Genomic DNA, 57,310 nt, shown 5'->3' on the forward strand with positions numbered 1-57,310 from the left:
TCATTACAAACAAATCGTTTGAATTCTTCACTGTACTTAGACTGCCATTTTGATGATGATGTTTTTGAATATCTTTCCATATTTTTACACTTTTGTGTAAACCTATTTTAGGACAAGACATGCGTGCACGAGCGGGACGCTCGCGCTAGCGGGGGAATAGTCTTATAACGATAGAAATAAGTACAAATAGATTGGATGGACTTGCAGCTTTAGAATCCGCTAGGATTATCCTGCACGAATACATACACGCAGATATTTATCGAAAGTTAAATACGACAAATTCTAATGATATTGATGCAAGTAATTTTAAACAAGTTTTTGAAACTTACGAAAATCAGCATAATGCAATGGCGCAGGTCTATCTTAGTAGTATGAAAGATGCTTTTAAAATCATTTCATAAAACAGTTTTAAGTGCTGATTATAACAAATATACTAATTATTATGGAGAAGAGCCAAGCGATGCCTTCTATGAGGCCATGGCTTGGGGAGGTTTAAAGGATAGTAGTGTAAAGGCTTGGACGGATTTGCCTGAAGACAAAAAAGCTTCGATTAATTCGTTGGCAAGTAGAGTGCCTATTTTAGGTAAATCTGTTCCTTGTCCATAAAGTGTAAAATAATAGTACTTTTGTATATTAGACAACAAAATTCAATTACATATTTTTTAAAATCGAGTTATGAAAAAATATATATATTTATATGCGGCATTCTTATTGGGATTCAGTTTATATGCTCAAGAAAAATCGAATGGCACATTTTTTTTTAAATTAGATGATTCATACATTGTCGAATCCAAAACGAGTCCAAATAAGTTTTTATTAAAAGATAAAAATGAAGATGAAGTATTTTATTTTAAAGGAGTAGAAATTGTAAATGACTTAAACCCGAAAGAAGTGCTTTGTCTTAAAGATTTTGTAAGAACTTCAAAATACTATAATAAAAACAAAAAGAACAAATTGAATAACTCTGAACTGGTAAACTTTTTTAGTAACTCTACGGTTTACCTAGTTAAAAGGAAAAATGATAAAACAGAGTTTATTAAAGTGAATCCGATTGTTGAAATTTATGATTAGATTGTTTGTTTAAAATTTCAAACCTCGAAATTATTTTTCGAGGTTTTTTATTTTAGACTATGCCTAGTCCTTAAATAGCGATACACAAAAAAACATCGTTATGGCAAATCTAGCTCAACTTTGTCAAAGTTTAAAACTTTGACAAAGTTCTGTACGCACAGCTTTGCGACCTCAGCGTTTTCTTAAACTCAATCAAAATCAAAAAAACTTTGCTGCCGATAGCTATCGGGATTGAGTTAAAAAAATCAAAGCACTCGATAAACAGGATACTGCATATGTGCCTTTTCATAATGAGCAGAATTCTTATAAATCCAATTTAACTGCGCTTCAGGATTTTTAGCAAATTCTCTGTCGTTTTGTTTTTTTGCTTCCAATTCAGCTTTTAGAGTTGGATTTTCTTTTAGGATTTTTGCAGCTGAATCTTCAAAAACATAATCAGAATAATGTTCTTTTTGCTGTAAAATGGCATCGAAGAAATTCCAGTTGAAGAATGAATCAACGCCTTCTGGTTCAAAAGCTTCTAAAAGATATTTTACGCCTTTTTGATTGGTCGGAACGTAGTAATCTCCTTTAGCGAAATTCATTTTTACCATTTTAGGAGTTACAGTTGTATTTCGGTGCAGGTAATGCCCTTCGTAAGCAGACGTTGCAGTTTTAAAATCAGCAATTCTGTAGCTTTCAACGGCAGCAATTGTGTCGTTCTTTAATTGGCGGAAAGTAATATTATTGTTCTTTAAAAGTTCAATAATATTCCAATAACCACGCGGAATAATATAAGCAGACGGAATAACAACGTCTTTTACCGATTTAAATTCTTTGATATACGGAACGTCTTTTTTATACGGTTTACTTCTGTCATAATACAAGCGATCGCCCGTTGTCGCATCACTTTTTTTGTAACCCGCTTCGTAACCTAAAAACGTAAATTTGGTTGCTTTTGTGCTGTCCATTTCCCATTTTAAAGTGTATGATTTTTTAGGCTGATATTGCTCTAAATTCTTTACTCTTAAATCTTTTATCTTTTGATAATTAGCATCTGTAAAATCCAAAGTGGTTTTCATGTATTCATAAGTTACTTTTACACGTTCGGCATATTTTTTCAACATGTGCGTTTCAACTACAAAGCCAATCGTATTAAACAAAGAAGTATAACCAGTAGTATATCGCGGACTGTCAACAAATTGTCCGAAACCTTTGTCCGGCGTATCTTTAAATGAATCAACATAAGGCGTAGTTTCGATTTTTTTGTTTTGAAGATCTTTCACCAAAGCGGGCATCATAACATCATTCATATAATCTCCCAAAACCGTTCCCAGTTTATTGTGCTGTGTCATGATGTAAGTTAGTTTGTATTGATAATCAGAACCGTTACTCACGTGATTATCGATAAAAACATCAGCATTTATTTTCTGGAAAATCTCTACAAAACTTTTGGTATTTCGCGTGTCTGATTTCATTAAATCGCGGTTCAAATCGTAGTTTCTCGCATTTCCTCTAAAACCGTAAACTTCTGGTCCATCCTGATTGGCGCGCGTTGTCGAATTTCGGTTTAAAGCGCCACCGATATTGTAAACTGGAATGCAAACCAAAACGGTGTTTTTAGGTGCTTTCATTTTTCCAGTTGCTAAGTCTCTGTAAAACTGCATCGAAGCGTCGATTCCGTCAGGTTCTCCAGCGTGAATTCCGTTATTGATAAACAAAACGGCTTTGGTTTTCTGGATTTTATCAAAATCAAATTCTTTGTCAGGATTAAAAGTGACCATGTGTAAGGGTTCACCAGAATCTGTCAATCCCATTTCTTTAACCTGAATCGTTGGAAAATCATTCGCCAGCATTTTAAAATAGCGAATGGTTTCGTAGTAATCTGCGGCTTGATTTCCGTTTCCTTTCTCGAAAAACGTATCGTATTTTTTGTTGTTCTGCGCGAAAAGGGTGATTGTGAAAAGTGAAAAGAAAATGGTTAGATGTTTCATGGTTTTGGTTTTTGAACAATCAAATATAGTTTTTTTGTTTAGAGTTTCAGGTTTCAAGTTTATCTACTTTGTCTATAATTTTGTTTCACGCTCCCGATAGCTATCGGGATTACAGATCTAGGCAGATTAAATTTTGATTTTTTTAAATCTGAGTCAAATGTTATTGTTTCACGCAGATTTTGCTGATTAAAGCAGATTTAAATTAATTTTTATATGCTGGATCTAATCAGATTTTACAGATTGTTTTAAAAATTTTATCAAATAGATCTGCTTATATCTTTTTTAAATCTGCGTGAAATAAAATAATCCAGCATTTAAACTTGAAACCTGAAACAAGAAAAACTTGAAACAAATTTTGCCTACTTTTGCAAAATGAATAAAAAACACCATTCCAACGATATACTTTCCAATTTAGGAATTAAGAACCTGAATGAGATGCAGGAAATGGCACACGATGCTATTTTAAACGAAAACAACGTTTTATTACTTTCTCCGACAGGATCTGGAAAGACATTAGCGTTTTTACTTCCTATTTTAGAAATGTTGCAACCTGAAATCCTTTCAGTACAATGTCTTATTTTAGTTCCATCACGAGAACTTGGACTTCAGATCGAACAGGTTTGGAAGAAAATGGGAACGCAATACAAAGTCAATATTTGTTACGGCGGACATTCGATTGATACTGAAATCAAAAATTTAAGCAATCCGCCTGCGGTTTTAATTGGAACGCCTGGAAGAATTGCCGATCATATTGACAGAGAAACTTTTAGAACCGATAAAATTCAGAATTTGATTTTAGATGAGTTTGATAAATCCCTGCAATTAGGTTTTCACGAGCAAATGTCTTTCATTATCGGAAGATTGCCGAAAGTAAACAAACGCGTTTTGGTTTCTGCGACTTCAGATATCGAAATCCCGAAATATACTCGAGTTGTAAATCCGATTACTTTAGATTTTATTCCAGAAGAGGAAGAAAAAGCGAATCTTTCTATGAAAATGGTGATTTCGCCTTCAAAAGATAAATTGCAGAGTTTATTCAATTTGATTTGTTCTTTAAAATCAGAATCGGCTATTATTTTCTGTAATCACCGTGACGCTGCAGAACGTATTAGCGATACTTTGAATGAAAAAGGAATTTACTCTGTGTATTATCACGGCGGAATGGATCAGGAAGAACGTGAACGAGCTTTAATTCAGTTCAGAAACGGAAGTGTCACATATTTAGTGACAACCGATTTGGCTGCACGTGGTTTGGATATTCCAGAAATGAAACACGTTATTCATTATCATTTGCCTTTAAAAGAAGACGAGTTTACACATCGTAACGGTCGTACGGCTCGTATGCAGGCAACGGGAACAGCGTATATTATCATTCACGAAAGTGAAAAAGAACTAGATTACATTGATTACGAAATGGATGTTTTGGATGTAGAAGGAAATGTTTCGCTGCCAAAACCACCTCAATTCCAAACGATTTATATCAGTGGTGGAAAGAAAACAAAGCTGAATAAATTTGATATTGTGGGTTTCTTTTCTCAAAAAGGAAAACTAGAAAAAGACGATTTAGGCCTAATCGAAGTAAAAGATTTTGTTTCGTTTGCAGCTGTAAAATATAATAAAGTAAAAGATCTTCTGAAAAACATTAAAGATGAAAAAATGAAAGGTAAGAAGTTTAAAATTGAAGTTGCCCGAAATGTTATTAAAAAAGAGGAAGAGGAGAAGAAGGGGAAATATTAGATAATTAGACAATTTGAGAATTAGAGAATTAGGTTTTTGCTATATACTCTCATAAATTTTTTATGCTTGAATAATTTTTGAGAAGCTTATCCAGTGTTTGTCATCCTGAGGAACGAAGGATTTCCGCAAGTAGCTCTGCAAAGATTGGAGATGTACTTTGTGAAGCTTTTGCCTTCGTAAAGATTGGTTAAAAGATGAATTGGAATTTGGGATTTTTTTATTGGAATTTAAAAGTCAATTATTTGTATTTCAGTTGATTGTGTTTTTGTAACTACAATTTACAATTTTATGTTAAAAAAATAATCAATTGATAGGTGTTTTTTCAATATTTCTGTGTTTTTTTGTGATCGTAAAATTGTAAACCCCAAATACCACATGAAAAAGATTATTACTCTTGCCGCATTGTTTTTTAGTTTTGTTTCGTTTGCACAGGTTAAAGTTCTAGAAACAGTTCCTGTTGAGAAACTAGGAAAAGTAAACAACAACTACATTCAGAAAATTGGTGACGAATACACAGTGTATTACACTATTATTCAAAGTGATGATGATTCGACTTTGAGAAAATTTTCATTCAAAAACATTGATAATGCTTACAACTCTTTGTACAACATTATCATGGGCGGATTTACAGCGTCTCCGTTGTACGATATCAAATTGGAGTTACCTAACAACTACATTTGGTTGCACTACACAGGAAATGTTGTTCCAGACAAAGCTACTGTACAATTTATGGTTTCTGGTAAAGAAAGAGATGCTGCAACAAACAACGTTTCTGAGCCATTCGTAAAAGACCAAATCAGCAAATTATTCCAAAAATAATTTTTTTTGAGGTCAAAGCCACAAAGTGACAAAGAGGCAAAGTTTTTTAAGCTTTAGCTCTAACTATAATATAAAAAAGCTGTTCTAATCGAACAGCTTTTTTTGTTTCTTGTTTTTTAACCGCAAAGCACGTAAAGTTTATTTTTTAGATGCTTTACAAAAGCGCAAAGTTCGCAAAGCTTTGCGAACTTTGCGTATATCTTTGCGAACTTTGCGGTTAAGTTATTAAGCATTAAAAGAAAACTTAGAAGCTTACCAACTTATAACCTCAGAAGCTTATATTTTCTTTACATACTGTGTAATAATCACAATCTGCTGTCCATCAACTTTTCCTTCTATATATTCAGCATTTTCGTGATCTAAACGAATGTTTCTAACAGCAGTTCCTTGTTTAGCGACCATGCTAGAACCTTTTACTTTAAGATCTTTAATTAGAACAACTGAATCTCCGTGTTGTAGTACTACACCGTTACTGTCACGGTGAACCAGTTTATTTTCGTCATCTTCGCCTTCTCCAGTTGCTTTTGCCCATTCTAGCGTATCTTCGTCAAGGTACATCATGTCTAGCAATTCTTGTGGCCAGCCTGCTGCGCGCATACGGCTTAACATTCTCCAAGCAACAACTTGTACAGGAATATTTTCATTCCACATACTGTCATTCAGGCATCTCCAGTGATTTAAATCAACATTGTCTGGATTTTCAATTTGGTCAATACAAGTGTTACAGGCTAATATAGCTTCATCAATTCCGCCTTTTTTAGTTGGCAGGACTTGATAAACTTTTAAATTCTCTTCAGCACCACAAAGCTCACATTTAGATCCGCTTCGTTTGCTTAATTCTCTTTCGATGCTCATTATTTATTGTTTATTTTGAAAATGCGAATTTACTTATAATATGAGTGCCTTCCAAATTTAATGTTTAGAACTATTTATGATTTGAATCGGGGTTGAGGCTTTTAATCCAACCAACAATTTCATTCACTGCTTTTTGGTCAATGTGATATAAATCATCATACTTTTTTGTTTCTTTCTAATCATCATTTCCTTTTACTAAGAAGTGATTAAGCCCATCAATTATCCTAACATCAATATTTTTATTATTCACTGAATGCAAAAGTTCTGCAGTTTTTTTACTTTCTAAGAAACTGTCGTTAGAGCCGGCTATGAATAATAGTGGAATATTTATGTTTTCAAATACAATCTTAGCACTTACTTTTTTTATGCTATCAAAAGGGAATTGTGATTTATTAAATTTTCCATATTTTTCAAATGGGGTTGAGACCAATACAATAAAATCTAAATCCAGATCTTTTCGATAGTTGTCAATAGTTGCAATTCCTCCTAAACTATGCCCCAAAATTCCAATACTTTTTTGAGATAAAGAGCTTATTTTTTTGATATTAATATAGGCATAATATAAATCTCGTATTATCTGATCTACGCTAAAATTAATTTTTCCTTCTGATTCTCCAATTCCACGATCATCAAATCTGTAAACAGCAATATTGTTTTTTAATATTTCTTCTGCTAAAACATAATGTGAGTTTTTCGTGTTCTTTCCACTACCGGGGACAATTATAACAATCTTTGAATATGCTGTTTTTGGAGATATTAAAGTACCGCTTAATTTTTCATTGTTTTCGAGATCGATAAAATCAATTTTATCAAAATTATATTGGCTAGAATTTTCTATTTCTTTTTCAAAATTCTGATCTTTTTGAGCTAATAAATTGTTTGACGAAATTGTCAGAAAGAATGTTGGTGCAATAATATAAAAAAGAATTTGTCTCTTATTTATCATATTATTTTTTCACCCTAACCGCATTCGGAACTAGCATTTCATATTCGCCGCCATGACGCAATACATCGCGTACAATGCTCGAACTGATAAATGAAGTACTTGCGGCTGTCAGCAAGAAAACAGTTTCTATTTTAGACAATTTTCGATTAGTATGCGCAATAGCTTTTTCGAATTCGAAATCGGCTGGATTGCGAAGACCTCTTAAAATGAAATTAGCTTTTAGCTTTTTTGCCAAATCGATTGTTAGTCCTTCATACGTGATAACCGAAACTTTTGGCTCGTCTTTGAAAGTTTCTTCGATAAAACGTTTTCTTTCTTCAAGAGAAAACATGTATTTTTTTTCGGCATTGACACCAATTGCAATTATAATTTCGTCAAATAAAGGAATTCCTCTTTTGATAATATCTTCGTGTCCAAGTGTTATGGGGTCAAATGATCCTGGAAATATGGCTTTACGCATTTTGTTAAGGGTCTAAGGTTCTGAGGTGCTAAGATACTAAGATTTGTTTAAGCTACTAAGTTTTTTCTTTTGACGGTTAATGCTACAAAGGAACGAAGGCACAAAGTTTTTTATTTAAGGTTCTGAGATTCTGAGTTGCTAAGCTACTAGTTTTTTCTTTTAAGATTGGAATTTGGAATTTAAAAAAAATGGAATTTAAAACTTAAGTGATTCTCCTTGTATTTATCGATTCTACCCATTCTTCTTTCTGGCAGACTTGACAGGTTGCAGTACCTTTTTTTTGTTCAGTTGTGTTGCCACAGAACGAGCAGGAATAAATTCCGTCTTTTGGAATCATTTTGCTTTTTGCTTCAAACAATAAAGGAAGAATAGGAAGACCATAACCAACTTCTTCGTCTTTATAATAAAATACACTTATTTCGCCACTGGTTTCAATAAAAGCGTGTTTTACTTGTCCCAGATGTTCAATCGATTTTATGCGGAGTTCGGCGAAAAACTCGTCTTGTGCCAGTGCTTCTTTTCTGAAAGAAGTCAATGAAAATTTCCCGTCATTAATCAGACATTCGGTTTTTCCTTCTATGAATTCTTCAAATTTTTTGCTTTTTCCTGTAAGCCAAGTTACTATGCGATATAAAACAATTATCACAGTAAAAACGATAATGGCAGGAACAATTCCAACATCTTCATAAAACATTGGGTCACCAGCTGCAGAGCCAAGCGCTATAATAATTACAGTCTCAAAAATCGATAATTGCTTTACACCTCGTTTTCCAGCTAATTTTAGCGTTAGCAGTAAAATAATGAACATGACGGTAGAACGAAATATCACTTCCAAGAGGAATATTTCAGGAAGCTCATTAAATAATAATCGGTTCCATTCGAAGATTTGTTTCATTTTTTTAAGTTGCTAAGATTCTAAGTAACTAAGGTACTAAGTTTTGGTATTCGAAATTTATCGTAATTTCTATGTTGTGCAACAATATTATATGTAAATTATGAAAACCTTATTGGCAGATTGAATGGAATTTAAAAAGGCGCTAAAATCTTAGAATCTTAGCGCCTTAGTATCTTAGTAGCTTTAAGAAAGAGCTAACTCAATTGCATTTGTGAATAATTCTTCTAATGAAATTCCGGCTGCTTTTGCTTGTTGCGGAATCAGACTTTCGGTTGTTAAGCCTGGAATTGTGTTCATTTCGAGCATGTGTGGCTCGTCGTTTACGATAATGAATTCGCTTCTTGAGAAACCTTTCATTTTTAAAACTTCGTAAGCGCGTTTTGCAGTTTCGCCTACTTTTTTAGTCATTTCATCTGAAATTCTCGCAGGAGTAATTTCTTGTGATTTTCCTTCGTATTTCGCTTCGTAATCGAAGAAATCATTGTCTGAAACGATTTCTGTTATTGGTAAAACGATAACTTCTCCTTTGTAGTTGATTACGCCGACAGAAACTTCTGTTCCGTCAAGGAAACTTTCAATAATGATTTCGTTGTCTTCTTTGTAAGCGACTTCGATTGCAATTGGAAGTTCGGCTTCTGTTTTTACTTTTGAAATTCCGAAACTAGAACCCGCTTTGTTTGGTTTTACGAAACAAGGCAATCCCACTTTTTCGATGATTTCTGCTGTGTTTATTTTATCTCCTTTATTCAAATAATAAGAAATTGCAGTTTTGATTCCGTATGGTTTTAAAACCGATAATAAATCTCTTTTGTTGAAAGTTAAAGCTGACTGGTAATAATCGCAAGAAGATTGTGGAAGACCGATTAATTCGAAATAAGCTTGCATTAAGCCGTCTTCGCCAGGAGTTCCGTGGATAGCGTTGAAAACACAGTCAAAAGTTATTTTTTCTCCGTTTACAGTAACAGAAAAATCATTTCTGTCGATTGGGAATTCAGCGTCGTTTTCGTCTACATAAACCCATTTTTCTTTAAAAATGTGAATACGGAATCCGTTGTATTTTGTTTTGTCAAGATATTGGTAAACGACATTTCCGCTGATTAATGAGATTTTGTATTCGCTGGAATAGCCGCCCATGATAATGGCAATATTTTTCATTTTATATTTTTAGTTTTATTGTTTTATATTTTTTTGCCACGAATTGCACGAATTACGCTAATTTTTTTTGTCAAAGATTGCACTGATTAAAGGATTTTTTTCAATCTTGTCATTTCGACGAAGGAGAAATCTCCGCAAGTAGCTCCACAAAGAAAATTACCAATCTTTGTCGAGTTTCTCACGAAGATTTCTCCTTCGTCGAAATGACAAATATTGCGTTGATTCTTTGATTTTACCCATGAAGGCAAATTGTACTTTTTTAAAATAAAGAACGTTCTTATGAAACCGAGTGCCCTAGCCCTGATGGGAACGGCATCTCCCGATTTAGAAAAACAAGGCTTTTTAGCCGTAGTTTTTGTTAATCGGGAATACAGTGGACAGCAGGAATAGCTCCTGAAAAATAAAAAATCAAATTTTGAAATTCCAAATTCCAAGAGTTCTATGTTTAAAACAAAATTATCATTTTTTTTGAAACGAAATACTTTATCTTTGTCGCTATTAAAAATAAATTTATGAGTTTACGTCAGTATTTAACAAGCCGAGTTTTTTTCTTGCAATTGCTTGCTGCCGCTGCTATTATTGCAGCTATTGGTTATTTATTTATGCATTGGTTGACTTTTACGACTGATCACGGACACGAAATCGCGGTTCCGAATTTGTCTAAATTAACTGAAGAACAAGTAGAAGCAAAGCTAGATGAACTTGATTTGGACTATGTACTTTTGGATAGCGTTGATTATAGAAGTGAATTCCCAAAATATAGTGTTGTAGAACAAGATCCGCTGCCTGGAACGAAGGTAAAAGTGGGTAGGAAAATTTATATCAAGATTAATGCTTCTGGTTTTTCTTCTGTAAAGATTCCAGATTTGATCGAGAAAACATATCGTGAGGCTGTGCCGACGTTAAAGGCATTAGGTCTTGAGCCAGGAACGATTACCTACATTCCGAATCTTGGTAAAGATATGGTTTTGGAAATGCGTTTGAAAGGCAGAAACTTAAAAGTAGGAGACCGTGTGCTTAAAGCCTCTAAAATTGATTTGGTTTTAGGAGACGGAAAAGCAAGTTATGTAGATGAAAGTCAGGCAGCAGACAGTACTGCGGTACCTGCAGAAACCCCAAGTGATGAACAATAATATTGAAGAAAATTTAGATCTGGAAGACGAATTATTTGAGCACTACAGATTTGAAGTCCCTAAAGGTCAGGCGTTTTTACGTATTGACAAATATTTAATGTATTTGATTCCGAATGCCACGCGTAATAAAATTCAGAACGCAGCAACTAATGGAAACATTTTTGTAAATGATATTCCAGTAAAATCAAATTATAAAGTTAAACCTTTTGATGTGATAACGGTTATGTTGTCGCATCCTCCATTTGAAAATCATATTCTTCCTGAAGATATTCCGCTGAATATTGTTTACGAAGATGATGCTCTTTTATTAATCAATAAAGAGCCAGGAATGGTGGTGCACCCAGGTCACGGAAACTATACTGGAACTTTAGTAAATGCTTTGGCGCATCATTTTGATAATCTGCCAATGAACAGCAGTGAGCGTCCTGGTTTGGTGCACCGAATTGACAAAGATACTTCTGGTCTTTTGGTTGTAGCTAAAACGGAAGCTGCAATGACGCATTTGGCGAAACAGTTTGAAGCTAAAACGACTGAACGTGAGTATATTGCTTTGGTTTGGGGAAATGTTACAGCTGATTCTGGAACAATTGAAGGAAACCTAGCAAGACATTTAAAAGACCGCATGCAAATGGCTGTTTTTGCTGATCCAGAAATTGGAAAACCAGCAATTACGCATTATAAAGTTTTGGAGCGTTTTGGTTATGTAACTCTTATTTCTTGTAAATTGGAAACGGGAAGAACGCACCAGATTCGCGCGCACATGAAACATATCGGACATCCGTTATTTAATGATGAACGTTATGGCGGTCATTTGATTTTGAAAGGAACGACTTTTACGAAATACAAACAGTTTATTGAGAATTGTTTTAAAGCTTTGCCACGTCAGGCGCTGCATGCTAAAACGCTTGGTTTTGTTCATCCGAATACAGGTGAATTGATGCGTTTTGATACGCAATTGCCAGACGATTTTAAAGAATGTATTGAGAAATGGCGTAATTATGTGAAAACGCATAATACAGATGAGGAGGAATAAAATTAGAGAATTAGTCAATTAGATAATTTCTTCCGTAATCTTATAAATAAACAAAAAGCTCCTTTTAGGAGCTTTTTTTATGATTCTATTTTTATCTTTCGATTAAGAAATATTGAGATTTTTTCTGCTATTTCATGTGCCTCTTTTTCTTTTAAGTGTTTTTTTATAACGTAGTCATTAGAAGAAATAGGAAAAACATCCAAGTAAACCATCCAGCCTAGGCTATATTTTCCGTTTAAATAAACAACATTTACGGATTGCAGTTTAAATAATTTGCAATGAAATTTATTATTGATGCACAAATCTTCATCTTTAATGCTAAGGATATGAAATTTGTTTCTATGCCATTCGAAATAATCATTAAATAGTATAAAAGCACTTACTAGCATTAGCATAATTATTGCAATAAATGTATTAGCCAATGTATCAGGTTTTAACAAAGTGAAAATTAATAAGAATGTTGAAATGAAAATTATTGAAGGAACAATTAGCGATTTTTTATTGAAATAAAATGAAATAGTCATTTCGTTATCACCATTTTGTAGTATCTCGTATTTTTCCATTCGTAGCGACTTTTTTTAGAACGTTTTAACTGTGAGATTGGTTATTTTAACTTCTCCATTGGTTATAAAACCTAGTTTTCCTTTTTGGTTCAGATTGCTTTTTTCGAGGGAACATTCTAGAGAGGTTTTATCGTCTACAGAAAAGTATAATTGATTGTTTTCGACTTTGATTTTAACAGCATACCATTTGTTGTTTTGTAGTTCCATTGGTTTTTTAAACAACGTTTTTCCACCTCTTTTTCCGTACGAATCGTCTTTTTTATCATAGACACCGTCGCCAATTACAATGTTTTGGTCAATTTGATACAAATAGGTTCTAATGTATTTTCCTTTATCCAAATGGAGCATGATTTCAAATAAAGATTCGTTGGTCATATTGACTTTAAAATCGATTTCATAATTCTCTGGAAGCTGTTTTTTGGATATTAAAACTCCCCAAGGCGAAAGTGAACCTTTTCCTATGATGGTGTCATTTTTTAAAATCCATTCTTTAGAATTAATCGTCCAATCTGATTTTAGTTCTTTTGAATGCTTTAAAATATATTCTTTTTTAGATGTGGATATCGTGCTTGAACACGAACTTAAAATCAGTAAAAAAAGAAATATAAGGCTTATTTGCTTTGTCATAATTTGGTATCGTTCCGGTATTCCGTAGATATGCTTTGCTTTCTATAGATAAATTATCTAATTGATTCATTATCTAATTAACTTATTTTTAATTCAATTCTGAATGGTTTTTTATTTTTCCGATAGATCCCTTTTCTGAAGGTAAAAGTTCGAAGATAGAAGTAGGAGCAAGGCCTTGTTCAATTCTATGCGAAACGTAAATGATACTCACATTGGTTTCCTGTTTTATGGTATTAATTAATTGAATCACTAAATCTACGTTTTCGTCATCTAAACCTTCAACTGGTTCGTCTAGAATTAACAATGGCGGATGTTTTAAAACGGCGCGTACAATTAATGCGACACGCTGCTGTCCGATTGAAAGATCAATAAAACGTTTTTTTCTTAAATGCGTCATCTCGATCACTTCCAGCCATTGGTTTACGATGTTTTTTTGATGCGTAGTTGGTTCTGTATACAAACCGATAGAATCAAAGAAACCTGATAAAATCATTTGTTCTAGCGTATGTCCTTTTTGAAATAAATCGGTCATAGAAGTGGTGAAGATTCCAATTTGTTTTTTGATTTCCCAAACGCTTTCTCCGGTTCCTTTTTTTCTCCCGAACAAAAATAAATTCTGTCCAAAACCTTTCGGATTATCTCCAGTAATTAAAGAAAGAATAGTACTTTTTCCAGAACCATTTGGTCCAATTAACTGCCAGAATTCGCCTTGTTTTACTGTCCAAGAAATCTTGTTGAGAATTTTTCTTTCTTCGTAACTTACCGAAACATCTTCAAGTTTTATTAGTACACTTTCGTGAAAAGAATGCGGTTCTGCGGGTTTTGGAATTGTAGCAGTATTTAAAGTTTTAAAATGATTTTCGGTTTTGACAAACGGATACAATTCAAACGTATTATCTTTTATTAAAGCCTTATTCGGAACGAAATCTAATATATCAACAGTACGATTCAGTAATTGAATAATGGCGATAGAATCGGTTAATTTCTGTAATGATTCTGCCAAAACCACTCGAGAAGCTTGATCTAAATGATCGAAAGGGTTGTCGAAAATAATGAAATCAGGTTTTTGCTCAATACAGTAACGTAAAAACTCTTTTTTGCGTTCTCCAGAAGAAAAGGTACGTAATTGTCTGTTTGAAGCCTCAACGCTATCGTATTGAAATTCTTTTTCGATAAATTTCTCGATGGCAATATCAGAGAAAAGAATTCCTTTTTGGTTGTTAAAAACGGCTAAATCTCCTTTTGCTTCGCCTGCAAGTAAAGTATCTATGAAAGCTTTTTTATTTACTTGATTTGATAAGAGTATATCCCAGTGCTGCATTATTATAATTTTATATTTTTAAAAAGTTTTTGCCTCAGCTAAAAATGATTTTATCTTTTCTAATCTTTTAATCTGTGGCAAAAAGAAATCATTAATTTTGTTTTTTTGTTGCCATTTCGCGGTCATTTCTAGACCATTCGCTCCAAGAACCGACATATAATTTCGGAATTGGAAGTCCGGCGTAATCCATTGATAATAAGGTATGGCAGGCCGTAACACCAGATCCGCAATGAACAATTGTATTTTCTGGTTTTATATCTCCAATTACGGATTTGAATTTTTCGGCCAATTCATCTGGAGTTTTAAAAAATCCGTTTTCATCTAAATTTTCAGTAAGAGGAACATTGATGGCACCAGGAATATGTCCTGCGATCAAATCTAGCGGTTCTGTCAAGCCATCGTAACGGTTTTTATCACGAACATCGATTACGATACTTTGATCGCTTTTACGCGCTTTTTCTACTTCTTCAATATCGGCTAAAGCCAGTTTCCATTCTTGCGAAGGATATACTTTCTTTTCAAAAGTTTCAATTCCAGAATTGGTTGGAAAACCAGCTTGAATTGCAGCTTGATAACCGCCGTTTAAAACTTGAATTTTCTCATGTCCAATTGCGCGCATCATCCACTATAATCGAGCAGCGAAATTGGAGCCGTTTTTATCATCGTAAACGACAACATGATCTGAAGGTGAAATTCCTAAAGCAGAAAGTGTATTTGAAAATTCTTCGGGAGAAGGCAAAGGATGCCTTCCGCCGTTTGCAGGGTTTTCTGGAATAGCAGCCAAATCACGGTTTAAATCAACAAAGCGAGCATCTTTTAAATGTTCTTTTTGATAGGTTTCAAAAGCATTTGCACCAGCTCGAGCATCAATTAAAATGATTTCAGATGAATCTTGAAGTCTTAACAATCCCTCAACGTTTATAATAGATGAAAATGTAGTAAGCATATTATTTTTTATAGTTTATTTTCAGTAATTAATCGGCAAATGTTTGACTGTAAAAAAGCGAAAAAGTATTATTTGTTTTGTCGTATTTCAGACATTCCCAATTGTTGTATGCAGAACTTGTTGAAATGCAAATTGTGTTTTCTAAATTTGTTTTGGAAGCTTTCTTTGAAAAACATCCTTCCTCCAATAAAAAGTTTTCATCTTTTGAGATATCAGTAATCATAACTGGTATAAATTCTAGAAAATATTCTGGATTTATGGTAATAGCATCTTCATTTGTAACTAAATGGTCAACCGCAAATCGATAATCAAGTGTTCCAAAAGAATAGCCGTTACAATTTGCATCTTCTAAATCATTTTTAACTTTAAGATCTTTATAAAGCTCAGCATATGTATTTGTGGCTGCATTGAAAAACAATATTTTAGTTCTGTTATCTTTCACATCATAAACTATAAAAATATAATCTTCGCTATTTTTTTGAAATATATTGCCTTTTGCAAAAGAGATTAGCTCATAGTTAGTGTTGGTTTTGAAAAATTGATTCTGTTTCTCATTTAGTTTTGCTGTGATTTTAGTGCTAATATTCGAGAAAAGATTATTCGCAGAAAGCTTTTTTAAGCTTTCTCTTGTATTTAAAATTCTATCTGTAAATTGAGGATCGTCATAAACTGAGATTTGATAATGAGTTGCATCGGCAGTTTTGTCCGTTTTCTTTACTTCGGTGCTTTCGTGTATTATTTTTTTTTGATTGCTAGATTTCACTTGCTCTTTGGAGTTGCAGGAAAATAAAGCTAGTGTAATGAGAATGAAAATAATTTTGTCTTTCATGAAAAAAGTAATGTGTTTATTTTGCGTAAATGTTTATTTTTTCTTTGAATTTCCAAGCCAAAGCAAGGCGTTCAAAATTAACTGACTTTGTGTTTTGTTTTCAAAAGTGTACGATAAAGTTTTGTTGGTTCCTCCTTCATAATCAATGTCATTGTGCCCCATATTTACGTACAGCATTTTATATTTTTTATTGGTCCAAACAACAGGATAATAGCCGCTGTGCCAGATTTCATGAGCTTTTGGACCCGTTCCTAAAGGAAAACTGGATTCGTCAATAGCCAGTAAAATCTCAATATCTGGATTTTTGGTTAAATCATTTGACCATCTGTACCATTCGTTTGGAGCAGAAGTAAAAGTTTTAGGCAGATTTTTGGTTACTGGATGCTGATTTTCTACTCTTAAAACTGCCGAAGTTGGTCGCCAAGTATTGCTTCCGTATTCGCCAGAGCCTAAGAAAGTATTGTGATACCAGTTCCAATCTTGAGGATAACTAGAATCGTTTAAAGCAAATGCCGAAAAATGGAATCCGATGAAACCGCCACCATTTTCCATGTATTTCTGGAAAGCTTCTCGCTGTTCTTTTTTCTCAGGACGGGTGTCTAAAAACAAAACAACCTGATATTTTGCCAAAAATTGTGCGTTTAAATTGTCCCAATTGCTGGTAGAATCGTATTGAAAATGATTTTCTTCGGCTAATTTTGGAAAGTATTTATTGGCTTCATGCACAAAACTGATATGCGCCTGATCGTTTTTTGCAGTATAAAAAGCAATAACTTTAAATTTTGGATTGTCTTTTTTCTTTTGCGAAAAGCCAAAAAGAGAAAAAATTAAAATAAAAAGTAAAAGACTTTTTTTTAAAAAGGTTTGGTGGTTTTGGTTAGAAATCGTCATGAATGCTCGAGAATTAGCTAGGAATTTTTTCGATTAAAATTTCATGCTCCGATTTGTCAAAATAAGTGCAAGTCATTTCGACAATATCAACTCTCCATTTTGCGATTCCGCATTGTGCGCAATGATTGCAGAAAGTCATATAATCGGTTTCTCCGTGCTGATGTTTTACCAAAAGTTCGATAAAAAGTTCTTTGTTTGGAAAATCAGCTACTTTAATTTCAGCATATTTTTCTTCTGCCTCTGCAGTAAAATTATTTAAACCGTAATAAACAACGCTTCCGTTATGTACATAAGTATCGTATCCTTTTACTCCTAAAATGATTAAATCCTGAATGTAATTTGGAAAATCTGCTCCGCTTTTTACTTTTGAATGTGCTTCTTTGATTTGTTCGATTGTAAACATATTTATTTTAGATTTTAAATTGTTGATTTTTTGCCACGAATTACACGAATTGCACTAATTTTTTTATCGAAATTCTAAAAAATAAATTCGCGAAAATTCGTGTAATTCGTGGCTATAAAAAAAATATTACTTCAAAAATACGATTAATGGTTTTATAAATGAATCAAAAGATTCGATATGTGGCAAATGTCCTGTGTTTGGAATTTCTACCAGTTTTGAGTTTGGAATTGCTTTCTGTGTTTTTTTACCCAATTCAGCGTAATTTCCCATTGTTTTTCTCACTTCTTCAGAAACCAATGGTTTTCCTAAAGCTGTTTTATCTCTTGTTCCGATAATTAATAGCGTCGGGCATTTGATGTTTTGAAATTCATACAAAACAGGCTGTGTAAAAATCATATCGTACAAAAGAGCAGAATTCCAAGCTACACGATCGTAATCTGGTGCAGTTGTCCAACCAGCGCCAAGTTCGGCCCATTTTTGATAATCGGCATTCCATTTTCCGTCATAATAATTCGCCATTTGGTATTTCTTGATGGCTTCGTAATTCTGTTTCAATTCCGATTCGTACCACCAGTCAACAGGTTTGTAAGGAACCACTAATTTCCAGTCTTCCAAACCAATCGGATTTTCTAAAACCAGTTTTTCAGTAGTTTCAGGATACATTAAGGCAAAGCGCGTCGCCAGCATTCCGCCCATAGAATGTCCTAAAACAGTCGTTTTGCTAATTCCTAAATGATCTAAAAGCTTTTTGGTGTTTTCGGCTAATTGCTGAAAGGTGTATTGAAAATTATCTGGTTTTGTTGACTTTCCAAAACCAATCTGATCGGGAACAATTACTCGAAAACCTTCTTTTGCTAATGCTTTAATGGTCGTTTCCCAATAAGCTCCGTTGAAATTTTTTCCGTGCAGTAAAACAATATTTTTCTGATTGTAGTTTTCTGGAATAATATCCATGTAAGTCATTTTTAAGTATTGGCGTTGGCCGCTCAATTCGATAAAATGAACAGGAAATGGATATTCGTAGTTACTTAAGTTAATATCCAATTCTTTTATATTCGTCTGCTGTCCAAAACTTAAGCAAGGAATTAGTATCAATAATAGTTTCAGAATTTTCATTTTAGTGGCATTTGTTTTTATGATTTATAAAGTTAAACCGAACCACTTTTAAAACAAAGCTTAAAATCTTAAAATTATCAGAAAAAAAGCGATTGAAATGATTTCATTGTTTTGGTGTTAATAATCGATGATTTATTGAAATTTTATCGATTAAATGATAGTGATTGTGAAAATAATGCATTTTGACGAGTAATGTAGCACTTGAAAGAACTTCTTTTATTAACACGAAAAATGGCTGTAATTTAGTGTTAGAAATGTTGTAAGCCTTAAAAAATAGTATCATGAAAACACTACTTTTGCTCCTGCTCACTGTCCCCACATTTGCCCAAGAACTCAATACTTTTGATTTCGCCGTTATAAACTCAACCTTAATTTCTCCAAATATCGATCTTGACAAAGGCCGGAGTGTTGTCGCGGCAAACAAAGACCAATATTCGGCTTATTTTCAGTATGCTCTTACGATGTGTGAAGACGACATAATTTTCGGTGCTGGAATCGATAAGTCTGAAATTGACCGAACTTATGTTGGTTATATCGGAAAAATTTGCGAGAAATTCAGAGCCACAATTGGCATAGGTTATGTAGATTCTAGAAGCGGTTATGAGGGAACTTTTACAGGTTTTAGCATCTCATGGCACTTTTCTGAAAACACTTATCTTGGCGGAAATTTAGAAAACTTGCATTCGTCAATAATTGATTATGAAACCGACGAAAGTTTTGATTATTACAAAAAACTGGTTCCCAAAGTTTTTGGGAGTTATGAAATAATCCCAAATGTGATAGCTTTTGGACAGCTGAGTTCGAGAGTAAATGACATTGCGCTAAAATATCAGGTTCGCCGATTTTCAGCGGGAGGATTTTATTCTGGACAGTCGGTAGGAGGTATTTTCGGAACTGTAAATGTCGGGCGATTTGCCATTTCTTGCAGTACAACTTTCGAAAAAGTAAACTTTGGATTAAAGTTTCAATGACAAAATCAATTAAACTTTTGTTTAGAAAAAAATCCCAAAAACAAGATTTATATGTTTTTGGGATTTTTATAAAGTTGAAAAGAATGTTGTTTTATAATCCAACAAAATCATCGCTTTTTGGGAAAATGCTCAAAGCTTGAATTGCAATTTCTGGCGTTGGAGAAGCAAGCTTTCTTAATTTAGTGTCCATCCAAGCACCGTCAACGGTAATTGTTGCGCAAAGTGTATCATCTTCTCTTCTAAACTCATGAACGATAGACCAGCGAGAAGCATCGGCTTTCATTTTTGAAGTTTTGGTATGAATGAATATTTTATCTGAAAGTTTTAATTCTTTTCTGAAAACGCATTCTTCTCTAAACAAAACAGGGCCAAAACCTTGTGTCTGCATTACTTTTAAAGTTAAACCTAATTCTTCTAGAATTTCGATACGATGCTGTGCACCAAAATCGTAATAGGCACTGTGACGAACGTGAAAATTAGGATCAAGATCTGACCAGCGAAATGATATTTCTTTTGTAAATGAAGCCATTTTTAATATTGTATTTTATTGAAAACCGAAATTACGAATAAAAAATATACGATTAGCACAAAACTACTATGCGCGCATAATTTTTTTGTTTTCCGAAATACAAATAGATTGGCAAATAAACTATTTTGAAAGCAGTTTTTTGATTTCGTTTGCGATGTTGTCCAAGTTTCCTTCAGCATTTCCTACGGCAACATATTTTATAACTCCGTTTTGATCAATTAAAAAGTTTTTAGGAATTGCATTTTTGGCATATTGATTCCATATAATTTCATTTTGATCAATTCCGAAATTAAAATCTAAACCGTCTTTTTTTAATTTCGTTACTTTTTTAGCAACTTGAGCTTCAGTTTCTCCGCTTGAAATAGCTAAAAATACAAAATTATCATTTTTAAAAGGCTCTAAAATTTTTGATGGAATATCATAAAACTCTTGTAGACACGGCGCGCACCATGTTGCCCAGAAATTTACCAAAACCACTTTTCCTTTTAAATCAGAAAGTTTTACTTCTTTTCCGTCTACCAGTTTTAGAGTAAAATCTTTGGCTTGATCATCTATGTTTAAAAGAAATTGTTCTTCTTTTGGTTGAGGTTTTTGCTCTGTTGCAACAGCAGTATTTTTTTTGTCATTTTCAATTTTTTCTTGCTCCGTAAAAACTTCAATGACCATTATAAATTCTCTGTCGCCAATTTTATCGCCAAATTTTTGAGCCAATTTATCGCGTTCTTCTTGGCTAACGCCTTTGTTCATTGATTTGACATAACCCTCATTGCCATATTTCATAACTTGATCCATTGTGGCAATTTCGTTGTTGATGATAATAACAGTTTCAGGTTTTTTTGCGACTCCGTTTTGTGCATAAAAAAGTTGCGTTGCGAATAGAATCGCAAGAGAAATGATTTTTTTCATGTGATTGATTTTTGATTGTTTAATGATTGATGATGATTGTAAAGATATGTAATTAAGTTTTCATAGTTTCATTTTAGATGTTTATGTACGAATGAATATTTTATTTGAAAGTTTTATTCTTTTCTGATTTACTGAATAGTTAATTTTGAAGTTACTTCGTTATGCTGAGAAATGTTCAATAAATAATTACCAATACTTTCTGTTTCATTTATTGTTAAGCTAGAATTAAAATATTGGATATACGGGATTAATTCGTTAATTCCGAGTATTTTAGTATATTGAAATTGTTCCTTTGGAGTATTGTTTATGAAAACGATTATATTTTTTATGGGAATTTTTCTGTTTCCCCAATGTTGTCTAGCAAAATTCCAATTGTATTTTTTTGCATTATTATCTAAGAGTTTAAATAAAGCATAATTAGTTCTGAGAATTTGTTGAACCGGAGAGCGCAAGTCTAAATTATCAAGGGATCGATTGCTCCAATTTTTCGTTTCAATTATAAAAATGCCAGCTTGAGAAATTAAGAGATGATCAATTTGAATAGATTTTATAAAATCACCATTGCTCTGCTTAATTGGATTTTCGAAACTATAACAGAAATTGTTTATTAAAATATAATCATCAGAAAGTTTCTTTAATTCATTTTTTACTTTTTGTTCACCAATTGCTCCGTAGATTGTATTGTTAAGTGCAGTTATGATTCTTTTTTTTAATTCAAATTTTTGTAAATCTACAAAGCTGCTATTCGCTACAGCATCTTGAAAATTTGTAGAAATATATAGAAAACGCTTATTCTTTTTTGAAATTAATCTTTTAGCTGAATGCTTAAAGAAAATAATTCTAATAGGAAATGCGAATTGTACAAACCAAAACTCTAGATGAATTATAAGATTTATCCAATAATCTTTTATTGTAGCAATGATTTTAGAATTGGTTTCAGGCAAATCTTCAATTTCTTGATTTAGATCATTTAGCTTTTGTCTCAATTCATTCTTTAAATCAATTATTTTTTGAGGCACAAGACTATTTAATTCAGAAATTTCATTCTCAAGAAATATCTTTTCATCTTGTATTGATTTGTTGTGATCTGAAATAATTTTTTGTTCGGTGATGTGAAAGTTTTTTTGAAAATCAATAAGTTCATTTATTGAAGAAAATTCATCGATATTATTTCTGAATAATTCAAGTTGTATGGTATTCAGACATCCAATTGTATTATAAAATTTACACATAATCTTATACCTCTTTATAATTTCATTTTAGATAATTCAACTTCCAGTTTATCAAAGTTTTCCTCATTTTTATCTACAACATAAGGTTTCAATTTCTGGCATTCTTCCTCAGTTTCAAAAAGCATCTTAAAAACCACTTTGGTCTGATTTTCGGCGACGATTTCAAAAGTGGTTAAGATTTGAAAAAGCGGTTTTGAATGACGTTTCCAAGCAATAAGATTTGGTCTTTCTATTTTGATGAATTCAACATCATTTTCATAATTTCCTTTTTCGGGACCGTGCATAGTAAAAGTCCATTTTCCGCCTTCGCGAAAGTCAAACACATGAAAAGTATTGGTAAAGCCTTTTGGTCCCCACCAATTTTTTAAATGTTCGGGCATGCTCCAGGCTTTAAAAACAAGTTCTTGTGGGAAATTTAAAACCCGAGTAGTTACGATTTCTGAATCTGGCGTTGTAGTAAGAATAGCTGAAGTCATTTTTCTTGGTTTTGATTGAAATTCAGTTGAATAAGTAAAATTACATTCTTTTTCGGTTAGTTGGAATTATCTTTTATTTGCTTTTTCTCTTCAATTTCATTTATTTTTTTCACGATAAAAGGCAATGTTAATCCTTGTCCGATTAAAGTTAGCAGTACTACTGCAACAGAAATAAATATTATGGCATTTCTGAGCGGAAAAGGAGTTCCGTCTTCGAGAAATCTTGGAAGTCCGATCGCGATAGCCAAAGATACAATGCCTCGCATTCCAGACCAGCTAATAATTAAGCTGTTTCCAAAATCAAGAAGGGCATGTTCGCTTACTCTTCTTTTTCCTTTTTTAGTGCTTTGAAAGGCTTTTTGCAAATTTATTTTTTGCAGATAAACTCTGACCATTCTGATTAAAAGCGCAACAATGGTAATTATGAGTGCATAACCAATATAAGGAAGAATCATGTCGTTGTCGATATCTTTTAGAATGTAGCGAAAGTTGAGTCCAATTAAGATAAAGATTAATCCGTTTAATAGAAAAACGATAACATCCCAAAGCCCTTTGGATTGGTTTTTAAGGCTTTCTGGGAATATTTTTTTGCTGAATCGAGAAATCGCCAATCCTAATATTACGACAGCAATTACACCCGAAACATGAAGATGTTCTGCAATAAGATAAGTTACAAAAGGCATTAAAAGCATGAAACTAATAGTAACTTCTGGCTTGTTTTTTACTCGTGCTAAAATAAAAGACAGGATTTTTGACATTACAAATCCGACAAGGAATCCGCCACCAAGTAATAACACAAATTCTAAAGCCGCTTTCCAAATTATAAAAGCTGCGCCCATTACAGCGGCAACCGCAAATCGATAGGCAACTAAAGCAGACGCATCATTGATAAGACTTTCTCCTTCGAGAATAGTTATTGTTTTATGAGATATTTTGAGTCCTTTGGTAATACTTATGGCAGCAACAGCATCGGTTGCTGAAAGTATTGAACCTAAAACGAAAGCTAGTGGCCAGGTCATTTCAGGAATTAAATAATAGGCCGCTACCGCTATACCAACCGTTGTTAGGAAAACAAGCCAAATGGCCAATGTAGTGATGGTATGAAGATTTGTTTTGAAATCTTTTGATGAAATATTAAACGAAGCATCATACAATAAAGGAGGCAGAAAAAGCAGGAAAATAATTTCGGGATTTATTTCGATTTCTGCCATAGTTGGGATAAAACCAATTTCGACACCAACAATAACCAAAAGAATAGGATAGGGGAGTTTTAGCTTGTCTGCAAATGCAGATAGGCCTATTACGACAGTTAGAATAAAAATGATGATGCTGTAGTTTTCCATTATTTAGACTTTTATTATATGAAAAGCTTTTAATTTGTTTGTATTTGCTAATGTTTCTTAGGTTGTTTACTATTTATCAAACATTTTGTCTGTTGCGTGTTGTATTATAAAGTATTTCGTAAGGGACTCATCGTCTTTTTTCATTTCTAAGATGTCAAGAAAATATCCGTTTTTATCTCTACCAGAACCCATTGTCCCAATTGAGCCACCTAAAATATATTTTATCAAAGTTTGTCCATCTATTGGACTAAGCACAAAACAGGGACGTTCTGTAGTCCCATCTCCGCTCCACATTATTGAATTGATAATTTTTATTGTTTTTTCTTTGTGGATTAAAACATCTGTTTTATTTAGTTTCATGTAAGCAAATCCTTTTTCCATAAGCGCAGTAAAGTCTAAAGGATTTGTTTTTAAGAGTTTATCACATTTAATTACAGCTTTCTCATATTGTTTATCGGAAATAAGACCTAAAATTTCTCTTTCCTTATAAATTGTTTCATATGGCTTGTAATTTTTGTTATCTGTAAAACCAATTTGTAAGGCAAGAATATCTTTGTTTGTCAAAGTGCTGTCATTGGCATTAAATCTTTCTAATAACTTAGGATAATAGTACTCGCTACTTTTGTCTTTACTTTTTTTTAGTAAATCTTTAAAGTCGTTGTGATAGTCAAAGTCCTGCCCAAAAGAAGAATTTGTTATAATCAATGAAAAAAAAGCCATTAGAATTCTCAAAAGCCCTTTATAATTTATTGGCATAATTTCTTAAGTTTCGTTATCTAAAGTTGTTGTCCAAATACAAACATTCACTTTTATCTCAGCTCGTCCTTCGATGGAGCAAAGTTTGTGTTTGTTTTAAAATCAAATATATGTTTATTTATTATTACTAAATTATATGGACTTTAATTTGTTGGGTATTTTCGTAATAAAGTGATTTTTTAATGTTCTTATGAAAATGATTACCCTAGCCCTGATGGGAGCGGCATCCTTTTTCCTGCTCCTTTAGCAGGGAAAAGATATAGCGTACAGCAGGAATCAGCTCCTAAAATGACAGCTAAAGTACTGATATGCCATACCTGACAGGTCTTAAAAATGTCATGTTGTCAGATGGTTTTGAGTGCTCAGACAGTAAAACTGACAAATTCTATTGGTTTTTTATATTGGCACAAAGATTGACTTATGCCACCTGAGTTATTAAATTTAAATCAAAATTAAATATATAAAAAATGGGTAAAATAATCGGAATTGACTTAGGTACGACGAACTCTTGTGTTTCTGTAATGGAAGGTAACGAAGCAGTTGTTATCCCTAACGCAGAAGGAAAAAGAACTACACCATCTATCATCGCTTTTGTTGAAGGTGGAGAAATTAAAGTAGGTGATCCTGCAAAAAGACAAGCAGTAACTAACCCTACAAAAACGATTGCTTCTATTAAACGTTTTATGGGACACACTTTTGCTGAAACTCAAGAAGAAGCAAAAAGAGTTCCTTACAGTGTTGTAAAAGGTGACAACAATACTCCACGTGTGGATATTGACGGTCGTTTATACACTGCTCAAGAATTGTCTGCAATGACACTTCAAAAAATGAAAAAAACTGCTGAAGACTATTTAGGTCAAACAGTAACTGAGGCAGTTATTACAGTTCCTGCATACTTTAACGATGCTCAGCGTCAAGCTACTAAAGAAGCTGGAGAAATCGCTGGTCTTAAAGTTATGCGTATCATCAATGAGCCAACTGCTGCGGCACTTGCTTACGGATTAGATAAAAAAGGAAATGATCAAAAAATTGCTGTTTACGATTTAGGAGGAGGTACTTTTGATATCTCTGTTCTTGAATTAGGAGACGGTGTATTTGAAGTATTATCTACAAATGGTGATACTCACTTAGGAGGTGATGATTTTGACCAAGTTATTATTGACTGGTTAGCTGACGAATTCAAAACTGAAGAAGGTATTGACTTACGTTTAGATCCAATGTCATTACAGCGTTTGAAAGAAGCTGCTGAGAAAGCTAAGATTGAATTATCTTCTTCTGCAGAAACTGAAATCAACTTACCATACGTAACGGCTACTGCTTCTGGACCAAAACACTTAGTAAAAAAATTATCTAGAGCTAAATTTGAGCAATTATCAGATTCTTTAGTAAAACGTTCTATGGAGCCAGTTGCTAAAGCATTAAAAGATGCAGGTTTATCTACATCTGATATCGACGAAGTAATCCTTGTAGGAGGTTCTACTCGTATGCCAAGAATCGCTGACGAAGTAGAGAAATTTTTCGGTAAAAAAGCTTCTAAAGGTGTTAACCCTGATGAGGTTGTGGCTATTGGAGCTGCTATTCAAGGTGGAGTTTTATCTGGAGATGTAAAAGATGTATTGTTACTTGACGTAACACCTCTTTCTTTAGGTATCGAAACTATGGGTGGTGTATTGACTAAATTAATCGAGTCTAACACAACTATCCCAACTAAAAAATCTCAAGTATTCTCTACTGCTGCAGATTCTCAACCATCTGTTGAAATCCACGTATTACAAGGAGAAAGAGCAATGGCTGCTGATAACAAAACTATCGGTCGTTTCCACTTAGATGGTATTCCACCAGCACCAAGAGGAGTTCCTCAAATCGAAGTTACTTTCGATATTGATGCTAACGGTATTATCAAAGTTTCTGCAACTGACAAAGGAACTGGAAAATCTCACGATATCCGTATCGAAGCTTCTTCTGGTTTAACAGCTGAAGAAATCGAAAAAATGAAAAAAGATGCTGAAGCTAATGCTGATGCTGATAGAATCGCTAAAGAAAGAGCTGAGAAATTGAACGAAGCTGACAGTACTATCTTCCAAACTGAATCTCAATTGAAAGAGTTAGGAGATAAATTGACAGACGATCAAAAAACAGCTATCGAATACGCTTTAACTGAATTGAGAATGGCTCACCAATCTCAAGATCTTGACGCAATCCAAAAAGGATTAGACAATGTAAATGCAGCTTGGAAAACAGCTACAGAAGCAATGTACGCTCAAGGTGGTGAAGGACAGCAAGCTGCTCCACAACAAGAGCAGTCTTCTGGAGATAACGTGGAAGACGTTGAATTCGAAGAGGTTAAGTAATTCTTTAGTGCTAAGCAATTAGTACAAAAATATTAAGATAGAAACCGAGTCAGAAATGACTCGGTTTTTTTGTGCTAATTTTTTATATCAATTAGACCTAATACTATTTAATTTTTTGAAATGAGGTTTTCCGTATGTTTTTTAAAGTTTTTACTATTTATTTTGTCGCAACTAAAATCAAAAATAAAACCTATGAAAAAACTATTAAGTATTGGATTATTATCCTTATCAGTATTGTTTGCAAGTTGCAGTAGTGATGAAAGTGAAGAAAACAGCTTGGATGGCTCAGTTACAGCTACAATAAATGGCAATGCATGGAAAGCTACAAAAATTACCAGCGTTACTTTAATAAAAGTTTCAGGGAAAGATGGCGGTCAGCGTTTTGATATAAATGTTGAAGATAAGTCGCAAATGATTCTATTAGCCTGCGAAAGTGAATTAACAACAAAAGATGCTATGCCTCTCAAAGAATATACTTTTACAGATGAGGATAATGATGTTGATACTCCAATAGTAAATAGTGATGCATTATTTCTAAATTATTATTTAGTAGACGGAAATTCTTATGGTGAGCATTTTCCTAAAACAGGAAAAATAACAATTACAGCTATGGATCCTGAGAAGAAAACAGTTTCTGGTACATTTAGTTTTAAAGCAGAGAAAGTAGGTGCTTTGCAAACTAAAATTGTAACCCCAGAAGTTTTCGAAGTTACAAACGGAGTTTTTAAAAATTTGCCTTATACTGTTTATGCACAATAAATAACAGAAAAATTTTACAGTAAACCGAGTCAGAAATGACTCGGTTTTTTTATGCCAATTATTTTAATGTAGAGACGCACGGCAGTGCGTCTAACGTCAGTTTTTCCACAAACTGACAATTGTCATTTCTTGTTCAAATTCTTTTTCGTAATATTACTATTGTAAATTTCCATGAATGAGAAAGATCAAATATAAGAAAGGGCGCAAGCTGCAACCCATTACTTTAGAGTATACTGGCACGCACAAAGATCACGAAACTGAGATGCAACTTTTTGTCTATAATGACGAAGATATTGTCGAATACGATAAGTTTACAGTTTTGGCTTTAAATTCTTGTTTTGATTATACTAAAAACAATTGGCTTAACATTCATGGGCTTCACGATATCAATCTTCTTAAAACGATCGGTGCACATTTTAAATTAGATGATTTTCTTCTTGCCGATATTTTAAACACCACCAAAAGAACCAAATTAGAAGAACAGCACGATGTTTTGTTCTTCAATATAAAGTCGCTTCTTCCTTCTGAATATTCAGATAATATTAGTGTAGAACAATTAAGCTTTATTTTGAAAGATGGAATCTTAATTTCCTTTCAAGAAAAACGAAGCGATTTCTTTACGCACATTCGGGAGCGTTTGCGTACGCATGCAGGAATTGTCAGAACCAAAAAGGTAGATTATCTTTTGTATTTGCTTTTGGATGCTGTAATGGAAAATTTCTACATCACGTTGGAAGATGAAGAAGATAAAGTAGAAGAATTGATTAATCTGACTAAACAAGGTGCCAAGCCTGTTATTTTAGAAAAAATTGAAAATCACCGAGATAATCTAAATTTTCTAAAACGTTCCATTGTGCCACTTCGAGACTCGCTTTATTATTTGAAAACGAAAAAAGATGACGACGAAGATAATGGGCTAATCCAGAAAGAAACATTCAATTTCTTTATTAGGTTGCATCAAAAAAGTCTCGAACTTTTGGATCAGATCGAATCAGATATGAGCGCATTAGAAAGCGCTTCTAATTTTTATTTTTCGGAGCAAAGTCGAAAAATGAATGAAATCATGAAAACGCTGACTATTATTTCGGCAATATTTATTCCGCTTACTTTTATTGTGGGAGTGTACGGAATGAACTTTGAGAATATGCCAGAACTTAAAACACAGAATGGCTATTTTGTAGTTATGGGTGTCATGTTTTTGTTGGTAATAGGACTAATCATCTATTTTAAAAAACGACGCTGGTTTTAGCACTGTTTTGCAGTTTTAGAATTTGATTTTTTTAAATTTGTTATTTAGAATAAATATAAATAATTATGAGTAAAGCAATATATATAGCCACTAGTGATCACAATAGCGGTAAATCGATTATTACGCTCGGTTTAATGAGTATCTTAATTGGTAAAACAGCCAAAGTAGGGTATTTTAGGCCTATTATCGAAGACTTTGTTGATGGTGAGGTAGACAATCATATCGAAACGGTTTTGTCGTATTTTAATCTTGATATTAAGTTTGAAGATGCCTATGCAATTACCAAAAGCAGACTGATCAAGAAAAAGAACAAAGGTAAAATAGGAGAGGTTCTCGATTTAATTATTGAAAAATATAAAAAACTAGAGGAACGCTTCGATTTTGTTTTGGTTGAAGGAACAAGTTTTACGGGAGAAGGAACTTCCATCGAATTAGATTTGAACGTTTTAATTGCTAAAAATCTCGGAATTCCGACCATAATTGTAGGTTCAGGAGTTGGTAAAACCTTAGAAGAACTTTTAGACAGTTTGTATTTGGTTTACGATTCTTTCAAAGTAAAAGAGGTTGAAGTTTTATCGGTTTTTGCCAATAAAGTGCAACCAGAAAATATTGAGCTGGTTACAAATAGCTTGCAAAAAAGTCTGCCATCCAATGTATTGATCAATACAATTCCGCTTATTTCTAGTTTGAACAATCCGACCATGCAAGAAATTGTAAACGAATTGCATGCTAAAGTTTTGTTTGGAGAAAATTATCTGAATAATGAAATCGGACACTACAGCGTTGGAGCAATGCAATTGCATAATTATTTGGTGCATTTGCATGACAATGCTTTAGTGATAACTCCAGGAGACCGTTCAGATATTATTTTGGGAGCTTTACAAGCCAATGAATCGGCTAATTATCCAACCATTTCTGGGATTATCCTAACGGGAAATATCGTTCCAGAAGAAAGCATTTTAAAGCTTATCGAAGGACTTTCAGCCATTGTGCCAATTATTGCTGTCGATGGCGGAACGTATCACATTACAAATAAAATTGGCTCTATCAAATCGGAGATTTATGCTAATAATACCCATAAAATTGAAACCTCAATAACAACCTTCGAAAAATACGTGGATAATGATGCCTTATCAGAAAGATTAATCACTTTCCAAGCAGAAGGTATGACGCCGAAAATGTTTCAATACAATATGGTTAAAAGGGCTAAACAGCATAGAAAGCATATTGTTCTTCCAGAAGGGAATGATGATCGAATTATCACGGCGGCATCGAGATTGCTTGATATGGATGTGGTGGACATTTCAATCATTGGAGACAAAAAACAAATTGAAAGTAAAGTTGTAGAATTAGGAATTACTCTTGATTTTTCTAAAGTAAATATCATTAATCCTAAAGAATCTGAACTTTATGAGGATTATGCCAATACGTATTACGAGCTTAGAAAAGCGAAAAACGTAAGTATCACAATGGCAAGAGATTTAATGGAAGATGTTTCCTATTTCGGAACGATGATGGTGTACAAAGGGCACGCAGACGGAATGGTTTCTGGCGCGGCGCACACTACACAACATACAATTTTACCAGCATTGCAATTCATTAAAACAAAACCAAATTCATCGGTAGTTTCTTCGGTGTTTTTTATGTGTTTAGAAGACAGAGTTTCTGTTTTTGGAGATTGCGCTATTAATCCGAACCCTACGGCAGAACAGTTGGCAGAAATTGCAATTTCTTCTGCAGAATCGAGTTTAGCATTCGGAATTGAACCAAAAATTGCCATGCTTTCGTATTCTTCTGGATCATCTGGAAAAGGAGATGAGGTAGATAAAGTAAGAACGGCAACTGCAATTGTAAAAGAAAAAAGGCCAGACTTAAAAATCGAAGGACCAATTCAGTACGATGCTGCTGTTGATTTAAGCGTCGGAAAAAGTAAAATGCCAGATTCAGAAGTCGCGGGACAAGCAAGCGTACTTATTTTCCCTGATTTAAATACAGGAAATAATACGTATAAAGCCGTTCAAAGAGAAACTGGAGCTTTAGCCATCGGACCAATGTTACAAGGCTTAAATAAACCTGTAAACGATTTAAGTCGCGGCTGTACTGTTGATGATATTATCAATACGGTAGTAATTACGGCTATTCAAGCTCAGGGAATGTAAATCAATTAAAAATTAGGAATTAAAAATTAAAAATTTTGCGTACGAATCTGCAAAATTTCAACTTTATAAAAAAAACTTTGTGACTTAGCGCCTTCGTGGCAAATACAAAAAAAATGAAAATACTAATTATAAACTCAGGAAGTTCTTCAATTAAATATCAATTAATGGTAATGCCAGAAAACGAAGTAATTTGTTCTGGAATGATTGACCGAATTGGTTTAGAAACTTCAAATATTACTTTTAAAACTGCTAATGCTTCATACGAAGAATTGCTTCCAATTCCGAGTCATAAAGTAGGCTTACAGAAAGTAGCCACTATGCTTTTGGATAACGAAAGAGGAGTAATTAAATCGACTTCAGAAATTACTGCTGTTGGACATCGTGTAGTACATGGCGGAAGCGATTTTAGCGATACGGTAAAAATCGATGATAAGGTAAAAGAAAAAATCAAACAGCTTTTTGAACTTGCGCCTTTGCATAATCCTGCCAATTTAGAGGGAATTAATGTGGCTGAGGAAATTTTTAGTTCTGCAGAACAAATTGCCGTTTTTGATACCGCTTTTCATCAGACAATGCCAGAGGTAGCGTATAAATATGCTATTCCGAATTATCTTTTGACTGAAAATAAAGTGCGTGTTTACGGTTTTCACGGAACGAGCCACAAATATGTTTCTGAAAAAGCGATTAGTTATTTAAAAGACAATTCGAAAATAATTACCATTCACTTAGGAAATGGCTGTAGTATGGCCGCCGTTAAAGACGGAAAATGTATTGATACCTCGATGGGGTTTTCGCCTTCAAATGGTTTAATTATGGGAACTCGCGCGGGTGATATTGATCAGTCTGTTATTTTTTATATGATTAAAAATTTAGGATATACTCCAGATGAAGTAAATGCCGTTTTATTGAAGCAAAGTGGTATGCTTGGTCTTACAGGTTACAGCGACTTACGCGATATTGAAGCAGAGGCCGAAAAAGGAAATAGAGACTGCCAGTTGGCGTTACAAATGAATGCTTACAGAATTAGAAAAACTATTGGTGCTTATGCGGCTGCTTTAAACGGATTGGATGCCATTATTTTTACCGCGGGAATCGGAGAAAATTCGTCTTTCATGCGTAACTTGATTTGTACTGATATGGATTATTACGGAATCGAAATTGATGCTGAAAAAAATAAAATCCGTTCTAAAGAATTGAGAGAAATCAATACAGAAAATTCTATTGTAAAAGTCCTAGTTGTTCCTACAGATGAGGAATATGAAATTGCAAATCAAGTTTATCATTTACTTGAAAATTAAAAATGACATTTTGTTTTATAAAGCTTCTCATTCGAGAGGCTTTTTTTACGCCTTAAAATTAAATATTTGTGAGTATCTTTGGGTTTAAAAACGAATATCTTGAAATCGATACTTTTTAAATCAGTTTTCTTCTTTTTCATCGCTTTACAACTCCAAGCACAAGAATTACTTCCATTTGTCGAAAATTACAGCAAATCAGATTATCAGGGAGATAATCAGATCTGGAATGTAGCTCAGGGAAATGATAATGCCATGTATTTTGCCAATAATCATTACCTGCTTCGCTACGACGGAGTAAAATGGGAAAAATATACACTTCCAAACAAAACCATCATTCGCTCTATTCTAATTGAAGGCGATAAAATCTATTCTGGTTCTTATAAAGAATTTGGCTATTGGTACAGAAAAGACGGAACGATGCATTACATTTCTATTACCAAAAATCTAAGATTATTTGATGAAAAGGACAACGAAGAAATTTGGAAAATATTCCGATTTAATGGTTCGCTTTATTTTCAATCTTTTAATGACGTTTTTATTTATAGCGGAAAAACAATTAAGAAAATTAAATTTCCTTTTCTTATATCGTATTGTTTCGGTGTAGATAAAGATTTATATGTTGCTTCTGTTAGAGACGGAATTTTTAAAATGAATGGTAAATATATTGCCAATCCAAAAGGATGGACTGTTTTAAAAAATACGGTTGTTCATGCTATAGAAAAGTATCAAAACAAGACTTACATCTTCACACAGAAAAAAGGTGTTTTCACTATAGAAAAAGATGGATTAAAAAGCTGGGATAATCCAATAAACGAAACTTTAAAATCAGCTACAGTAAATGTGGCAAAATTTATAAAGAACGAAAAACTAATTATCGGAACTGGAAACCGCGGAATTTTCATTTTAGATTTAAAAACCAATTCATTTAAAAATATCGAACGTGATAATGTTTTAATGAATAATTCTGTCTTAAGCATAGGTTTGGATAAAGAAAACGATTTGTGGGTTGGTCTTGATAATGGTATTGCACATGTTGAGGTTAATTCGCCAATTTCATTCTTTTATGACAATTCTGGACTTTTAGGATCTGTTTATGCTGTGGCTTCTATCAATAAAGGTTACTTAATTGCTTCAAATCACGGAATTTTTGAGTATAGTGCAGGAAAATTTAATATGATGCCTAATACGCAAGGGCAGGGCTGGAATATTTCTTCTATTGACGGAAAATATATTATTGGTCATAACGATGGTACTTTTTCGTATGAAAATAATACTTTAAATAAGATTAATGGTGTCAGCGGAGGTTGGAATATGGCTAAAAGCAGCATCAATAATACTTATTTTCAGTCCACTTACAGCGGTATTTTGGTTTATGATGATCCTTCCAATATGTCACATTATAAAATCATAAAAGATCTAGCCAAACCTATAAAATATGTTGCTCAAAACAAAAAAAATGAAATCTGGGCTGCCGATAACTATCGTGGTCTGTATCGTGTTTTGCTGGACGATAATTATAATACGCTAAAAGTTGAAAATGTTACGCAGCAGAGCAAAATAATCAATGATTTTGGAATTAAGATTTTTGAATTTAGAAAAGAAATCCTTTTTCTCATTAATAATACTTGGTACACCTACAATTCTATAGCTGGTAAATTGGAAGAAAATGAATTGTTTAATGCTAATTTCAAAAACGTAACAGATGTTGTTTCTATAGACGAAGATCATTTTATGGTTCTGCAAAACGGAATCCTATATCATATTTATGCAGAAGGAAACAAATTTGTGTGGAATATAATTCAAGAGAAATATTATAAAGGAAAATTGATTAACGAGAATCTAAGAATTTTCAAAAAAGACAATTATTATCTATTTAATCTAGATGACGGATTTATTTCGCTTAAACTCGAATATGAAAATAAACAAAATTCTGGAGTCAAGATTGAAGCATTTAGTAATGATAATTTGATTGCGAGTGAAGAGAAAATTAAATTCAATACCGAATTAAAGATTAATGTCATTTCTGGAATTTACGGAGCGAGCAGACCAAATCTATTTTATAAACTCGATAAAGAAAAAGAATTTATTCCAATTTCTGACGGATTGATCGTTTTGAACAATTTAAGCAGCGGTTATCATACGGTAGAAATCTTCAAACACGATGGAGCAACTTATGATAAAGTTTCTTCATATAAGTTTAAAGTTGCAGAACCGTGGTATTTTTCTTTTTGGATGATTCTGCTGTATCTTCTTGTTGTTGGAGCTATTTTATTCTTCTATTATAAATGGAATAAGCTTCGTTATATGCAAAAACTAAAATTGCAAGGTGAAGAATTAAAGCATCAGAGAGAAATTCTCGAAATGGAGCTGAAGAAAGAAAACGAACTTAATATTCAAGAATACGAAAAACATATTTTAGAATTAGAACTACAGGCAAAATCTTCTGAAGTAGCCGGCAAATCGTTATCAATCGCAAAACAAACAGAAATGATTGATAAAATTCAAGGTATTTTAGAAACTGAGAAAGATTTTAGCAAGCTTAAAAACGAAATTAGAAAAGCAATTAAGATTAATGAAGTGAATAAACACGAATGGGAAACATTTGAAACTAATTTGAATCAAATTCATAACGAGTTTATCATTAATCTTTCTAAAAAATATCCACATCTAACTCCAAAGGATATTAAACTATGTGTTTATCTTAAAATGAACCTTTCTTCTAAAGAAATTGCTCCTATGATGAATATTTCTTTTAGAGGCGTAGAATTGCATAGATATCGCCTTAGAAAGAAACTAGACCTCACTCAAGACGAAAACCTGTCAAAGTTTTTATTAAGTCTGTAAGATTTGATTTTATTTTTTACAGATTTTATATTTTTCGACATCATTTATTATATAATTGAAATACATCATTACTACATCATAACGATATGTTAAAGGATTTTTGTTAACATTTATTGAGTTGATAATCATTATAATAACGTTAAATTTTAACACAATGATGTAGCTATGCTGTAGTGGTAATTGATGTACTACAACGTTGTAATTGCTTAATTTGGCTCTACTAACTTAAACGATTACGTACTGTATGAAAAATTTTATTTTTAGCTTTTTAGCACTCTTGCTGCTGCCTACATATATGATGGGGCAAGTGCAAGCAATCAAAGGAAAAGTAGTTGACAGTAATGGAATGGGAGTTCCAGGAGCAATAATCGCTTCAGCTGACGCTAGGGCAACTGCAGACGCAGATTTCGACGGAAACTTTACAATTAATGCAAAACCAGGAGACATCTTAAAAGTTTCTATGTTAGGTTTTGATTCGGTTTCTGTTCCGGCTACTGCCGCACCAATGACTATTACTTTAAAAGAATCAGGCGACACAGCCTTAAAAGAAGTAGTTGTAATTGGGTACGGTACAAGAAAGAAAATTGATAATACTTCGGCGGTAAGCTCAATTAAGTCCGAAGAAATTACCAAAATGAAAGTAATAAATGCTTCGCAAGCAATACAAGGTAAAGCTGCGGGTGTTCAAGTTGCTACTTCAGACGCGCCAGGTAGTACTCCGTCTATTGTGATTAGAGGGGTTGGTACCGCATTGGGAGGAAGAAATCCACTATATGTTGTGGATGGTATGCCTACTGACAACATTAACAATATCAACTCAAATGATATTACTTCTTATGAAGTTTTAAAAGACGCTTCTGCTCTTGCCATCTATGGTACTAGAGGTGCGAATGGTGTAATCATGATTACTACTAAGACAGGTAAAGGAAAACTTACTGTAGATATTGAAAGTTATGCTGGTTTTAGATCGCCTCTAAAGAAAGTAAGAATGGCAAATGCTGATCAATATATTCAGTATAATAATGCAGCTTTTATTAGTCAGTTTCCTGGCGGAAGATTTTCTGCAAACCAGCCATATAACACAAATTGGTTTGATGAGATAACGCAAACAGGCGTTTATACACAAAACAATATATCTCTTTCTGGATCTTCAGAGAATATTAAATACTTCTTTAGTGTTGGTAATTACGAAGAAGAAGGTATCTTAAAAGGTACAGAATATGGTCGTACTACTTTCAGAAGTAATAATGAGTACAAAATTTCTGAGAAACTTAAAATTAGCCAAAATTTTAGTGTTAGTTCTATCAAAAATAGACCACAACCAATGTCAGCATTTACATCGGCTTACAGACAATCTCCTTTAGTTCCAGTACGTTATGCTGACGGGAAATATGGTGTGCCATTTGTTTTAAATGGAGTTGTTGGCGAAACAGGAGATTCTTTTAACTCCGTTGGTAACCCTATAGTTGCTTTAGATTATAATGATGAGGAGCAAAAAACTGTTATGATTCAAGGCGGATTGCGACTAGATTGGGATATAATGAAATCATTGAAATTTACGTCACAATTTAATGGAGAATATTTCACTTACAAGCAATACAACTTTGTAGATAATTTGGGCCTTTGGTTAGCGGCTGATCCATCAAGAGTTGAAGCTAGTTATGATAAAAAGAGTTTGAACACAAACACTTTAACAAGAAATACAGATGATTATTTCAACTGGAATTTATCTAACTATTTTACTTACAATAAAGTTTTTGGAGAGATTCACGATGTCGAAGTTACTGCGGGTATTGAAGCAAACGTAATCGGTACTAGATCAAAAACTACTGCATCTGTGAAAAATGTTAACCCAAATAGTAATTTCTGGGGACTTGATGGTGTTCTCTATGCACAAAATGGTGGTGTAACTAATTATACAGCTGTTAATGACAACGAAGCTAGACTAGCGTCTTATTTTGGTCGTGTTCAATATAAATTAATGGACAGATACTTATTGACAGGTACTGTAAGACGTGACGGATCTTCTAACTATTCTAGTGATTACCGTTGGGGAACATTCCCATCAGTTGGTCTTGGATGGATTGTAACTAAAGAAAACTTCTTGTCAGATATTAAAGGTTTAGATTTATTAAAGCTTAGAGGTTCTTGGGGTAAATTAGGAAACCAAAAAGTGCCATTAAACATCCAGTCATTCACATCTGGAGTAGATTATAATGGTGGTTCTGGAACAACTATTAATTCGCAAATTGACCCTAGCTTAGGATGGGAAATTGTTGAAGAAGCTTCTGCAGGTTTAGATGTTGAGTTGTTTAATAGCAGACTGAAAGGATCATTTGATGTTTACAGTAAAAACACAAATAATGCAATTTTAAATGTTAAGCCATATTCAACTTCAGGAATCACTCTAGAATCTCCGACACATGTAGGAGAAGTAACTAATAAAGGTTACGAAATTGCTCTACGTTGGGATGATAAAATTACTGATAACTTAAGCTATTGGGTAGGCGGAAACTTCTCACATAACAAAAATGAATTAGCTAGTATGAAGAATGTTCGAATTGCAACAGTAAACGGCGGTTCATTAGGTAATGGTGAGACTACAAAAATTTTAGATAATACTTCAGTTGGTCATCCTCTTGGAAGTTTTTATATGTACGAATATGCGGGTGTTGATCCTGCCAATGGGAAAATGTTGTACTACAATGCGAATGGAGATAAAGTTCCTCAAGGTAGTTTAGATTTAGACAAAAACAGAGATAGAAAATATGTAGGATCAGTTTTACCTACCTCTACTTATGGAGTTACTCTAGGATTAAATTATAAGAATATTGACTTCTCTGTAGATGGATACGGTACAGGAGGAGCGAAAGTGTATAACGGAAAAAAAGCACAACGTTTTTATGGAGAAAATGTAGAAACTTCTTTATTAAATGACATGTGGACAACACCAGGTCAAGTAGCTTCAAATCCAGCTCCATTTAATCAGGTTCCAGTTGCGTCAACTTATTATTTAGAATCAGGAGATTTCTTTAGAATTAATAATATCACTTTAGGATATAAACTTCCATTAAGAGAAGAAGGTTTTATTAATTATTGCAGAATTTATGTAAATGCTATGAATCCTTTTATTACTCAAAAATATTCAGGATTCTCACCTGAAGTTTTAGGAGATGGACAATTGGTTACAGGTACTCAGGGAGTTGAGTTAGATGCTTACCCAGCGTTAAAAACATTTGTAGTTGGTGCAAACTTAAAATTTTAATATCATGAAACGATTATATATATCACTTTTTATACTTTCTGGATTATTTGTATCTGGATGTTCGGATGAATTCTTAGAAGTAGATCAAACAAAAAATATACCCGCAGATCCTGCTTTAGTTGATAGCGATGCAGGTGCAACATCAATGGTTGATGCAATTTACAATATATTTTTAAGTTGGGATATGTCTTCTTTTGCGTGGAATGGAGTTACTAGTATAATGACTGATGATGCAGACAAAGGATCAGATCCAGGAGATACTGGTACGGACAAAGATGTTTTGGATGCTTTGACTTTTAATGCTTCTACACCATCTTTTCAAAGCATCTGGAATTATAATTATGCAGGAATCAATAGAGCCAATCAGGCATTAGCTATGTTTCCAAAGCTTACACAGGTTTCACCGGCATTAAAAACCAGATTAGAAGGAGAAGCGAAGTTTTTAAGAGCTTTTATGTACTTTACTTTGCTTAAAGGATATGGAGGAGTGCCAATTGTAGATCGTTTACCAATTCCAGGAAATCAAAACGATATAGATATGCAGTTAATCCGTAAAAGTCCAGCTGAAGTTTATGCTTTTATCGAACAAGACTTAAATGAAGCTATAGAAAAATTACCATTAAAATCTTCTTACAGCGGAAGTGATGTAGCTCGTGCTTCTAAAGGAGCAGCATATGCACTGTTAGCGAAAGTTAATTTATATCAAAAAAACTGGCAGAAAGTAATTGACAACTGTGATAAGGTAACAGGTTACTCTTTAGTTTCAGATTATTCTTTACAATATAAAAAAGAAGGAGAGTTTGGTCCAGAATCAATTTTTGAAATCAATGGAATAGGAGGAACTGCTTCTCCAGGATTCGGAATTGGAAATTATACAGTTTCTCAAGCACCAAGAGGTTCTGGAGGATGGGGATGGGGTTTCAACACACCTTCTCAAGGACTTGCTGACGCTTATGAAGCTGGAGATGTAAGAAGAGCTGCAACAATTATTTTTAGAGGTACTACATTATATGATGGTACAGTTGTAGCATCAACAGTATCTAACCCGATGTATAATTATAAAGCTTATTCGTCAGCGTTTTACAATCAAGAATTTACAGATACAAATCTTAGATATTTAAGATATGCAGAGGTAATCTTGATGAAAGCCGAGGCGTTAAACGAATTAGGACAAACTGCAGCTGCGATTCCTTTAATCAATCAAATTAGACATAGAGCAGGTCTTGGTGATACGCCATTTACTTCTCAAACTGATGTTAGAAAAGCGATCTATAAAGAAAGAAGATTAGAAATGGCTTTTGAACATGACAGATGGTTTGATCTTGTAAGAACAGGACAGGCAGAAGCAGCATTAAAAGCTGATGTCAGTCCAACTTTCCCTAACGGAAAAACTTTTATAGTTGGTAAACACGAATTATATCCAATTCCGGCTACGGTTGTTCAAGAGTCAGGGGGAGTAACAGCTCAGAATCCTGGTTATTAATCAAAATCTTAAAAATCACTTCCCTCCAGAATTACTGGAGGGAGTGATTATTTATTAAAATCTTAAATTTTTATAATGATTAGAATTTCAGTTTTATTTTTAGCTTTTACTTTTTTTAGCTGTGGATCGAATGCTGACAAGGGGAAAGAAAATACGGAGGAAAATACTTCTGGCGTTGCTGCATTAACAGATGAGCAGCTTTTGGATGCTGTTCAAAAACAAACTTTTAAATACTTTTGGGATTATGCAGAACCAAATTCTGGATTAGCCAGAGAACGTTACCATCCAGATGGGGTTTATCCTGAAAACGATTCTAATATCGTAACAACAGGTGGCTCAGGTTTTGGATTAATGGCACTTGTTTCTGGAATGTCACAAGGTTATATTACAAAAGAACAAGGAGTAGAAAGACTTAACAAAATAGCAGATTTTTTAGGCAAAGCAGATCGTTTTCACGGAGCATGGTCACATTGGATTGACGGAAATACAGGAAAGGTAAAACCTTTTGGAACCAAGGATAATGGAGGAGATTTAGTTGAAACCTCATTTTTGGTTGCGGGAATGATTACCGTTCGTGAATATCTTAAAGATGGTTCTGAAAAAGAAAAAGCAGTTGCTCAAAAATTTGACGAGCTTTGGAAAGGGGTTGAATGGAATTGGTATACCAATAATAAAAATGTTTTATACTGGCACTGGTCTCCTAATTATGCTTGGCAGATGGATTTTCCTCTACAAGGATATAATGAATGCCTTATTACTTATGTAATGGCTGCTTCTTCACCAACCCATACAATCGATGCAAAAGCGTATCATGAAGGATGGGCTAGAAGTGGAGGTATTGTTTCTTCAAAAACAAAATATAATCTCCCACTTATTTTAAAACACAATGGGGCAGAAGAATTTGGTGGTCCATTATTCTGGGCGCATTATTCTTATGTAGGATTAGATCCAAACCAATTGAGCGATAAATATGCTAACTATTGGGATTTAAACGTAAATCAGACCAAAATCAATTACCAATATTGTGTAGAAAATCCGAAGAAAATTGCTGGATATGGCCCTGAATATTGGGGATTAACAGCGTCATATTCAAGAAACCCTGACGGTTCTATTGGGTACAATGCACACATGCCAAGTAACGATCAAGGTGTAATTTCGCCAACAGCTGCTATCAGTTCAATCGTATATACGCCAAAAGAATCGATGACATTTATCCGCAATTTATATGAAAATCATAAAGAGGAAACTTGGGGAAATGCAGGTTTTTATGATGCATTTAGTTTAGGAAATAAATGGGTAGCAAAACGCTATTTAGCAATTGATCAAGGCCCTGAAGTGGTAATGATTGAGAATTACAGAACAGGATTGTTATGGAAACTGTTTATGAATGCACCAGAAGTAAAACAAGGTTTAACAAAACTTGGATTTAAATCTGGTAAATACGGAATCTAAGTTTCTATGAAGAATAAATTAGCCTTTATATTTCTGTTATTTTCTATCGTTGTTTTTGGACAGAGTGAAACAACAGGAAAAATAAATACAGTTATAATGTCTAAATATGAGCTTGGATATGTTTTGCATCGTCCAGCGAATGTTAAAGAGAAAAAGCCTCTAATTGTTTTTATTTCTGGAGACGGAGAAAAAGGAACAGACCTTGAAAAAGTAAAAATTAATGGTCCTTTAAAATATTTAAAAACACATCAATTAGACACTTATGTTTTGGCGCCGCAATGCAAGGAAGATGAAAATTGGGATATCGAATCGATTTATCAGCTGATTGTAAAAATTCAGAAAGAGAATAAAATTGATTCAGAAAGAATATATGTTACTGGTTTGAGCTCAGGAGGTTGGGCTTCTTGGAATTTGGCTTTTGCACATCCAGATCTATTTGCCGCAAATGTACCTGTCGCTGGCTTTGTAGATTTGATTCAGTTAGAAAAAACTTGTGAAATAGCCAATATTCCAACCAGAATTTACCACGGACTTTTAGATGATGTGGTCAATGTCAATTATGCAATCGCGATTTATAAAGAATTGAAAAAATGCAATGCAAAAGATGTTAAGCTGACCATTTTTGATGATGCGAATCACGACAGCTGGACAAGAGTTTATGATAATGCAGCAATCTACGATTGGATGTTGCAGCAGAAGAAAACGAATACAAACAAATAAATAGAATAGAATGAAAAACAAATTAGTCTTACTTTTTTTAGGATGCGCTGTTTTGGGTTATGCTCAAAAAAAGCCTGCTAAAAATACAGTAAAAATTAAACCAAAGTCTGAATTTGTGGCGGAGTTGATGTCAAAAATGACTTTAGACGAGAAATTGGGCCAGTTAAATTTGCCAACATCTGGAGATATTACAACAGGACAGGCAAACAGCTCAAATGTGGCAAAAAATATTGCTGAAGGAAAAGTGGGTGGTTTGTTTAACATTAAATCTGTTCAAAAAATTAAAGAAGTGCAGAAAATTGCGGTTGAAAAAAGCCGTTTAAAAATTCCGTTGCTTTTTGGTATGGACGTTATTCATGGTTACGAAACAACGTTCCCAATTCCACTAGGATTATCTTGTACTTGGGATATGGGCTTAATCGAAAGAAGTGCTCAAATCGCTGCTAAAGAAGCAAGTGCAGACGGAATCAACTGGACGTTCTCTCCAATGGTTGACATTTCTCGTGATCCAAGATGGGGAAGAGTTTCTGAAGGTTCTGGAGAAGATCCATATTTAGGAAGCCAGATCGCAAAAGCAATGGTTAACGGTTACCAACAGCGCGATCTTTCTAAGAATAATTCAATTTTAGCGTGTGTAAAACACTTCGCTTTATACGGAGCTCCAGAAGGAGGACGTGATTACAACACCGTAGACATGAGCCACATTAGAATGTTTAATGACTATTTTCCTCCTTACAAAGCTGCTGTTGATGCAGGTGTAGGTTCTGTAATGGCATCTTTCAACGAAGTTGACGGAATTCCAGCAACAGGGAACAAATGGTTAATGACAGATGTTTTAAGAAAACAATGGGGATTCAAAGGATTTGTGGTAACAGATTTTACTGGAATTCCTGAAATGATTCCACACGGGATGGGAGATCTTCAAGATGTTTCAGCTTTAGCTTTAAATGCTGGTGTTGAGATGGATATGGTTGGAGAAGGTTTCTTAGGTACTTTGAAAAAATCTTTAGACGAAGGAAGAGTAAAAATCGAAACAATCGACAATGCTGTGAAACTTATCTTAGAAGCGAAATACGATTTAGGATTATTCCAAGATCCCTACAAATACTGTGATGAAAAAAGAGCTAAAACGGAGATTTTCACAACAGACAGTAGAAAAGAAGCTCGTTCAATTGCGGCTCAATCTTTAGTATTATTAAAAAATCAAAACCAAGTTTTACCACTTAAAAAATCTGGAACTATTGGTTTAATCGGACCATTGGCAGATGCTAAAGAAAACATGCCAGGAACCTGGTCTGTGGCAACAAAAATGGAAAATGCGGTTTCTTTATTAAGAGGAATTAAAGAAGTTGCAGGGGCTGAAACTAAAGTTTTATATGCTAAAGGAAGTAATTTAGATTATGATGAAACTTTTGAAACAAACGCTACAATGTTTGGAAAAACATTACACCGTGACGCTCGTACAAAAGAAGAATTATTAGCAGAAGCTTTAAAAGTAGCAGAGCAGTCAGATGTAATTGTGGCGGCTTTAGGAGAATCTGCAGAAATGAGCGGAGAATCAAGCAGCCGTACGAATTTAGAAATTCCACAAGCGCAAAAAGATTTATTAAACGCTTTATTGAAAACAGGAAAACCAGTTGTATTAGTTTTATTCGACGGACGTCCGCTAGTAATTACTGACGAAGAAAAAACAGTTCCTGCTATTTTAAACGCTTGGTTTGCTGGTACAGAAGCAGGTTATGCTATTGCTGATGTATTATTTGGAGATGTAAATCCTTCAGGAAAATTAACTTCAACTTTCCCAAGAAGTGTTGGTCAATTGCCGATTTACTACGCACACAAAAACACTGGAAGACCGCTTGAGAATAAAGAAGGAAAATTCGAAAAATTCAGATCAAATTATATTGACGAAAGAAACGAGCCTTTATTCCCATTCGGATTCGGTTTAAGCTACACCACTTTTGATTATTCAAACTTGAAAATTTCTTCAGATAAAATGAATGCATCTGGAAAATTGAAAGTAACAGTTGAGGTAACAAACACTGGAAATTTTGACGGAAAAGAAACCGTTCAATTATACATTAGAGATTTAGTTGGTTCAGTAACAAGACCAGTTAGAGAACTAAAAGGTTTCCAAAAAATAGCACTTAAAAAAGGTGAAAAACAAACCGTAAGTTTTGACATTACTGTTGAAGATTTAAAATTCTACAACTCTGATTTACAATTTGTAGCAGAGCCAGGGCAGTTTGATATTTTCGTTGGCGGAAATTCAAATGCCGATAAGAAAGTTAGTTTTGAGTTAACTAAATAGTTGGTTTATTTGATTAGTGAAAAGCCCTTCATTTGGAGGGCTTTTTTTCTAAAATGGATGACCTTTTTGTAATTTTTTAACTACGATTATTATGAATACTTTGAAAATATTTACCGCTGTATGTCTGATTGTTTTTTCATACAGTAATGCACAAAAAAATGCTATCGTAGCACATCGCGGAGCTTGGAAAAAGAATAATCTGCCAGAAAACTCGATTGCGGCTTTAAGACATGCAATCGATCTTAAATTGCCGGGTTCAGAATTTGATGTTTGGAGAACTGCAGATGATTCGCTTGTAATCAATCACGATGCGCATTATAACAAACTGCTTATTGAAGAAACAAATTATGCAGATTTGATAAAATTTAAACTTTCTAACGGAGAAAAACTTCCAACACTTCATGAATATATTTCAGAAGGAATGCGAAACAACAAACACACGCTTTTGGTTTGTGAAATCAAACCTTCAGAAATTAGTAAAGAAAGAGGACAAAAAACGGGTGTAGCAGCAGTCGAAACCATTAAAAAATTAAAAGCCAATAAAAATACCTGCTACATCAGTTTTGATTATGATATTCTAAAGAAAATCAGATCCATAGATTCTAAAACTTCCTTGCAATATTTGGAAGGAAACAAATCCCCAAAAGAAGTAAAAGCTGATAAAATTAATGGGGTCGATTATCATTATTCTGTCTTTCAAAAACATCCAGAATGGATACAAGAAGCAAAAGATAACAAAGTTATTCTAAATGCTTGGACTGTAAATGATGCTAAGGATATGGATTGGATTATTGAACATAAATTCAATTACATTACCACAAACGAACCCGAACTTTTGAAGGAAAGAAAGGAGCTTAAAAAATAAGCTCAAAACTTAACTAAAGAAATCTAACCATGAAGAATATATTTAAACAAATTAAGCCATTTGTAATGTTTTCGATGCTTTTCGGAAGCGGTCTTATGGCGCAAAATTCTGGTAAAACAGAATGGTTTGATCCTAACAGACCAGCAACAACTTATTGTAATCCGATCAATATCGGATACAATTTTACAACACACAATCATAATAGAATTCCAGAATCACGCCGTTCAAGCGCCGATCCGGTTATTATAACTTACAAAGGCGAATATTATTTATTTGCTACCAATCAGGCAGGTTTTTTTTGGAGTAAGGACATGTCAGATTGGAATTTCGTTTACGGAAGTTTCCAAAGACAGCCAGGCGACGACGATCAGTGCGCTCCAGCGGCTTGGGTTGTAAACGATACTTTATTTTATGTAGGTTCGACTTGGAAAAGAGATCATCCGATTTGGAAAACAGCAGATCCAAAATCTGGAAGATGGACACGCCACGTAGACAAAGCAATGCTGCCAACTTGGGATCCAGCAATTTTTCAAGATGACGATAAAAAAGTATACATGTACTACGGTTCAAGCGGAAAATTGCCGTTAGTGGGAGTTGAGGTAGATTATAATACTTGGCTTCCAAAAGGAAATCAAGCCGATTACGCGACATTGTACAAAGCTACTGAAGTAGAAGATATTCAGCGTCCTTACGGGCAGATCAAAGAAGTTGCTATTCTTGATCCTTCAGCTCACGGATGGGAACGTTTTGGACCAAATAATGATATGGAGCCAGCGCCGTGGGGGAATTTCATTGAAGGGGCTTGGATGACCAAACATAACGGAAAATATTATATGCAGTACGGAGCACCTGCAACCGAATTTAAAGGTTATGCAAACGGTGTTCATGTTGGCGATAATCCGCTAGGGCCATTTACGTATCAAAAGCACAATCCAATGTCTTACAAACCAGGCGGATTTGTAATTGGAGCGGGACACGGAAATACTTTTGCTGATAATTATGGGAATTATTGGAATACAGGAACGTGTAAAATTTCTATAAAAGACCGTTTTGAGCGTCGCATTGATATGTTTCCTGCGGGATTTGACAAAGATGATGTCATGTATTCAATTACTGCTTACGGAGATTTTCCAATCGTTTTGCCTACAAGCGAGCGCGATCAGACCAAAGGCGCTTCATCTGGATGGATGCTGCTTTCGTACAAAAAGCCTGTAACAGTTTCTTCTTCTGAAGAATGTATGGAAGTAGAAACGCACAGAATGGATCACGGCGGTAAAAAAGTGTATGAAAAATTCTGTTACGGGGCTGAAAATCTTACAGACGAAAACATTCAAACCTATTGGTCTGCTAAAACAGCTAATCCGGGAGAATGGCTTCAAATGGATCTAGGAAGACCAATGGAAATCAATGCCCTTCAGATTAACTACGCAGACCATAAAGCAACACAGTTTAATAAAGCAATGGATATTTATTATCAGTATAAAATCTTTATGTCTGATGATGCTCAAAATTGGACTTTGGTTGTAGATAAATCTAAAAACGATAAAGATGCACCTCATGATTATGTAGAGCTTTCAAAACCATTTAAAGCGCGTTACATTAAAATGGAAAACATTCATAATGCATCTGGATTATTTGCAATTTCAGATTTCAGAGTTTTCGGAAACGGATTGGCAGCAAAACCAAAAGCGGTTGCTTCTTTCAAAGTAGACAGAAACAAGGCAGATTCTAGAAATGCTATGATTTCGTGGAAAAAACAAACGGATGCAATTGGTTATAATATTTATTACGGAATTGCTCCAGACAAATTGTACAACAGCATTATGGTTTATGGAGATAGTACGTATGACTTTAGAGGTTTAGATAAAGGAACAAAGTATTATTTCACTATAGAACCTTTTAATGAAAACGGGATCGGAACAAAAAATAAGATTATAGAAGTAAAATAATCTTTATTTATTGAATATATAAAAGCTCTAATTGCAAATTGAAGAATTTGCAATTAGAGCTTTTTTTTGAGAAAAGGTTGAAGAAAAAGCGCTCTAACTGTCAGGAATTTTGTTCCTTTGTGAACGTGCCCAAAGCACAATAAACTCCAAAATTACTATCAAAACTATGAAAAAAACGATTCTTTTAACTGCTTTAGTTTTAAACGGATTGACATCTTTTGCACAGACAAACGATGAAAAAAACATCAAATTATTTTACAAAAAAGCTTTAACCGAAGCTAAATGTTACACTTGGTTAGAATATTTGTCTAATGACATCGGTGCTCGTTTATCTGGATCTAAAGGAGCAGAACAAGCAGTGGATTACACTAAAAGACAATTGGAAGGTTTAGGACTTGACAAAGTTTACCTGCAAGAAGTTATGGTTCCTCATTGGGTTAGAGGAGAAAAAGAGACAGCTTATATTCTTGACGGAAAAGTGAAAACCAATGTGCCTATTTGCGCATTAGGTGGTTCTGTTGCAACGCCAAAAACAGGTCTTACTGCGGAAATTATCGAAGTTCAAGGAATTAAAGAATTAGCCGAATTAGGAGCAGATAAAGTAAAAGGAAAAATTGTTTTCTACAACAGACCAATGAATCCTGAAAACATTGAAACTTTTACTTCTTACGGTGCTTGTGTCGACCAAAGATATGCAGGAGCAAAAGAAGCGGCTAAATTAGGAGCGGTAGGAACAATTGTTCGTTCTATGAATTTACGTTTAGACGATTTTCCACATACAGGTGCGCAAAGTTACGGTGACTTGCCAAAAGAACAATATATTCCAACAGCAGCAATCAGTACAAATGGTGCAGAATTGTTGAGCAAATCTTTAAAAGTAAATCCAGCTTTAAAATTTTATTTCAAACAATCTTGTGAGACTTTGCCAGATGCTTTGTCTTATAACGTAATTGGCGAATTGACAGGAAGTGTAACTCCAGAAAACATTATGGTTGTTGGCGGACATTTAGATTCTTGGGATTTAGCAGACGGTTCTCACGATGATGGAGCAGGAGTAGTGCAAAGTATGGAAGTAATTCGTATTTTGAAAAACTTAAACTACAAACCTAAAAATACGATTCGTGTGGTATTGTTTATGAATGAAGAGAATGGCGGAAGAGGAGGAGCTAAATATGAAGAAGTTTCAAAACAAAAGAAAGAGAATCATATTTTTGCATTAGAAAGCGATTCAGGCGGATTTTCTCCAAGAGGATTTTCAATTGAAGCTGACGATGCTAATTTGAAAAAAATACAAGGTTACAAAGATCTTTTTGAGCCTTATTTAGTGCACAGTTTTACAATTGGGCACGCAGGTTCAGATATTAGCCATTTAACGTCTCAAGCTATTGTTAAAGCAGGTTTAAAACCAGATTCTCAGCGTTATTTCGATTATCACCACGCAGCAAACGATACTTTTGATGCTATTAACAAAAGAGAGTTAGAGCTTGGTGCAGCAACAATGACTACATTAATGTATTTATTAGACCAAAACGGAATCGAAATCAAAAAAGCGAATTAAGATTCTAATTATAAACAACGAAAAGCCATAAGTTTTACTTGTGGCTTTTTTGTTTGAATTCCGTAGGAATGATTCCTATTGTAGCGACGTCCCGATAGCTATCGGGATTAATCCGTCTGAGGTGGGTGAATGTGCCAATTATGATTTCATCACAATCAAATAATAAAAAAATAGAATTGGAATATTAGAAAGTAAGATTAGAATTTTCATTCCAATATCTTTTCGGTGTTGAGGTAAATGAATAAACTTTTCCATTAAATGAAAAAACATGATCGTATTGACAACAATGCCAGCCAAAGCAAATGGCCAAGCAATAACCAAAACCATTGCATTTCCATGTGAAAGAATGTAGAGCATAAATAAAAGTGTGCTGATGATAAAGGTTCCAACAGCTAATTCAATAGACTGTTTTTCTTCAAAAGGATTATGAATTGTTTTCATGATTTTTAAATTTTAAAAGTTTGCTGAATAGTTAGAATAGGCATCCAAAGCATTTTTGAGAAATCCATATAATGAAAAGAATGTGCTTGTTTCCCTCTTTTAAACTGTTGAATGAAATACCTCATTCGTTTCGGATAGAAAACAGTGCCAGTTAAAATAACCAAAAACAAATACAAGCTTGTTTTTCCATTTCCAAGTAAATAATACTGCATTCCGATTTCTTCATAAACGCTTACGCCTGTATTGGTCAAAACATGAATAATGTCGTGATCTTCCAGTTTTTCCTGAAGATCAAAATGATTTTTGTATAGAAAATTTCCCAGCCCAAATCCTAAAGTTCCCTCTGGATAATCCATTAAACTATCTTTGTCAATATTCCAAGGTTCATTTTTCTTGAAATATTTCTGATAGGGTTTTTTAGAGCATTCATACAGTTTTTCAATTAAATAGTCTCTCATAGGTTAGTTTTAAAAGTTCTTTGAATTTCAAAGTAAAATGATAAATAAAAAAGCTAGAAATCATAAAGCAATCTAGCTTTTAAAATATATTAATAAGTATTTATTACGGTTTTCAAAATATCAGAATCGGCAATATCAGAAGGAGCAACCACTTTTTCTTCTAATGGTATATTGTTACCATAACGCTCTTTCAATATTTTCTGAACTCTCGGATCTGTTAAATTGAAATCTTTCAGCTCACGAAGTTTAGATAACTCAATTCCTGCCGCATTTTTATAGATTTTCCAGATCAATTCAGAGCAGTAAATTCTGTTATCCGTCCATTCAAAATAAGCATCATATTCTTTACCATCAAATCGTTGACTGTAATCTTTCATTTTCTGTAAAACTTCAGGTTTTAAAACTCTTTCATCTTTCAATCGTTTCACCACATATTTGCTATCTCTTCCATGTTTAATCCAATCTTCAAGAGGTGTTAGTTTTACAGGCTGAACAGCTTCAAAAACAAACCATTTTCCGTTAATATCATAAATAATTCCACAATGAGAAAACTTCGAGTTCGTTGCAATACGAACTGCTTCACATTGCTTAGATTCTGAAGTCTGAAAAATCAAATCGCCATCTTTAAACTTACTTGCTACCGTTTTTTCTGTTTTAGATTTACCAGTAAATGGATTATTAGGAAAAACTTTTATCGCAACAAATAAGGCACAGCCAAAACTCAAAATAAAAGTGATGATGGGAAATAGATATTTTTTGCTTTTCATAAAGTATAATTTTAAAGTACTTTGAGTTACAAAGTAAATAATAAAAAAAATAGCTGCCAAATAAAATGACAGCTATTTTTATAAATATATTTTACGAAATATTAGATTCTAAAAATACCCCCAACAGCAATAATACGTTGGAAATAAGTAAAGTGCTGAGAAGCTTTATCCTCAGGACTTGTTGTAGTTTTAATATCCTGCATGTTGATGTAACCACCTTTTAGCTCTCCTTGAAGATAGAAGTGTTTAAAAAAGGTAATGTTTAAACCTGCTTTTGCAGAAACACCGTAACCAGAAACGTGAAAATCATCATGACGTTCTTTACCTAAAAGTGTAGTATTTGTTTTTGGATACAAAATACCAGCTCCTAATCCTTCAGTTAAATTAATTTGAACTTTATCAATATTTGGCAGTCCAAACCATTTTGAAATGTCATCAAATCTTGCCACTTCGGTATGAACGTAGTTTAAACCGTCAGTGTGCTCATACATTAAAAAAGCAGGACCATCTAAATTAATATCACCTTTACCGTAACCGCCTTCCCTAGCACCACCTTGAGACATGTCTACAGGTCTGTTATTGTATTCCCCATTGTAGATTGACCCAGGATCATTTTCAGGCAAATTGATATTTCCGTTTACGTTTGCAATTTGATTCTGTGACATTACGTACTTCATGTGGTCTACACCAATTGAAACACTGTAATGATCGCTGAAAAAGTAACCAAATCTCAAATTTGTTTGAGGAATAGTCATGTTAGCAGGATTTATATAGTCCACGTGCCAACCTTTTGGTTTGTCATGAGCTTGCATATTTTCAACTGTAAAGTTGTAATCTTTACCTCTAAAGTTTACATCAGATTTTGAGTAGCTTTCTCTATTTCCGCCCCACATTACAAAGAATTTTCCTTTATTGTGAGCAGCGTATTTTTGTACTGGTATTTCTTCCTGAGCAAATGTGTTTAGAGAAACACAAGCCAGTAAGAAAAATAAAATTTTTGTTTTCAAAGAACTTAGTATTATAATTTTTAGAATGCGTTAACTGTTTTTCTGATAGCAACTAACTTGTTCATTAAACCTTCAAAATAGTCTAAATGAAGCATATTAGCACCATCACTTTTTGCGTTAGCAGGATCAAAATGAGTTTCAATAAAAATCCCATCAACACCAACTGCAATTCCCGCCTTAGCAACGGTTTCGATCATGTCAGGTCTTCCTCCTGTAACTCCAGCAGTTTGATTTGGCTGTTGTAAAGAGTGCGTTACGTCTAGAACTGTAGAAGCATATTGTTGCATAGTAGGAATTCCTCTAAAATCAACAATCATATCTTGGTAGCCAAACATAGTACCGCGATCTGTAACCATTACATTTTCGTTATTGCAATCTAATACCTTCTGAACAGCATGTTTCATGCTCTCCGGACTCATAAATTGTCCTTTTTTCAAGTTTACTACTTTTCCAGTGTTGGCAGCTGCTACAACAAGATCAGTTTGGCGAACTAAAAATGCAGGAATTTGTAAAACGTCAACGTACTGTGCTGCCATGTCAGCATCTTCGTTTGTATGGATATCTGTAACTGTCGGAACATGAAAAGTTTCTGAAACTTTTCTTAAGATTTTTAAAGCTTTTTCGTCACCAATTCCAGAGAAACTATCAATTCTAGATCGGTTTGCTTTTTTAAAAGACCCTTTAAAAACATAAGGAATTTGAAGTTTGTCGGTAATACCAACTAATTTTTCAGCAATTCTCAATGCCATTTCTTCTCCTTCAATAGCGCAAGGCCCAGCAAGTAAAAAGAAATTTCCGCTTTCAGTATGCTTAATTTGTGGAATATTGTGTATGTTCATCATATGAATTTTTGGTAGTGCAAAGGTAGGTATGATTTATGAGTTTCAGATTAAGATTTAAGATTATTTTATGAAGCTATTCCTGCTATCCGCTACAATCTTTTTATCGTAATCCTTTTTTTCTTGGTCGTTGCAGGAGCTTCCGTTGGTCGCTCTGCAACGACCAGAAAAAATAGGCTTTCTCAAAAAAGGATTTCCGCTCCTATCAGGGCTAGGAGTTTAGTGGAATTAAGAAAAATTAAGTTAAATGGTTTTCTTTTAATCAAAATTAGCGTTCCAATTTCTTGTCTCTAAATCTCTTAATAAAAAATTGTACGACAATTGTCAGTAAAAGTAATAGTACAGCCAGGAAATTTGCTGCTACAATAGGAAGCATAATCAAACCGCATCTGGTTTGAAATTCAGGATTAGCATTTATATTTTCTGATGCGATATAAACCGAAAGAAAAGACAGCAGAATTTGAAGCAAAACAGTTGTGATGCTAATAGGAACGAATTTTAGGTTTGTCGTTTTATTAATCGCTTTAGTGCCCCAGATTATCTGAATCAATAAAGGAATTAGAAGTAATACAAAAGGAGAGATTCCGTACATCGTAAATTTTTTATTGAGGATTTTATTGTTTTAACCTCAATCCCATCGGAACCATTAAAATTCCTTTTTCATAAATATTCAAATACAGCTTCACAGGTTTTTTCTGTCCATCCCATTTTAATTCGTATACGTTCAAAAATCCGGCGCCCATATTGCTTCTTTTAGTAGGGAAAGGGCAGCAGGTTTCTAATCTTTCATACGTTATTTTTTCACCATTTGGACCTGCCAATGCGTTTAAGAAACGTGTTTCATTTAAAGCCTCATTGTTCGTATTTTGAAAAAATATATTAATAGGATAATCTGGATCGTAACCGTACTTTTTATCTTTAGCAAATTGTGTTATAGCAAAAGTATTATCCTTCTTCAAAATCAAATCTGGTGCATTGTCATCCACATTTTTTAAAGTCGATTTTGTGCTTACGCAAGAAGAGGCGCTAATTAATAAAACAATTAAAAGAGCTATTTTTTTCATGGTTGAGGTTATTGCAAAAGTTAAACGGTTTGCTGTATTTTTTTCGGATTTAGCCTTAAAACACCAACTACAATCAGATATTGTGCCAGAAGATACGTTAGCATAATAAAAAAGGAACTTTTAGGAATTGGAGCATAAAATTTATTTACGGCCAAAATGCTGTCAGAAGCAATAAAGAAAATGGCGCCTAAAAACACAAGCTGATTGCCTGGTTTTTCCCAAACTAAAAATCCGTTAAAAGCAAATAAAAGCATAATTGAAATTACCGAAGCGTAAATAGAAACTGGAATTTCAAGATCTCCCAAATAAGGCATTAAAACGGCTACCATTCCAATTAAATAGACAGCAATTAAGATGCTTCCCAATATAAAAACAGGTTTGTTTTGCTTTTTTCTGATTCTTTTCTGCCTATTAAAAAGAATGCAGTAGATGATATGTGCCGTTAGAAAAAATACGAGTCCTAGAATAAAATAAATTTCGCCAAGATCTGTAAAAAGCAGAATAACGTCTCCAAGCCATGAAAGTGCGAGCGCCGCCAATAAAATATTCTGACTTGGAAATTTTCTATAAAAATAAGCTCCAAATCCTATGATTGGTATTAGAATCGGTTTAAGAAAGAGATCAAAACGCTCGTAACCGCAAAGCAGAAGTATCAGGTAAACTATACTAAATGCGACATAGATTTTAAAAAAAGAGGAGTTTCTCATAATAGGGGTTATGAATTGATATATTGGTTTTGGTTGGTTTTAAATTCAAAATTGACAAAATAAAGTGTCATTAAAAAAGAGATGATCAGGTAGGTAAAAATAATATAATTACCAATTGGAATTACACGATTTAAACCAAACCAATCACCATAATAGCCTACAATGCAAATTACAATCGCTAATCGTATGCCTTCCCATAAAGGTGCAAGCCTACTTTTGTCCATTAACTCTGTATAGCTATATATGGTTGCAAAAATAAAAAAGCCGTAGACAAAAATATTCGGAAGACCGATTTTTGCAATATTCTCAAACAGATAACTTACAAATAACAATGTTATTAAGACTTGGACAACAGACCAGTATATTAATTTTTGAGAATTTTGCGTGCCGTATTTTTCAAAATTAAAAACATCTTCAATTTTGTTGACAGGATACTTTTCCTCAAAATTTTCAGGACGCCAGCCTGTTGGTTTGAACCAAATGGTGAGTTTATCTTTCCATTTTGGAGCTCGCCACGCATCTTTTATCAATAAACTCAAATGCTGAAAATTTATTTTAATAGGGTTCCAAGTATTTGCAGGTCTTGTAATTCCGAAAACAGGAGGAACATCATCCAATTCTTCCTGAAAAGTGCCAAAAAGTTTGTCCCAAAAAATAAAAATCTGAGAGTGGTTTTTATCTAAATATTCTGGATTTATAGCATGATGCACACGATGATGCGATGGAGTTACCAAAATATGCTCAACAAATCCCATTTTTTTGATATGTTTAGTATGATACCAAAATTGTAAAAATAAATGAATAGGAAGCGTAATGGCAATTACCGAAGCAGGAACGCCCAATAAAGCTGCTGGAATCAATAAAAACGTAAAAAGATTAACCAGACTCGCAATAGGCTGACGCAATGCGCAGGCCAAATTGAATTCTTCGCTGCTGTGGTGTATGGCATGTTTGTTCCAAAGAAAATTAATCTGGTGCGCCAAACGATGGCTCCAATAACCGTAAAAATCAATTACAAAAAAAGCGATGAAATAGGAGAGAACACTTGGCTGTAAATGCTGCAAAGCGATTTTGGAAACCAGCCATTCATAAGAAAGAAAAGTAATGCTTAATCCCAAAACATCTTTAACCGAATTGGTAATGCCAGAACTTATGCTGGATACGCTGTCTATTAATGGAGCGGTGTCGTTCTTTTTATAAATGCCATAAATTTTTTCAATAATAATCAAAGCTAAAAAAACCGGCATTGCAATAATTAATATTTTTCCGTATTCTTCCATAAAAAAAGCATTCTATTTTTTCCAAATATAGAATAAAATAGAATGCTTTTTAAATTATTTGCAATTAAACGATTTCGGCGCTAAGACCCGCTTCTAAAAGTTGTGTGCATTGAGGTTTAAGTTTTTCAATCGGGCCTGTTTTTACAGTGCATTTCCCGTTGTAATGTACAATCAAAGAACATTGCTCGGCTTGCTCAGCGGTGTGGCTGCAAACACGCATAAGAGTATCAATTACGTGATCAAAAGTATTTACATCATCATTGTAAACAATGATCTCGTTATTAAATGCAATGGCTTCTTTTTCGCGAACTCTTTCTCTTACTTTTTCTTTAGTACTCATATTATATGGTTTTTGTACTGAATTGATTATCAGTATCTAATTTACGTATTTTAAAGATACCCAGTTGTTTCTCTGAAGCTTTTTAACATAAGTTAAACCTTTCTCAATACAGGAAGCATCGATAAACGGAATGTCCTCTTCGTAGAAACCGCTAAAAAGAATTATCCCTTTCGGATTCAAAGCATCAGCATAGGCCTGCATATCATTCAATAAAATATTTCTGTTGATGTTGGCAATAATCAAATCGTATTTTTTTCCTGCCAATAAAGCCGCATCGCCCTCATAAACGCTGATATGTTTACAATTATTGCGTTCCGCATTTTCAATGGAGTTCAAATAACACCAATTGTCAATATCAATAGCGTCGATTGGTTCTGCGCCTTTCATCTCTGCCAGAATAGCTAAAATTGCTGTTCCGCAACCCATGTCAAGTGTTTTTAAACCTTTTACGTCCATTTCTAGTAAATGCTGAATCATCATGTGAGTCGTTTCATGATGACCAGTGCCAAAACTCATTTTAGGTTCAATTACAATATCAAACTCAGCATCCGTTTTTGGATGAAAAGGAGCTCGAACGTGGCATTTTCCGTTAACATCGATTGGTTCAAAGTTTTTTTCCCATTCTTCGTTCCAGTTAATCTGATCGATTTCTTCAATTGTATATTCAATTTTAAACTCCTCAGACTGTAAAATATAAATATCATCTAGAATATTCTCATCCCATAAATCTTTCTTCACAAAAGCTGAAATTCCGTTTTCTGTTTCTGTAAAACTTTCAAACGCTTTTTCGCCCAATTCCGCCACTAAAATTTCTGACCCTAATTCTTTTGGCTCAATCGTAAAATGATATCCTAAATATATATTCGACATAAATAATTTTTTTGCAAAGATAAGAATAGAAAGTAAAAGTCTTTAGTTTTTTAAACCATATATGTGATATAAGTAAATATAAATTCTCTTTGCTGTAAGAGCTATTTTGTTTATAGAACATATAAAAAAAGGCATAAAAAAAGCGTTCGAAGAACGCTTTTTTTATGGTAAAATCTAAAATCTAAAATCTAAAATCTAAAATCTAAAATCTAAAATCTAAAATCTAAAATCTAAAATCTAAAATCTAAAATCTAAAATCTAAAATCTAAAATCTAAAATCTAAAATCT

At 33.7% G+C, this 57,310-nt stretch carries 51 protein-coding genes and 1 pseudogene; 21 read left to right on the forward strand and 31 right to left on the reverse strand.

Annotated features, from left to right (window positions below):
- The first annotated feature begins 378 nt into the window (after positions 1 to 378).
- Together AC3E9W_RS22175 and AC3E9W_RS22180 are read left to right on the forward strand one after the other, a co-directional pair.
- Positions 379 to 606, forward strand: a complete 228-nt coding sequence (locus AC3E9W_RS22175; RefSeq protein WP_488770085.1) for a hypothetical protein — start codon at positions 379 to 381, stop codon at positions 604 to 606.
- 69 nt (positions 607 to 675) lie between these two features.
- Complete coding sequence (locus AC3E9W_RS22180; RefSeq protein WP_488770087.1) at positions 676 to 1,071, forward strand: hypothetical protein; 396 nt, start codon at positions 676 to 678, stop codon at positions 1,069 to 1,071.
- Between the two features lie 245 nt (positions 1,072 to 1,316).
- Here AC3E9W_RS22180 and AC3E9W_RS22185 read toward each other — a convergent pair whose 3' ends face one another.
- A complete protein-coding gene (locus AC3E9W_RS22185; protein ID WP_488770088.1) occupies positions 1,317 to 3,044 on the reverse strand; it encodes a M14 family metallopeptidase in 1,728 nt (575 codons plus the stop codon).
- A 372-nt stretch (positions 3,045 to 3,416) separates the two neighbouring features.
- Between AC3E9W_RS22185 and AC3E9W_RS22190 the strand changes: the two genes are divergently transcribed.
- Both AC3E9W_RS22190 and AC3E9W_RS22195 read left to right on the forward strand, forming a co-directional pair.
- Positions 3,417 to 4,781, forward strand: coding sequence for a DEAD/DEAH box helicase (locus AC3E9W_RS22190; RefSeq protein WP_488770089.1), 1,365 nt, complete (start codon positions 3,417 to 3,419; stop codon positions 4,779 to 4,781).
- Positions 4,782 to 5,156: 375 nt separating this feature from the next.
- The gene (locus tag AC3E9W_RS22195) at positions 5,157 to 5,600 is read left to right on the forward strand and encodes a hypothetical protein (protein WP_125719681.1); all 444 of its coding nucleotides are present in this window, start codon (positions 5,157 to 5,159) and stop codon (positions 5,598 to 5,600) included.
- Positions 5,601 to 5,876: 276 nt separating this feature from the next.
- Here AC3E9W_RS22195 and AC3E9W_RS22200 read toward each other — a convergent pair whose 3' ends face one another.
- The 5 genes from AC3E9W_RS22200 to AC3E9W_RS22220 all read right to left on the reverse strand — a co-directional run bounded on the left by AC3E9W_RS22200 (position 5,877) and on the right by AC3E9W_RS22220 (position 9,911).
- Positions 5,877 to 6,455: a PhnA domain-containing protein gene (locus AC3E9W_RS22200; protein ID WP_488770090.1), complete on the reverse strand. Its 579-nt coding sequence runs from the start codon at positions 6,453 to 6,455 to the stop codon at positions 5,877 to 5,879.
- A gap of 175 nt (positions 6,456 to 6,630) precedes the next feature.
- A complete protein-coding gene (locus tag AC3E9W_RS22205; RefSeq protein WP_488770091.1) occupies positions 6,631 to 7,401 on the reverse strand; it encodes an alpha/beta hydrolase in 771 nt (256 codons plus the stop codon).
- A gap of 1 nt (position 7,402) precedes the next feature.
- On the reverse strand, positions 7,403 to 7,861 hold the full coding sequence (gene coaD, locus AC3E9W_RS22210; RefSeq protein WP_456891906.1) for a pantetheine-phosphate adenylyltransferase: 459 nt from the start codon (positions 7,859 to 7,861) through the stop codon (positions 7,403 to 7,405).
- A 202-nt stretch (positions 7,862 to 8,063) separates the two neighbouring features.
- Complete coding sequence (locus tag AC3E9W_RS22215) at positions 8,064 to 8,756, reverse strand: DUF421 domain-containing protein (protein ID WP_488770092.1); 693 nt, start codon at positions 8,754 to 8,756, stop codon at positions 8,064 to 8,066.
- A gap of 183 nt (positions 8,757 to 8,939) precedes the next feature.
- Entirely contained in the window at positions 8,940 to 9,911 is a 972-nt protein-coding gene (locus tag AC3E9W_RS22220; protein ID WP_488770093.1) for a D-alanine--D-alanine ligase, read from the reverse strand.
- A gap of 512 nt (positions 9,912 to 10,423) precedes the next feature.
- On the opposite strand from AC3E9W_RS22220, the gene AC3E9W_RS22225 reads away from it, so the two are divergent.
- Together AC3E9W_RS22225 and AC3E9W_RS22230 are read left to right on the forward strand one after the other, a co-directional pair.
- Positions 10,424 to 11,044, forward strand: coding sequence for a PASTA domain-containing protein (locus AC3E9W_RS22225; protein WP_306157539.1), 621 nt, complete (start codon positions 10,424 to 10,426; stop codon positions 11,042 to 11,044).
- On the forward strand, positions 11,034 to 12,077 hold the full coding sequence (locus AC3E9W_RS22230) for an RluA family pseudouridine synthase (RefSeq protein ID WP_488770094.1): 1,044 nt from the start codon (positions 11,034 to 11,036) through the stop codon (positions 12,075 to 12,077). Before AC3E9W_RS22225 ends, AC3E9W_RS22230 begins: the two co-directional genes overlap by 11 nt.
- Positions 12,078 to 12,154: 77 nt before the next feature.
- Here AC3E9W_RS22230 and AC3E9W_RS22235 read toward each other — a convergent pair whose 3' ends face one another.
- From AC3E9W_RS22235 to AC3E9W_RS22270, 8 genes and pseudogenes are all read right to left on the reverse strand, one after another.
- Complete coding sequence (locus tag AC3E9W_RS22235; protein ID WP_488770095.1) at positions 12,155 to 12,640, reverse strand: hypothetical protein; 486 nt, start codon at positions 12,638 to 12,640, stop codon at positions 12,155 to 12,157.
- Between the two features lie 15 nt (positions 12,641 to 12,655).
- Complete coding sequence (locus AC3E9W_RS22240; protein ID WP_488770096.1) at positions 12,656 to 13,267, reverse strand: 3-keto-alpha-glucoside-1,2-lyase-like domain-containing protein; 612 nt, start codon at positions 13,265 to 13,267, stop codon at positions 12,656 to 12,658.
- A gap of 88 nt (positions 13,268 to 13,355) precedes the next feature.
- Positions 13,356 to 14,588, reverse strand: a complete 1,233-nt coding sequence (locus AC3E9W_RS22245) for an ABC transporter ATP-binding protein (RefSeq protein ID WP_488770097.1) — start codon at positions 14,586 to 14,588, stop codon at positions 13,356 to 13,358.
- A 91-nt stretch (positions 14,589 to 14,679) separates the two neighbouring features.
- A pseudogene (locus tag AC3E9W_RS22250) lies at positions 14,680 to 15,534 on the reverse strand (sulfurtransferase).
- Positions 15,535 to 15,562: 28 nt separating this feature from the next.
- On the reverse strand, positions 15,563 to 16,363 hold the full coding sequence (locus AC3E9W_RS22255) for a hypothetical protein (protein WP_488770098.1): 801 nt from the start codon (positions 16,361 to 16,363) through the stop codon (positions 15,563 to 15,565).
- Between the two features lie 33 nt (positions 16,364 to 16,396).
- Positions 16,397 to 17,254: a ThuA domain-containing protein gene (locus AC3E9W_RS22260; RefSeq protein ID WP_488770099.1), complete on the reverse strand. Its 858-nt coding sequence runs from the start codon at positions 17,252 to 17,254 to the stop codon at positions 16,397 to 16,399.
- Positions 17,255 to 17,267: 13 nt separating this feature from the next.
- On the reverse strand, positions 17,268 to 17,657 hold the full coding sequence (locus tag AC3E9W_RS22265) for a DUF1398 domain-containing protein (RefSeq protein WP_306157551.1): 390 nt from the start codon (positions 17,655 to 17,657) through the stop codon (positions 17,268 to 17,270).
- Positions 17,658 to 17,783: 126 nt separating this feature from the next.
- Positions 17,784 to 18,773 carry an alpha/beta fold hydrolase gene (locus tag AC3E9W_RS22270; protein ID WP_488770100.1) on the reverse strand — a complete coding sequence of 330 codons (990 nt, stop codon included), beginning with the start codon at positions 18,771 to 18,773 and terminating at the stop codon, positions 17,784 to 17,786.
- Between the two features lie 281 nt (positions 18,774 to 19,054).
- Here AC3E9W_RS22270 and AC3E9W_RS22275 point away from each other — a divergent pair, with 281 nt between their 5' ends.
- A complete protein-coding gene (locus AC3E9W_RS22275; RefSeq protein WP_488770101.1) occupies positions 19,055 to 19,744 on the forward strand; it encodes a hypothetical protein in 690 nt (229 codons plus the stop codon).
- Positions 19,745 to 19,835: 91 nt separating this feature from the next.
- On the opposite strand, the gene AC3E9W_RS22280 is transcribed toward AC3E9W_RS22275, so the two are convergent.
- The 6 genes from AC3E9W_RS22280 to AC3E9W_RS22305 form a co-directional block, all read right to left on the reverse strand.
- Entirely contained in the window at positions 19,836 to 20,273 is a 438-nt protein-coding gene (locus AC3E9W_RS22280) for an acyl-CoA thioesterase (protein ID WP_290969754.1), read from the reverse strand.
- 120 nt (positions 20,274 to 20,393) lie between these two features.
- Positions 20,394 to 21,179: a TlpA disulfide reductase family protein gene (locus tag AC3E9W_RS22285; protein ID WP_488770102.1), complete on the reverse strand. Its 786-nt coding sequence runs from the start codon at positions 21,177 to 21,179 to the stop codon at positions 20,394 to 20,396.
- A gap of 128 nt (positions 21,180 to 21,307) precedes the next feature.
- On the reverse strand, positions 21,308 to 22,411 hold the full coding sequence (locus AC3E9W_RS22290) for a nuclease-related domain-containing protein (protein WP_488770103.1): 1,104 nt from the start codon (positions 22,409 to 22,411) through the stop codon (positions 21,308 to 21,310).
- Between the two features lie 14 nt (positions 22,412 to 22,425).
- On the reverse strand, positions 22,426 to 22,887 hold the full coding sequence (locus tag AC3E9W_RS22295) for an SRPBCC family protein (protein WP_488770104.1): 462 nt from the start codon (positions 22,885 to 22,887) through the stop codon (positions 22,426 to 22,428).
- A 56-nt stretch (positions 22,888 to 22,943) separates the two neighbouring features.
- Positions 22,944 to 24,230, reverse strand: a complete 1,287-nt coding sequence (locus AC3E9W_RS22300; protein WP_488770105.1) for a Na+/H+ antiporter — start codon at positions 24,228 to 24,230, stop codon at positions 22,944 to 22,946.
- A gap of 69 nt (positions 24,231 to 24,299) precedes the next feature.
- Complete coding sequence (locus tag AC3E9W_RS22305; RefSeq protein ID WP_488770106.1) at positions 24,300 to 24,986, reverse strand: DUF4919 domain-containing protein; 687 nt, start codon at positions 24,984 to 24,986, stop codon at positions 24,300 to 24,302.
- A gap of 467 nt (positions 24,987 to 25,453) precedes the next feature.
- Between AC3E9W_RS22305 and dnaK the strand changes: the two genes are divergently transcribed.
- From dnaK to AC3E9W_RS22375, 14 genes are all read left to right on the forward strand, one after another.
- Positions 25,454 to 27,337, forward strand: coding sequence for a molecular chaperone DnaK (gene dnaK / locus AC3E9W_RS22310; RefSeq protein WP_248726323.1), 1,884 nt, complete (start codon positions 25,454 to 25,456; stop codon positions 27,335 to 27,337).
- A 192-nt stretch (positions 27,338 to 27,529) separates the two neighbouring features.
- Positions 27,530 to 28,096, forward strand: a complete 567-nt coding sequence (locus AC3E9W_RS22315; RefSeq protein ID WP_488770107.1) for a DUF6252 domain-containing protein — start codon at positions 27,530 to 27,532, stop codon at positions 28,094 to 28,096.
- A 175-nt stretch (positions 28,097 to 28,271) separates the two neighbouring features.
- Positions 28,272 to 29,345, forward strand: a complete 1,074-nt coding sequence (corA, locus tag AC3E9W_RS22320) for a magnesium/cobalt transporter CorA (protein ID WP_306157570.1) — start codon at positions 28,272 to 28,274, stop codon at positions 29,343 to 29,345.
- A 65-nt stretch (positions 29,346 to 29,410) separates the two neighbouring features.
- Positions 29,411 to 31,504, forward strand: coding sequence for a phosphate acetyltransferase (gene pta / locus AC3E9W_RS22325; protein WP_488770108.1), 2,094 nt, complete (start codon positions 29,411 to 29,413; stop codon positions 31,502 to 31,504).
- Positions 31,505 to 31,617: 113 nt separating this feature from the next.
- On the forward strand, positions 31,618 to 32,802 hold the full coding sequence (locus AC3E9W_RS22330) for an acetate/propionate family kinase (protein ID WP_488770109.1): 1,185 nt from the start codon (positions 31,618 to 31,620) through the stop codon (positions 32,800 to 32,802).
- 99 nt (positions 32,803 to 32,901) lie between these two features.
- Positions 32,902 to 35,646: a helix-turn-helix and ligand-binding sensor domain-containing protein gene (locus AC3E9W_RS22335; RefSeq protein ID WP_488770110.1), complete on the forward strand. Its 2,745-nt coding sequence runs from the start codon at positions 32,902 to 32,904 to the stop codon at positions 35,644 to 35,646.
- A gap of 244 nt (positions 35,647 to 35,890) precedes the next feature.
- The gene (locus AC3E9W_RS22340) at positions 35,891 to 38,911 is read left to right on the forward strand and encodes a SusC/RagA family TonB-linked outer membrane protein (protein WP_488770111.1); all 3,021 of its coding nucleotides are present in this window, start codon (positions 35,891 to 35,893) and stop codon (positions 38,909 to 38,911) included.
- Between the two features lie 4 nt (positions 38,912 to 38,915).
- A complete protein-coding gene (locus AC3E9W_RS22345) occupies positions 38,916 to 40,394 on the forward strand; it encodes a RagB/SusD family nutrient uptake outer membrane protein (protein WP_488770112.1) in 1,479 nt (492 codons plus the stop codon).
- 75 nt (positions 40,395 to 40,469) lie between these two features.
- Positions 40,470 to 41,846 carry a glucoamylase family protein gene (locus AC3E9W_RS22350; RefSeq protein WP_488770113.1) on the forward strand — a complete coding sequence of 459 codons (1,377 nt, stop codon included), beginning with the start codon at positions 40,470 to 40,472 and terminating at the stop codon, positions 41,844 to 41,846.
- A gap of 6 nt (positions 41,847 to 41,852) precedes the next feature.
- Positions 41,853 to 42,566, forward strand: a complete 714-nt coding sequence (locus AC3E9W_RS22355) for a carboxylesterase family protein (protein ID WP_488770114.1) — start codon at positions 41,853 to 41,855, stop codon at positions 42,564 to 42,566.
- Positions 42,567 to 42,576: 10 nt separating this feature from the next.
- Positions 42,577 to 44,877: a beta-glucosidase BglX gene (bglX, locus tag AC3E9W_RS22360; RefSeq protein WP_488770115.1), complete on the forward strand. Its 2,301-nt coding sequence runs from the start codon at positions 42,577 to 42,579 to the stop codon at positions 44,875 to 44,877.
- A 91-nt stretch (positions 44,878 to 44,968) separates the two neighbouring features.
- Positions 44,969 to 45,742, forward strand: a complete 774-nt coding sequence (locus tag AC3E9W_RS22365) for a glycerophosphodiester phosphodiesterase family protein (protein WP_488770116.1) — start codon at positions 44,969 to 44,971, stop codon at positions 45,740 to 45,742.
- Positions 45,743 to 45,771: 29 nt separating this feature from the next.
- A complete protein-coding gene (locus AC3E9W_RS22370) occupies positions 45,772 to 47,691 on the forward strand; it encodes a discoidin domain-containing protein (RefSeq protein ID WP_488770117.1) in 1,920 nt (639 codons plus the stop codon).
- Between the two features lie 166 nt (positions 47,692 to 47,857).
- A complete protein-coding gene (locus tag AC3E9W_RS22375; RefSeq protein ID WP_488770118.1) occupies positions 47,858 to 49,249 on the forward strand; it encodes a M20/M25/M40 family metallo-hydrolase in 1,392 nt (463 codons plus the stop codon).
- A 138-nt stretch (positions 49,250 to 49,387) separates the two neighbouring features.
- On the opposite strand, the gene AC3E9W_RS22380 is transcribed toward AC3E9W_RS22375, so the two are convergent.
- From AC3E9W_RS22380 to prmA, 11 genes are all read right to left on the reverse strand, one after another.
- Positions 49,388 to 49,690 carry a hypothetical protein gene (locus tag AC3E9W_RS22380; protein WP_306157593.1) on the reverse strand — a complete coding sequence of 101 codons (303 nt, stop codon included), beginning with the start codon at positions 49,688 to 49,690 and terminating at the stop codon, positions 49,388 to 49,390.
- Positions 49,691 to 49,695: 5 nt separating this feature from the next.
- Positions 49,696 to 50,148, reverse strand: coding sequence for a hypothetical protein (locus tag AC3E9W_RS22385; RefSeq protein WP_488770119.1), 453 nt, complete (start codon positions 50,146 to 50,148; stop codon positions 49,696 to 49,698).
- Positions 50,149 to 50,237: 89 nt separating this feature from the next.
- Entirely contained in the window at positions 50,238 to 50,915 is a 678-nt protein-coding gene (locus tag AC3E9W_RS22390; RefSeq protein WP_488770120.1) for a YiiX family permuted papain-like enzyme, read from the reverse strand.
- A gap of 101 nt (positions 50,916 to 51,016) precedes the next feature.
- Complete coding sequence (locus AC3E9W_RS22395) at positions 51,017 to 51,922, reverse strand: hypothetical protein (protein WP_306157599.1); 906 nt, start codon at positions 51,920 to 51,922, stop codon at positions 51,017 to 51,019.
- A 20-nt stretch (positions 51,923 to 51,942) separates the two neighbouring features.
- A complete protein-coding gene (gene kdsA / locus AC3E9W_RS22400) occupies positions 51,943 to 52,761 on the reverse strand; it encodes a 3-deoxy-8-phosphooctulonate synthase (protein WP_306157928.1) in 819 nt (272 codons plus the stop codon).
- A 268-nt stretch (positions 52,762 to 53,029) separates the two neighbouring features.
- Positions 53,030 to 53,353: a hypothetical protein gene (locus AC3E9W_RS22405; RefSeq protein WP_488770121.1), complete on the reverse strand. Its 324-nt coding sequence runs from the start codon at positions 53,351 to 53,353 to the stop codon at positions 53,030 to 53,032.
- Positions 53,354 to 53,375: 22 nt separating this feature from the next.
- Positions 53,376 to 53,825, reverse strand: coding sequence for a 2-dehydro-3-deoxyphosphooctonate aldolase (locus tag AC3E9W_RS22410; RefSeq protein WP_456892256.1), 450 nt, complete (start codon positions 53,823 to 53,825; stop codon positions 53,376 to 53,378).
- Between the two features lie 20 nt (positions 53,826 to 53,845).
- Complete coding sequence (locus AC3E9W_RS22415; protein ID WP_488770122.1) at positions 53,846 to 54,532, reverse strand: lysoplasmalogenase; 687 nt, start codon at positions 54,530 to 54,532, stop codon at positions 53,846 to 53,848.
- 8 nt (positions 54,533 to 54,540) lie between these two features.
- Positions 54,541 to 55,812, reverse strand: a complete 1,272-nt coding sequence (locus AC3E9W_RS22420; RefSeq protein WP_488770123.1) for a sterol desaturase family protein — start codon at positions 55,810 to 55,812, stop codon at positions 54,541 to 54,543.
- A gap of 64 nt (positions 55,813 to 55,876) precedes the next feature.
- On the reverse strand, positions 55,877 to 56,152 hold the full coding sequence (locus tag AC3E9W_RS22425; protein WP_111376979.1) for an ATP-dependent Clp protease adaptor ClpS: 276 nt from the start codon (positions 56,150 to 56,152) through the stop codon (positions 55,877 to 55,879).
- 36 nt (positions 56,153 to 56,188) lie between these two features.
- The gene (gene prmA, locus AC3E9W_RS22430) at positions 56,189 to 57,022 is read right to left on the reverse strand and encodes a 50S ribosomal protein L11 methyltransferase (protein WP_488770124.1); all 834 of its coding nucleotides are present in this window, start codon (positions 57,020 to 57,022) and stop codon (positions 56,189 to 56,191) included.
- Between the last annotated feature and the right edge of the window lie 288 nt (positions 57,023 to 57,310).

Source organism: Flavobacterium sp. 38 (assembly GCF_057799715.1).

What these genes read in the sequence shown, in the direction of transcription:
- AC3E9W_RS22340 (WP_488770111.1), top strand. Translation starts at nt 35,891, where the DNA reads ATGAAAAATTTTATTTTTAGCTTTTTAGCACTCTTGCTGCTGCCTACA.
- AC3E9W_RS22230 (WP_488770094.1), top strand. Translation starts at nt 11,034, where the DNA reads ATGAACAATAATATTGAAGAAAATTTAGATCTGGAAGACGAATTATTT.
- AC3E9W_RS22215 (WP_488770092.1), bottom strand. Translation starts at nt 8,756, where the DNA reads ATGAAACAAATCTTCGAATGGAACCGATTATTATTTAATGAGCTTCCT.
- AC3E9W_RS22350 (WP_488770113.1), top strand. Translation starts at nt 40,470, where the DNA reads ATGATTAGAATTTCAGTTTTATTTTTAGCTTTTACTTTTTTTAGCTGT.
- prmA (WP_488770124.1), bottom strand. Translation starts at nt 57,022, where the DNA reads ATGTCGAATATATATTTAGGATATCATTTTACGATTGAGCCAAAAGAA.
- AC3E9W_RS22345 (WP_488770112.1), top strand. Translation starts at nt 38,916, where the DNA reads ATGAAACGATTATATATATCACTTTTTATACTTTCTGGATTATTTGTA.
- kdsA (WP_306157928.1), bottom strand. Translation starts at nt 52,761, where the DNA reads ATGAACATACACAATATTCCACAAATTAAGCATACTGAAAGCGGAAAT.
- AC3E9W_RS22185 (WP_488770088.1), bottom strand. Translation starts at nt 3,044, where the DNA reads ATGAAACATCTAACCATTTTCTTTTCACTTTTCACAATCACCCTTTTC.
- AC3E9W_RS22265 (WP_306157551.1), bottom strand. Translation starts at nt 17,657, where the DNA reads ATGTTTACAATCGAACAAATCAAAGAAGCACATTCAAAAGTAAAAAGC.
- AC3E9W_RS22175 (WP_488770085.1), top strand. Translation starts at nt 379, where the DNA reads ATGCTTTTAAAATCATTTCATAAAACAGTTTTAAGTGCTGATTATAAC.
- AC3E9W_RS22285 (WP_488770102.1), bottom strand. Translation starts at nt 21,179, where the DNA reads ATGAAAAAAATCATTTCTCTTGCGATTCTATTCGCAACGCAACTTTTT.
- AC3E9W_RS22295 (WP_488770104.1), bottom strand. Translation starts at nt 22,887, where the DNA reads ATGACTTCAGCTATTCTTACTACAACGCCAGATTCAGAAATCGTAACT.
- AC3E9W_RS22410 (WP_456892256.1), bottom strand. Translation starts at nt 53,825, where the DNA reads ATGAAAAAAATAGCTCTTTTAATTGTTTTATTAATTAGCGCCTCTTCT.
- AC3E9W_RS22240 (WP_488770096.1), bottom strand. Translation starts at nt 13,267, where the DNA reads ATGACAAAGCAAATAAGCCTTATATTTCTTTTTTTACTGATTTTAAGT.
- AC3E9W_RS22235 (WP_488770095.1), bottom strand. Translation starts at nt 12,640, where the DNA reads ATGGAAAAATACGAGATACTACAAAATGGTGATAACGAAATGACTATT.
- AC3E9W_RS22305 (WP_488770106.1), bottom strand. Translation starts at nt 24,986, where the DNA reads ATGCCAATAAATTATAAAGGGCTTTTGAGAATTCTAATGGCTTTTTTT.
- AC3E9W_RS22290 (WP_488770103.1), bottom strand. Translation starts at nt 22,411, where the DNA reads ATGTGTAAATTTTATAATACAATTGGATGTCTGAATACCATACAACTT.
- AC3E9W_RS22260 (WP_488770099.1), bottom strand. Translation starts at nt 17,254, where the DNA reads ATGACGATTTCTAACCAAAACCACCAAACCTTTTTAAAAAAAAGTCTT.
- AC3E9W_RS22205 (WP_488770091.1), bottom strand. Translation starts at nt 7,401, where the DNA reads ATGATAAATAAGAGACAAATTCTTTTTTATATTATTGCACCAACATTC.
- bglX (WP_488770115.1), top strand. Translation starts at nt 42,577, where the DNA reads ATGAAAAACAAATTAGTCTTACTTTTTTTAGGATGCGCTGTTTTGGGT.
- coaD (WP_456891906.1), bottom strand. Translation starts at nt 7,861, where the DNA reads ATGCGTAAAGCCATATTTCCAGGATCATTTGACCCCATAACACTTGGA.
- dnaK (WP_248726323.1), top strand. Translation starts at nt 25,454, where the DNA reads ATGGGTAAAATAATCGGAATTGACTTAGGTACGACGAACTCTTGTGTT.
- AC3E9W_RS22380 (WP_306157593.1), bottom strand. Translation starts at nt 49,690, where the DNA reads ATGAAAACAATTCATAATCCTTTTGAAGAAAAACAGTCTATTGAATTA.
- AC3E9W_RS22315 (WP_488770107.1), top strand. Translation starts at nt 27,530, where the DNA reads ATGAAAAAACTATTAAGTATTGGATTATTATCCTTATCAGTATTGTTT.
- AC3E9W_RS22375 (WP_488770118.1), top strand. Translation starts at nt 47,858, where the DNA reads ATGAAAAAAACGATTCTTTTAACTGCTTTAGTTTTAAACGGATTGACA.
- AC3E9W_RS22370 (WP_488770117.1), top strand. Translation starts at nt 45,772, where the DNA reads ATGAAGAATATATTTAAACAAATTAAGCCATTTGTAATGTTTTCGATG.
- AC3E9W_RS22255 (WP_488770098.1), bottom strand. Translation starts at nt 16,363, where the DNA reads ATGAAAGACAAAATTATTTTCATTCTCATTACACTAGCTTTATTTTCC.
- AC3E9W_RS22355 (WP_488770114.1), top strand. Translation starts at nt 41,853, where the DNA reads ATGAAGAATAAATTAGCCTTTATATTTCTGTTATTTTCTATCGTTGTT.
- AC3E9W_RS22245 (WP_488770097.1), bottom strand. Translation starts at nt 14,588, where the DNA reads ATGCAGCACTGGGATATACTCTTATCAAATCAAGTAAATAAAAAAGCT.
- AC3E9W_RS22330 (WP_488770109.1), top strand. Translation starts at nt 31,618, where the DNA reads ATGAAAATACTAATTATAAACTCAGGAAGTTCTTCAATTAAATATCAA.
- AC3E9W_RS22300 (WP_488770105.1), bottom strand. Translation starts at nt 24,230, where the DNA reads ATGGAAAACTACAGCATCATCATTTTTATTCTAACTGTCGTAATAGGC.
- AC3E9W_RS22270 (WP_488770100.1), bottom strand. Translation starts at nt 18,773, where the DNA reads ATGAAAATTCTGAAACTATTATTGATACTAATTCCTTGCTTAAGTTTT.
- AC3E9W_RS22390 (WP_488770120.1), bottom strand. Translation starts at nt 50,915, where the DNA reads ATGAAAAGCAAAAAATATCTATTTCCCATCATCACTTTTATTTTGAGT.
- pta (WP_488770108.1), top strand. Translation starts at nt 29,411, where the DNA reads ATGAGTAAAGCAATATATATAGCCACTAGTGATCACAATAGCGGTAAA.
- AC3E9W_RS22415 (WP_488770122.1), bottom strand. Translation starts at nt 54,532, where the DNA reads ATGAGAAACTCCTCTTTTTTTAAAATCTATGTCGCATTTAGTATAGTT.
- AC3E9W_RS22190 (WP_488770089.1), top strand. Translation starts at nt 3,417, where the DNA reads ATGAATAAAAAACACCATTCCAACGATATACTTTCCAATTTAGGAATT.
- AC3E9W_RS22425 (WP_111376979.1), bottom strand. Translation starts at nt 56,152, where the DNA reads ATGAGTACTAAAGAAAAAGTAAGAGAAAGAGTTCGCGAAAAAGAAGCC.
- AC3E9W_RS22195 (WP_125719681.1), top strand. Translation starts at nt 5,157, where the DNA reads ATGAAAAAGATTATTACTCTTGCCGCATTGTTTTTTAGTTTTGTTTCG.
- AC3E9W_RS22405 (WP_488770121.1), bottom strand. Translation starts at nt 53,353, where the DNA reads ATGTACGGAATCTCTCCTTTTGTATTACTTCTAATTCCTTTATTGATT.
- AC3E9W_RS22220 (WP_488770093.1), bottom strand. Translation starts at nt 9,911, where the DNA reads ATGAAAAATATTGCCATTATCATGGGCGGCTATTCCAGCGAATACAAA.
- AC3E9W_RS22280 (WP_290969754.1), bottom strand. Translation starts at nt 20,273, where the DNA reads ATGGCTTCATTTACAAAAGAAATATCATTTCGCTGGTCAGATCTTGAT.
- corA (WP_306157570.1), top strand. Translation starts at nt 28,272, where the DNA reads ATGAGAAAGATCAAATATAAGAAAGGGCGCAAGCTGCAACCCATTACT.
- AC3E9W_RS22365 (WP_488770116.1), top strand. Translation starts at nt 44,969, where the DNA reads ATGAATACTTTGAAAATATTTACCGCTGTATGTCTGATTGTTTTTTCA.
- AC3E9W_RS22180 (WP_488770087.1), top strand. Translation starts at nt 676, where the DNA reads ATGAAAAAATATATATATTTATATGCGGCATTCTTATTGGGATTCAGT.
- AC3E9W_RS22275 (WP_488770101.1), top strand. Translation starts at nt 19,055, where the DNA reads ATGAAAACACTACTTTTGCTCCTGCTCACTGTCCCCACATTTGCCCAA.
- AC3E9W_RS22385 (WP_488770119.1), bottom strand. Translation starts at nt 50,148, where the DNA reads ATGAGAGACTATTTAATTGAAAAACTGTATGAATGCTCTAAAAAACCC.
- AC3E9W_RS22200 (WP_488770090.1), bottom strand. Translation starts at nt 6,455, where the DNA reads ATGAGCATCGAAAGAGAATTAAGCAAACGAAGCGGATCTAAATGTGAG.
- AC3E9W_RS22420 (WP_488770123.1), bottom strand. Translation starts at nt 55,812, where the DNA reads ATGGAAGAATACGGAAAAATATTAATTATTGCAATGCCGGTTTTTTTA.
- AC3E9W_RS22225 (WP_306157539.1), top strand. Translation starts at nt 10,424, where the DNA reads ATGAGTTTACGTCAGTATTTAACAAGCCGAGTTTTTTTCTTGCAATTG.